49 protein-coding genes and 1 other RNA gene are annotated in these 57,671 nt (G+C 42.2%); 17 read left to right on the forward strand and 33 right to left on the reverse strand.

Going from position 1 to position 57,671, the window contains the following annotated elements:
* Positions 1-1,110 precede the first annotated feature (1,110 nt).
* An RNA gene (ffs, locus tag CWC16_RS11205) (signal recognition particle sRNA small type) lies at positions 1,111-1,207 on the reverse strand.
* Between the two features lie 138 nt (positions 1,208-1,345).
* The gene (locus CWC16_RS11210) at positions 1,346-2,221 is read right to left on the reverse strand and encodes a DUF3014 domain-containing protein (protein WP_138541612.1); all 876 of its coding nucleotides are present in this window, start codon (positions 2,219-2,221) and stop codon (positions 1,346-1,348) included.
* Positions 2,222-2,443: 222 nt separating this feature from the next.
* Between CWC16_RS11210 and CWC16_RS11215 the strand changes: the two genes are divergently transcribed.
* Positions 2,444-3,589, forward strand: coding sequence for a patatin-like phospholipase family protein (locus tag CWC16_RS11215; protein ID WP_055016145.1), 1,146 nt, complete (start codon positions 2,444-2,446; stop codon positions 3,587-3,589).
* Between the two features lie 10 nt (positions 3,590-3,599).
* Here the strand turns inward: CWC16_RS11215 and CWC16_RS11220 are convergent, their stop codons facing one another.
* Positions 3,600-5,573 (reverse strand): monovalent cation:proton antiporter family protein, encoded by a 1,974-nt coding sequence (locus CWC16_RS11220; protein WP_138541613.1) that lies wholly within the window; start codon positions 5,571-5,573, stop codon positions 3,600-3,602.
* Positions 5,574-5,706: 133 nt separating this feature from the next.
* On the opposite strand from CWC16_RS11220, the gene CWC16_RS11225 reads away from it, so the two are divergent.
* The gene (locus CWC16_RS11225) at positions 5,707-6,603 is read left to right on the forward strand and encodes a GGDEF domain-containing protein (RefSeq protein WP_138541614.1); all 897 of its coding nucleotides are present in this window, start codon (positions 5,707-5,709) and stop codon (positions 6,601-6,603) included.
* A gap of 103 nt (positions 6,604-6,706) precedes the next feature.
* On the opposite strand, the gene CWC16_RS11230 is transcribed toward CWC16_RS11225, so the two are convergent.
* The 6 genes from CWC16_RS11230 to lpxB all read right to left on the reverse strand — a co-directional run bounded on the left by CWC16_RS11230 (position 6,707) and on the right by lpxB (position 14,677).
* Entirely contained in the window at positions 6,707-7,063 is a 357-nt protein-coding gene (locus CWC16_RS11230) for a hypothetical protein (protein ID WP_138541615.1), read from the reverse strand.
* Entirely contained in the window at positions 7,064-8,368 is a 1,305-nt protein-coding gene (gene tilS / locus CWC16_RS11235; protein ID WP_138541616.1) for a tRNA lysidine(34) synthetase TilS, read from the reverse strand. It lies immediately after the preceding gene.
* Positions 8,369-8,459: 91 nt separating this feature from the next.
* Positions 8,460-9,416: an acetyl-CoA carboxylase carboxyl transferase subunit alpha gene (gene accA, locus CWC16_RS11240; protein WP_055016150.1), complete on the reverse strand. Its 957-nt coding sequence runs from the start codon at positions 9,414-9,416 to the stop codon at positions 8,460-8,462.
* Between the two features lie 16 nt (positions 9,417-9,432).
* Positions 9,433-12,924 carry a DNA polymerase III subunit alpha gene (dnaE, locus tag CWC16_RS11245; RefSeq protein WP_138541617.1) on the reverse strand — a complete coding sequence of 1,164 codons (3,492 nt, stop codon included), beginning with the start codon at positions 12,922-12,924 and terminating at the stop codon, positions 9,433-9,435.
* Between the two features lie 3 nt (positions 12,925-12,927).
* On the reverse strand, positions 12,928-13,530 hold the full coding sequence (rnhB, locus tag CWC16_RS11250; protein WP_138541618.1) for a ribonuclease HII: 603 nt from the start codon (positions 13,528-13,530) through the stop codon (positions 12,928-12,930).
* The gene (lpxB, locus tag CWC16_RS11255; protein ID WP_055018250.1) at positions 13,520-14,677 is read right to left on the reverse strand and encodes a lipid-A-disaccharide synthase; all 1,158 of its coding nucleotides are present in this window, start codon (positions 14,675-14,677) and stop codon (positions 13,520-13,522) included. Before lpxB ends, rnhB begins: the two co-directional genes overlap by 11 nt.
* Positions 14,678-14,967: 290 nt before the next feature.
* On the opposite strand from lpxB, the gene CWC16_RS11260 reads away from it, so the two are divergent.
* From CWC16_RS11260 to cydC, 5 genes are read left to right on the forward strand one after another with little or no spacing between them, the layout of a single operon-like run.
* Positions 14,968-16,551, forward strand: a complete 1,584-nt coding sequence (locus CWC16_RS11260) for a cytochrome ubiquinol oxidase subunit I (protein ID WP_138541619.1) — start codon at positions 14,968-14,970, stop codon at positions 16,549-16,551.
* Positions 16,548-17,687 (forward strand): cytochrome d ubiquinol oxidase subunit II, encoded by a 1,140-nt coding sequence (cydB, locus tag CWC16_RS11265; protein ID WP_055016155.1) that lies wholly within the window; start codon positions 16,548-16,550, stop codon positions 17,685-17,687. Before CWC16_RS11260 ends, cydB begins: the two co-directional genes overlap by 4 nt.
* Positions 17,688-17,699: 12 nt before the next feature.
* Positions 17,700-17,864 carry a cytochrome bd-I oxidase subunit CydX gene (gene cydX, locus CWC16_RS11270; RefSeq protein WP_004586934.1) on the forward strand — a complete coding sequence of 55 codons (165 nt, stop codon included), beginning with the start codon at positions 17,700-17,702 and terminating at the stop codon, positions 17,862-17,864.
* Positions 17,854-19,626 carry a thiol reductant ABC exporter subunit CydD gene (gene cydD, locus CWC16_RS11275; RefSeq protein WP_138541620.1) on the forward strand — a complete coding sequence of 591 codons (1,773 nt, stop codon included), beginning with the start codon at positions 17,854-17,856 and terminating at the stop codon, positions 19,624-19,626. The genes cydX and cydD overlap by 11 nt, the downstream gene beginning before the upstream one ends.
* The gene (gene cydC, locus CWC16_RS11280) at positions 19,619-21,361 is read left to right on the forward strand and encodes a thiol reductant ABC exporter subunit CydC (RefSeq protein WP_138541621.1); all 1,743 of its coding nucleotides are present in this window, start codon (positions 19,619-19,621) and stop codon (positions 21,359-21,361) included. The genes cydD and cydC overlap by 8 nt, the downstream gene beginning before the upstream one ends.
* Here cydC and CWC16_RS11285 read toward each other — a convergent pair.
* From CWC16_RS11285 to rpsB, 14 genes are all read right to left on the reverse strand, one after another.
* On the reverse strand, positions 21,344-21,736 hold the full coding sequence (locus CWC16_RS11285; RefSeq protein WP_138541622.1) for a septal ring lytic transglycosylase RlpA family protein: 393 nt from the start codon (positions 21,734-21,736) through the stop codon (positions 21,344-21,346). The two genes, cydC and CWC16_RS11285, sit on opposite strands and share 18 nt — an antisense overlap.
* A gap of 136 nt (positions 21,737-21,872) precedes the next feature.
* Entirely contained in the window at positions 21,873-22,643 is a 771-nt protein-coding gene (lpxA, locus tag CWC16_RS11290) for an acyl-ACP--UDP-N-acetylglucosamine O-acyltransferase (RefSeq protein ID WP_138541623.1), read from the reverse strand.
* 2 nt (positions 22,644-22,645) lie between these two features.
* Positions 22,646-23,098, reverse strand: a complete 453-nt coding sequence (gene fabZ / locus CWC16_RS11295; RefSeq protein WP_055018255.1) for a 3-hydroxyacyl-ACP dehydratase FabZ — start codon at positions 23,096-23,098, stop codon at positions 22,646-22,648.
* Positions 23,099-23,125: 27 nt separating this feature from the next.
* The gene (gene lpxD, locus CWC16_RS11300) at positions 23,126-24,148 is read right to left on the reverse strand and encodes a UDP-3-O-(3-hydroxymyristoyl)glucosamine N-acyltransferase (protein WP_055016161.1); all 1,023 of its coding nucleotides are present in this window, start codon (positions 24,146-24,148) and stop codon (positions 23,126-23,128) included.
* A gap of 7 nt (positions 24,149-24,155) precedes the next feature.
* The gene (locus tag CWC16_RS11305; protein ID WP_055016162.1) at positions 24,156-24,674 is read right to left on the reverse strand and encodes an OmpH/Skp family outer membrane protein; all 519 of its coding nucleotides are present in this window, start codon (positions 24,672-24,674) and stop codon (positions 24,156-24,158) included.
* An 11-nt stretch (positions 24,675-24,685) separates the two neighbouring features.
* Entirely contained in the window at positions 24,686-27,157 is a 2,472-nt protein-coding gene (gene bamA, locus CWC16_RS11310; protein ID WP_055018260.1) for an outer membrane protein assembly factor BamA, read from the reverse strand.
* A gap of 102 nt (positions 27,158-27,259) precedes the next feature.
* Positions 27,260-28,612 carry a sigma E protease regulator RseP gene (gene rseP / locus CWC16_RS11315; RefSeq protein WP_055016163.1) on the reverse strand — a complete coding sequence of 451 codons (1,353 nt, stop codon included), beginning with the start codon at positions 28,610-28,612 and terminating at the stop codon, positions 27,260-27,262.
* Between the two features lies 1 nt (position 28,613).
* A complete protein-coding gene (gene ispC, locus CWC16_RS11320; protein ID WP_138541624.1) occupies positions 28,614-29,819 on the reverse strand; it encodes a 1-deoxy-D-xylulose-5-phosphate reductoisomerase in 1,206 nt (401 codons plus the stop codon).
* Positions 29,816-30,682 (reverse strand): phosphatidate cytidylyltransferase, encoded by an 867-nt coding sequence (locus CWC16_RS11325; protein ID WP_138541625.1) that lies wholly within the window; start codon positions 30,680-30,682, stop codon positions 29,816-29,818. The genes ispC and CWC16_RS11325 overlap by 4 nt, the downstream gene beginning before the upstream one ends.
* 21 nt (positions 30,683-30,703) lie before the next feature.
* Positions 30,704-31,483: an undecaprenyl pyrophosphate synthase gene (uppS, locus tag CWC16_RS11330; protein WP_138541626.1), complete on the reverse strand. Its 780-nt coding sequence runs from the start codon at positions 31,481-31,483 to the stop codon at positions 30,704-30,706.
* Between the two features lie 81 nt (positions 31,484-31,564).
* Positions 31,565-32,122 carry a ribosome recycling factor gene (frr, locus tag CWC16_RS11335; protein ID WP_055016167.1) on the reverse strand — a complete coding sequence of 186 codons (558 nt, stop codon included), beginning with the start codon at positions 32,120-32,122 and terminating at the stop codon, positions 31,565-31,567.
* Positions 32,123-32,135: 13 nt separating this feature from the next.
* Positions 32,136-32,885 carry a UMP kinase gene (gene pyrH / locus CWC16_RS11340; protein WP_055016168.1) on the reverse strand — a complete coding sequence of 250 codons (750 nt, stop codon included), beginning with the start codon at positions 32,883-32,885 and terminating at the stop codon, positions 32,136-32,138.
* A 159-nt stretch (positions 32,886-33,044) separates the two neighbouring features.
* The gene (gene tsf, locus CWC16_RS11345) at positions 33,045-33,896 is read right to left on the reverse strand and encodes a translation elongation factor Ts (protein ID WP_055016169.1); all 852 of its coding nucleotides are present in this window, start codon (positions 33,894-33,896) and stop codon (positions 33,045-33,047) included.
* A gap of 98 nt (positions 33,897-33,994) precedes the next feature.
* Positions 33,995-34,723 carry a 30S ribosomal protein S2 gene (gene rpsB, locus CWC16_RS11350; RefSeq protein WP_004586918.1) on the reverse strand — a complete coding sequence of 243 codons (729 nt, stop codon included), beginning with the start codon at positions 34,721-34,723 and terminating at the stop codon, positions 33,995-33,997.
* Positions 34,724-34,961: 238 nt separating this feature from the next.
* Here rpsB and map point away from each other — a divergent pair, with 238 nt between their 5' ends.
* The 4 genes from map to CWC16_RS11370 all read left to right on the forward strand — a co-directional run bounded on the left by map (position 34,962) and on the right by CWC16_RS11370 (position 41,616).
* Positions 34,962-35,780, forward strand: coding sequence for a type I methionyl aminopeptidase (map, locus tag CWC16_RS11355; protein ID WP_268795581.1), 819 nt, complete (start codon positions 34,962-34,964; stop codon positions 35,778-35,780).
* Positions 35,781-35,849: 69 nt separating this feature from the next.
* Positions 35,850-38,468: a [protein-PII] uridylyltransferase gene (gene glnD / locus CWC16_RS11360; protein ID WP_055016170.1), complete on the forward strand. Its 2,619-nt coding sequence runs from the start codon at positions 35,850-35,852 to the stop codon at positions 38,466-38,468.
* Between the two features lie 9 nt (positions 38,469-38,477).
* Positions 38,478-39,305: a 2,3,4,5-tetrahydropyridine-2,6-dicarboxylate N-succinyltransferase gene (gene dapD, locus CWC16_RS11365; protein WP_055016171.1), complete on the forward strand. Its 828-nt coding sequence runs from the start codon at positions 38,478-38,480 to the stop codon at positions 39,303-39,305.
* A 280-nt stretch (positions 39,306-39,585) separates the two neighbouring features.
* On the forward strand, positions 39,586-41,616 hold the full coding sequence (locus CWC16_RS11370) for a BCCT family transporter (protein WP_138541627.1): 2,031 nt from the start codon (positions 39,586-39,588) through the stop codon (positions 41,614-41,616).
* Positions 41,617-41,708: 92 nt separating this feature from the next.
* On the opposite strand, the gene CWC16_RS11375 is transcribed toward CWC16_RS11370, so the two are convergent.
* The 8 genes from CWC16_RS11375 to pspA form a co-directional block, all read right to left on the reverse strand.
* Positions 41,709-42,053 (reverse strand): 4a-hydroxytetrahydrobiopterin dehydratase, encoded by a 345-nt coding sequence (locus tag CWC16_RS11375; RefSeq protein ID WP_055016173.1) that lies wholly within the window; start codon positions 42,051-42,053, stop codon positions 41,709-41,711.
* A gap of 38 nt (positions 42,054-42,091) precedes the next feature.
* On the reverse strand, positions 42,092-42,889 hold the full coding sequence (gene phhA, locus CWC16_RS11380; RefSeq protein WP_055016174.1) for a phenylalanine 4-monooxygenase: 798 nt from the start codon (positions 42,887-42,889) through the stop codon (positions 42,092-42,094).
* Positions 42,890-43,126: 237 nt separating this feature from the next.
* Positions 43,127-44,308, reverse strand: a complete 1,182-nt coding sequence (megL, locus tag CWC16_RS11385; protein ID WP_055019465.1) for a methionine gamma-lyase — start codon at positions 44,306-44,308, stop codon at positions 43,127-43,129.
* 458 nt (positions 44,309-44,766) lie between these two features.
* Positions 44,767-45,795, reverse strand: a complete 1,029-nt coding sequence (locus CWC16_RS11390) for a TIGR01620 family protein (RefSeq protein WP_138541628.1) — start codon at positions 45,793-45,795, stop codon at positions 44,767-44,769.
* Positions 45,792-47,216, reverse strand: a complete 1,425-nt coding sequence (locus CWC16_RS11395) for a YcjX family GTP-binding protein (protein WP_138541629.1) — start codon at positions 47,214-47,216, stop codon at positions 45,792-45,794. The genes CWC16_RS11390 and CWC16_RS11395 overlap by 4 nt, the downstream gene beginning before the upstream one ends.
* Before the next feature lie 57 nt (positions 47,217-47,273).
* Positions 47,274-47,675: an envelope stress response membrane protein PspC gene (gene pspC / locus CWC16_RS11400; protein WP_138541630.1), complete on the reverse strand. Its 402-nt coding sequence runs from the start codon at positions 47,673-47,675 to the stop codon at positions 47,274-47,276.
* The gene (gene pspB, locus CWC16_RS11405) at positions 47,672-47,905 is read right to left on the reverse strand and encodes an envelope stress response membrane protein PspB (RefSeq protein WP_004586907.1); all 234 of its coding nucleotides are present in this window, start codon (positions 47,903-47,905) and stop codon (positions 47,672-47,674) included. Before pspB ends, pspC begins: the two co-directional genes overlap by 4 nt.
* A gap of 66 nt (positions 47,906-47,971) precedes the next feature.
* Complete coding sequence (pspA, locus tag CWC16_RS11410) at positions 47,972-48,631, reverse strand: phage shock protein PspA (protein WP_138541631.1); 660 nt, start codon at positions 48,629-48,631, stop codon at positions 47,972-47,974.
* A gap of 186 nt (positions 48,632-48,817) precedes the next feature.
* Between pspA and pspF the strand changes: the two genes are divergently transcribed.
* From pspF to CWC16_RS11440, 6 genes are read left to right on the forward strand one after another with little or no spacing between them, the layout of a single operon-like run.
* Positions 48,818-49,882, forward strand: coding sequence for a phage shock protein operon transcriptional activator (gene pspF / locus CWC16_RS11415; RefSeq protein ID WP_055015785.1), 1,065 nt, complete (start codon positions 48,818-48,820; stop codon positions 49,880-49,882).
* A gap of 15 nt (positions 49,883-49,897) precedes the next feature.
* Entirely contained in the window at positions 49,898-51,505 is a 1,608-nt protein-coding gene (locus CWC16_RS11420) for an ABC transporter substrate-binding protein (protein WP_138541632.1), read from the forward strand.
* Entirely contained in the window at positions 51,505-52,539 is a 1,035-nt protein-coding gene (locus tag CWC16_RS11425; protein WP_004586903.1) for an ABC transporter permease, read from the forward strand. Before CWC16_RS11420 ends, CWC16_RS11425 begins: the two co-directional genes overlap by 1 nt.
* Positions 52,526-53,419: an ABC transporter permease subunit gene (locus CWC16_RS11430; protein ID WP_024033801.1), complete on the forward strand. Its 894-nt coding sequence runs from the start codon at positions 52,526-52,528 to the stop codon at positions 53,417-53,419. The genes CWC16_RS11425 and CWC16_RS11430 overlap by 14 nt, the downstream gene beginning before the upstream one ends.
* Complete coding sequence (locus CWC16_RS11435) at positions 53,420-54,412, forward strand: peptide ABC transporter ATP-binding protein (RefSeq protein WP_055015789.1); 993 nt, start codon at positions 53,420-53,422, stop codon at positions 54,410-54,412.
* Positions 54,412-55,173, forward strand: a complete 762-nt coding sequence (locus tag CWC16_RS11440) for an ATP-binding cassette domain-containing protein (RefSeq protein WP_138541633.1) — start codon at positions 54,412-54,414, stop codon at positions 55,171-55,173. Before CWC16_RS11435 ends, CWC16_RS11440 begins: the two co-directional genes overlap by 1 nt.
* 64 nt (positions 55,174-55,237) lie before the next feature.
* On the opposite strand, the gene CWC16_RS11445 is transcribed toward CWC16_RS11440, so the two are convergent.
* Both CWC16_RS11445 and CWC16_RS11450 read right to left on the reverse strand, forming a co-directional pair.
* On the reverse strand, positions 55,238-57,139 hold the full coding sequence (locus CWC16_RS11445) for a SurA N-terminal domain-containing protein (RefSeq protein ID WP_138541634.1): 1,902 nt from the start codon (positions 57,137-57,139) through the stop codon (positions 55,238-55,240).
* A 172-nt stretch (positions 57,140-57,311) separates the two neighbouring features.
* Complete coding sequence (locus CWC16_RS11450) at positions 57,312-57,611, reverse strand: HU family DNA-binding protein (protein ID WP_286247754.1); 300 nt, start codon at positions 57,609-57,611, stop codon at positions 57,312-57,314.
* Positions 57,612-57,671: the final 60 nt, after the last annotated feature.

Below are 57,671 nucleotides of genomic sequence, written 5' to 3' on the forward strand. Positions count from 1 at the left end.
CCTTCGGGTTCTGCCTAGGGGCGATAAACTCTTTGTTGCTCGGTTTTTACTTAGCCCACTAGGTTAAAAACCTCGCGCCGCGATTTAATCGCCCCTAGATTGAACAAATTTCAATCCGCAAAGTTCAACACGCCCTACTTAAATAATTTGATTCTTTTACATAAATAGTGATTGTTTCATCTGCTAGTGCGGTAAACGGCAAGAATAAAAACAATGTGATTGTAAAAATGATTCGCATAAAACCTCCGTGGTGTACTACGCCTAAAAGCACTAAGCAACAATTGGGTTTGTAATACTATAAAAGCCGTTGCAATGGTAAATAAGCTAAAATGCTTTACTACCCAAAAGTAGGAGAAAAATGAAACACAGAGTAACAACAAAAACACTTTAAATACTTTAAATACTTTAAATACTTTAAATACTTTAAATACTTTAAATACTTTAAATACTTTAAATACTTTAAGCAAAATAAACAACTCACCGATTACTTATGTTTATAACGTTCTGTCAAAAGCTTATTATGTGTTTAATTCACTTATTTTACTTTTTATACTTTCTGTATTTATATGCTTTTTAATATAGGGCCACTGTTTTAAACTTGCTTGAAGTGATGAAATAAACCCAACGACTAAACCAAGTAAAGATGAGCACGCAACAACCACAATTGTGCTGATTTCCTTGTTTTCGCCGAGTTGAAGTCAAATTAGTATTATAAGAGCTAACATAAGCCATAAGGCTGGGTTAAACCAAGCACGCATACATAAAGGTGGTCTATCATTTTCTATTTTAGTTAACCAACTTTGGAGAATTAATTTTTCTTTATTCATTCACTAGCCCCAAAAAAACACCCAACAACTTTGTCTCGACGTTTGTCGTTTTATAAATTGAAAAATGTTCATATATAATAATGCATTCATCTTAGCCCTCGAATAAGTACCTGTAAATAATAAGTTAATACAGATTCAAAAGTTACTGATGTAGGAATACCCCCAAATGAAGAAGCAGTAATATTAGATAAACAGCAATCGTAATGCTAAATATTTAACGCTGTTAGTAATGGATAATTTGAAAAGGATTTAATTTCACCCAAATGAGGAATTTGGGTGGCAGTCTTACCAGCCACATCTCGGCACACACGTCACAAACTGTGGCTGCTCCCTTCCGGGCCTGACCAGGTTCGCCTGCTAGTGTTGCGAGAGGACCAATAAGACTACCATTGAGGGCCTTGGTTGGCGCGGGAAAGATTATCTCTACTTTTGGAGTGTTATTCAAGGGATAATCAAAAAAGAAAGTGCGATTGCATACTTCATATACAATCGCGGTTAAAAACAGCCTTTAATGCCTATTAATTACGCTCTAACTCGGCTTTAATTTTACGCAGTGCTGCTTTTACTTTTTTCATGTTTTCTGGGCCCATACGTAATAGCTGTTTTTGTGCAGCCGGTAATTGCTCCCATTCAGAAAACGCATACTGATAAGTAACCGAGTCACGCAGTAGCGGTAACTCGCCTTCTGGCTCCGGTGTATCAAGTAATAACTCAATAGCATCTTCTAGGGTTTGATTAAATTCATCATCGCCGTAACCAATTTCACTGTACGCGCTGTTGATTAATGGCTTGTATTGCTCGTACATGCGCACAGCTTGGGCGGCGCTCATGCTCGTAAATACTTTTACGTACGGGGTGTAGCGCTCGTAGCTATTAGGGTCAATAGTTAAAATATCCCCTTCGTTTACGCTAAATTCTTCTTCTGGTTTAACTACGGGCGTGTGCTTTTTAGCAATTTTGCCTTTGGCAATGTTATCTATAAATACAACACCACGGCGAATTACATCATCGGTGACCATTAGGCTCATTACCGAATCGCTTAGGTACTCATCCATTTTAGCAACCACTACGGTGTCGCTTTCATCAAGGGTTGGTAATGGCTCAACTTCAGCCTCTGGCTCAGCAGGACGCTGCGCTGGAACTGCAAGCTCAGCTGGTTTTTCTGGCTTTACCGAAGGCGCTTCAACCACAGGATCGTTTTCAGGTTTGAGCTCCATTACCGGTTGCTCTTTAGGTGTTTGCTCTACCTCTGTACGAGTTTGCGGCTCATCAGTGGGCGACAGCAAAACGAACGCAGCGGCACACACTAAAATGATTAGAATAATAACGGCGAATAAAAAATTGTTTTTAGGCGGACGTTTTTGAACATCTGACGCTTCTGGTTTATCTGACATACAAACTCCATAAATTTAAATGCATATTACTCAGAGTACCCTGAGTGGAAAAAATTCACTATTGGTAATCACTATTACTTTAAATATAGGCTTTAGTATATAAACCTACACTTACTAATTAGAACAACCAGCCATAGTAACTCAGTTATTCTTTGATTCTTCTAGCTTAAAGACTTAAAGTTGATAAATAAAGAAAAGACGTTAAGCAGTTCAAGCATCACTATGAAAATCCAGCAAGTTGACCCACATAAACCTAAAATAGCCCTATTACTTACAGGTGGTGGCGCTCGCGCTGCTTATCAAGTAGGCGTACTCAAAGCGCTTGCCCATAGTATGCCCCGCACCGCACCATTGCCCTTTAGAATTATTAATGGCACTTCTGCAGGCGCGATCAATTCTGCAGCTTTAGCCTGCTATGCCTCGTGTGCGCATTTGGCGGTACGCAAGCTTGAGTCGGTATGGAAAAACTTTTCAACGTCTATGGTCTACAAAAGCGACTTTTTAAGTGTATTTGGCCATATCGCACGCAATATATTAACCAGTTTTCAGTCTGAGCACATAAACCATCCACCTGGCAGTTTGCTAAATAACCGCCCTTTACGTGGTTTATTAAACGAAATTTTAGACTTACACCGTATTGAGCGTAATTTACACCGCAATTATTTAGAAGCGATTTCTATTACGGCTTCAAGCTATACAACCGGTGACTCAGTTGCATTTTTTCAGTCAAACACTAATAAGCCCTGGCAACGCGCTAAGCGAGAAGGGCGCCCAATGCGCATTAATGTTGAGCATTTAATGGCATCAAGTGCTATTCCTATGGTGTTTCCAAGTGTGAATGTGTTTAACCATTATTTTGGCGATGGCTCTATTCACCAACTTTCACCACTCAGCCCATCTATTCACTTGGGTGCCGAAAAAATATTTATTATTGGTGTAGACCAGCCAAAAGAGTCTCACCCTGCAGGGTATTCGCCTCACTACCCTGGGCTTTCTGCTGTGGCTGGCCATTTACTCGATAGTGTATTTAGCGACACCATGCAAGCCGACCTTGAGCGCCTTGAGCGTGTAAATCGCACTTTGGGCCTGCTTCCAGCGCGCGACAAACATCAAGAGCTAAAACAAATAGAAACCTGCATTATTAACCCATCAAAAAACTTTAACGATATTGCCGCGCAATACTACAGCGATATGCCGTGGGCTATTAAGTTGCTGCTGCGAACAATTGGTGTGAAAAAACATTCGCAATCAAGTTTAACTAGCTATTTATTATTCGAAAAACGCTACACTCAGCACCTTATTCAAATTGGCTACGAAGATGGCATGAAAAAGCTCCCTGAAATACGCCAATTTTTAGAGCTAGACTAAAGCAGTTGTTTTATTCAAGCCCACCAAGAAGGTAATGCTCTACTCGCTCTACCCGCCTTGGTTTACCTTGCAGTACCAGTACATCGTTTGCGCACAATGTGGTGTTGGTTGAGGGGTCGTCTATTTCTTGCCCTTCTCGGCGCAAAGCTTTTACGGTCACGCGGCGTTTAGATAAGTTAAGTTCATCTATTGTTTTATCCACCGCATAGGCTTGATCCGGCAACGCAACTACGTGTAAGTACTCTAAGCGCTCAGAGGAGGTTTCTTCGCTGTCTTTAAAATAGCCGGCGTAAAAACTTTGCATAAGCGGGTAGCGATTACGGCGCTCTTTACTCACACGGCGCACAATGCGTGTCATCGGGACACCCGACATCGACAACACATGTGAAACCAACATTAAGCTTGCCTCTAGCGACTCAGGTACCACCTCAGTAACACCGAGCTCTTTTAAGTTGTTTAATTGGCTGTCATCGCGGGTTCTTATTAGTATTTTAACGTTGGGCGCCAGTTGCTTTATGGCATCTATAACCACGTGTGCGTGCTCAAGTTCTGTAAAGGTGATAATCACTAAGCGTGCTCGCTCTACCCCTGCGCACTTTAAAATATCTTTTTGTTTTACATAGCCAAATATTACCGGCTCACCTGCAGCTTTGCCCTCTTGTACCAAAATAGGGTTACTTTCTATGGCAACGTAATCTATGGCTTCGGGTTTTAAAAATCGCGCTATAGTTTGTCCTACGCGTGAAAAGCCGCAAATAACCACATGATCGTTATATAAAGTGCTACTTTTAGGCTCGCTTTCCCTCGCCATACTGGGGTGATCTAAAATGCCTAATTGCTTTAAAATAAGTGGGGTTTTATCAATTAAAAATGGGGTTAGCGCCATCGAAAGCACCCCTAAGGCAATTAAAAATGAGGCTTGCTCTGAATTTAATAACGCATGCTGACTTGCCAAAGCAATAAGCACAAAGCCAAATTCACCCATTTGCCACAGCATAATGCCGCACGCCAACGAGTCTTGATTGCGCTCATGCATTAATCGGGCACTTAAAGCCAGCACGGTAATTTTTAATATTAATAAACCAAATAACGCACCGATAATTACTACCCCATGCGAAAGCACAAATAAAATGTCGAGCTGCATTCCCACAGTGACAAAAAACAGCCCCATTAATATATCGCGAAAGGGTCTTATATCGGCCTCTAGCTGATGGCGGTAATGGCTCTCTCCTAGCATCATGCCGGCTAAAAATGCCCCAAGCGCCATAGATAAACCAAACATGTAAGTTAAAAAGCCGGCAAATAACGCCACCAAAATAGTAGTAAGTACAAACAGCTCATCGGTTCGTACCTGCGCTATTTCTTTAAATACTTTAGGCAACACCCATTTACCAATCGCCCACAGTAATAAGCACACAAACGCGCCTTTTGTTAGCGCAAATGCCAGCGCCCAACTAATACTTTGCGAGTCGCTTGAGGCAAACAATGGCAAAATAATAAGTAAGGGCACAACGGCAATATCTTGAAACAGCAATACGCCCACCGCCAGCTGCCCACGACGCTGGTTTAGCTCGCCTGTTTCTTTTAATAGCTTTACCACCACAGCAGTTGAAGAAAGCGCCATAATTGTGCCAATGGTAAAACTGGTGAGTAAGGAAAAATCTAAACAATATAAAATAATAATGAAGAGCAAGCTGGTCACACCAACTTGTAACGAGCCCAGACCAAACACAATATTGCGCATAGCCATTAGCCGCGATATAGAAAATTCGAGCCCTAAACTAAACAGTAAAAATACGATGCCCAGCTCAGCAATAAACTCTATTTCGTGAGATTGAGTAAGCCAGCCAATGCCATGGCTACCGGCTAAAACCCCCGTTGCTAAATACGCTAAAATAGGCGGCAAGCCAATGCGCTTAAAAAACCATACAAAAAGTACCGCCGCCACTAATAAGCCAAAAATTTGAGCGTTTATACTTTGCAAACTCGGCCTCCAGCGTCAATAAAACTAGGAAATGAGCCTTAAATATAGCAACCATATGTTTATCAAGCAATTTTAAAATATGGCATAAAAATAGCTTAGTTATTGCAAAGTAACACCCTGGGGGAAGATTTTAATGGAAAATGTCCATATTTTGACACAACGCGTGTCTGGCCGCGGCGATTTTTTGCCGTTTTCAGCTGAGCAAACACATACAAACGAAACAGCGGCAACGCACGATTTAGTGACTGAGCTGCAAACAAGCCTTGTAATAGAAGATGTATTGGCTATATATGCAAAATTTGCCAAACAACTACTTAACTTTTCAGGGCTGCAGTTTCAATCAACGCTAGGTACTGCACAAACCTCAGATAGCAACACGAACACTAGCCCGTACTCTTACGATTTAGCTATTGGTCGCGAGCATTTAGGACAACTAATTTACTTTAGCCAATACCCTATTAGTAAAGCGATTGAAAACAAATTACGCGCCTTGCACAGCGCCCTTGTGTACCCACTGCGTAACGCAATGATGTATAGCCGAGTGTTAAAGCTTGCTACAAAAGATGCGCTCACCGGATTAAATAACCGCAGTCAATTTAATGACATTTTATCGCAAAAGCTCGAAAACTGCCGCCGTTACCAACGCCCTTTTAGTTTAATGCTGCTTGATTTAGATAACTTTAAACAAGTAAATGACAATTATGGCCACAAAGTAGGTGACGATGTATTGAAAGAGTTTTCGCAGGTACTTTGCAGCAGTATACGCGGCACAGACTCTGTGTTTAGATTTGGTGGCGATGAGTTTTCTTTAATTATTGAAGACCCTGAATTTACTACAAACAAAGTGATTGCTGAGCGTATAATGCACTTAGTCAGAAACTCAAGCTTAATGGCTAAATACAAAGTAACCACCAGCATTGGCTTTACCCTAGCCAATAGCCAAGATTGCGAAACAGAGATATTCGCTCGTGCAGACAAAGGCTTATACAAAGCCAAAGCATCAGGACGTAACTGCGCTAAAGCCTATTAATATTTACGTAGCTGAATTAATAAAAAAGCCTAGCTTCCCCCGCTAGGCTTTTTTATTGCAAAAAACTTCAGTCTAAAACGGTGCACTAAAAGCTAAAGCCTTACTAATTAGGTTTATTTATATCAGCTGGTTTAACTAATTTATAAATAAGCAATGCTGCAAAAAAGCCAAAAAAGAAGCCACTCACTAAATTTAATAATGCAGCAATACTTGCAAGCGGTGTTAATAGCACTAATACCAGTGGAATACTCACCCCTAAAATAAAAAATAACCCGCCTTTGCCTAGCCAATAAGCAAGTAATAAAACGGCCGAAACGATGCCGCCGGTTACAGCATAACCAAGCGTAATAATATTTAGCTCTAGCAATACATTGGCTATAACGGCAACTAACGCTGTTATTGCCATGCCTATAGGTGCTTTATTAACTAACGATAAGCCTACATGTGGCTGTTGACTCATTTATTTACACTCCCAAAAAATACCATTTTCGTCTTGGTGTTTTTCACTTACAAAATAGCCCACTACTTGTACAAGTTCATCGTTATAAAATATTAACGGCACACGCCCTCTTAGCCATGGGGCTACTTTTGCATCTTTAAACCAATGTTTAAGCGTATTGCTGCCGGGTTTATTTACTGGCTTTATACGCACACTATTGCATTTAAAGCGCACTGTTACTTGTTCGTTAGGTAATGGGGCTCGTAGGCCTTTACCTTGTTGCTTTATTAATACGCGCCCATCATTAAGTAAAAGCTCATTACTTGTTAGCGCTTCATCAGCTAAGGGGGTGTGTGGTGTTACAAAATACAAAAAACCTTGATGGCGACGTATTTGCCCCTCACTTAAATCAACTTGCATTTGCGCATCTACCTGCGCATTTATGGCTTGATTAATTATTTGCAAAAGCTGCTTTTGTGAGGGCATGACTTGGGTAAATAAGCTAAGCCAAGCACGCATTACATTAGTTATACGCACATCGCTGTAAGTGGTTATTTGGCTAACACTCAATGCTTGTTGGGCGTTTATACTTTGTTTTAAGTCAAGCTCAGTGTATTCATCAAGTAGCGCTTGTTGTTGCTGTAGTAACTCAATGCTGCGCCCTGCACAGTGCTCAAATCCCTTAAAACGCTTTGCAAGTAAGGGGACTACACGTGCACGCAAAAAGTTACGATCAAATCGCTCATCGGTATTTGAGTCATCTGTAATATGCGTAATATTAAACTCTGTGGCAAAGTGCTCTATATCACTGCGCGTAATACTTAAAAGCGGCCTGTAGCATATTCGCCCGCTTGGTAATTCACGCAATTTTTGCATTGCGCCTAACCCTTTTAAGCCAGAGCCGCGCTTTAAACGCAGTAAAAATGTTTCTATTTGATCGTTTAAATGCTGCCCTAGCAAAATAACACTGCCCATAGGGCTTAGCTCATCAAGTGCTTTGTAACGCGCTTCACGTGCTTGCGCTTCAAGACTTGTTCGTGTTTGTGGGTTGATTGTTACCTGCGCGGCATTAAACGGAACATTTAGCTCAGTACATACGTTTTGGCAAAAGCGCTGCCAGTCATTAGCGTATTGGCTTAAACCATGATTAACATAAATCGCGTTTACGTTTAACGTTGGTATTTCTTGCTTTAGTAAATGCATTACATGAAGCAAAACCACTGAATCCACGCCACCCGAAAGCGCCACCGTAAAGTTATACTGCTGGTGCTTAAAAAAGTGCTCAAGGGCCTGTTTAACATGCTGATAAATGAGTGAAGCTTGCATGGATACGCTTTAAATTTAATGTTTGCAGTATTTTAAAACAAAAAAGCCGCATAAGCGGCCTTTTTTAATAATAAATGCAATGATTAGCTAATTAGCAGTAACCAAACGACATTAAACGTTTGTAGCGTTGCTCTAGCATCTCTTCAAGCGATAGCGCTTGTAAGTCTGCAAGGTCGCGCTTTAAACGTGTTTTTAAGTTACGTGCCATAGCATCGTAATTGCGGTGTGCACCGCCTAAAGGCTCTTCAACTAAGTTGTTAATTAAATCAAGCTCTTTAACACGCTCTGCTGTAACACCCATCGCTTCTGCTGCTAGTGGTGCTTTGTCTGCGCTTTTCCATAAAATTGAGGCACAGCCTTCTGGCGAAATTACTGAGTACGTGCTGTATTGCAACATGTTTACTCTGTCGCCAACACCAATGGCTAATGCACCACCTGAGCCGCCTTCGCCAATAACCGTACAAATTGTGGGTACTTTAAGTGCCGCCATTACTTTTAGGTTACGTGCAATTGCCTCAGACTGACCGCGCTCTTCAGCGCCAACGCCTGGGTATGCCCCTGGTGTGTCGATAAAGGTCATAATTGGCATTTTAAAACGCTCAGCCATTTCCATTAAACGTAAGGCCTTGCGGTAGCCTTCTGGTTTTGGCATACCAAAGTTACGTTTAATTTTTTCAGCTGTATCACGACCTTTTTGCTGGCCAATAACCATAACTGGCTCGCCATCTAAACGCGCTACACCGCCTAAAATAGCCGGATCGTTTGCAAAAGTACGATCGCCTGCCAACTCGTCAAATTCCGTGAAAATGCGCTCGATATAATCTCGAGTGTAAGGACGCAACGGATGACGTGCTAACTGCGATACTTGCCAAGCGCCTAAATTTGAGAATATTTCCTCTTTTTGCTTAGCGCTTTTTTCTTTTAGTTTGCTGACTTCCTCTTCTAACTCAAGGTCTAATTCGCCAGCGCGGCTTATGCTTTGTAATTCTTCAATTTTTGCTTCTAATTCTGCAATCGGAAGCTCAAAATCAAGATAATTGAGGCTCATGCTCTAAACTACCTAATCAGTTAAATTCTAGTTCTACATCTTGTGCCGCCATAAGTGATAACTTGTGAATTAAGTCGTCGCTGGGCGTAACACACCATTCGATCCCTAGGGTTAATTGGGCCAACGCATCGGGGCGCTGGTAATAAACCTTGATCGGACACGTTCCCATTTTATAAGGTTCGAGTACTTTTTGTAATTTATCGAAGAAACCTGCCTCGATTTGCACCATGTTCAGCGTCATTTTAATCGCTTTGAGGCGTTTTTCACGCGCTTGAGCAATGGTGTTTATTTCTCTGGCGGTCATTGTAATGCCACCGGAGAAGTTATCAAAGCTGACCTGTCCAGATATTACCAAGATATTGTTTACTTGAAGCATTTCTTGGTACATTTCGAACTGTTCAGGAAACAAGCGTACATCAATACGGGCGCTCTTGTCATCTAAAGTTATTAAGCCCCAACGATTTCCTTTTTTATTAATTAAGGTTCTCGCTGAAATAACTAACCCCGCCGCCGTAGAGAGTACATCACGATTAGTTGGCTGTAAATCCACCAGCTTACCGCTGGTGTAATGTCTAAGCTCGCGCCGATACTGATTTATCGGATGCCCTGTTAAATAAAGGCCTAGGGTGTCTTTTTCGCCATCAAGCCATTGGTTATCGGTAAGCGGCGTGGCTTTAATAAAGGCTTGTTCAACTTCATCAGGCTCGGTGGCCAGTAAGCCAAATAAGTCGCTTTGCCCAAGTTGCTCAGCTTTGTTGTGCTGATCGGCTGCGCGCATGGCATCTTTTAAACTTGCCAGCAGTGTTGCACGCCCTGCTTGGGTTTTCTCTGGCCCTAGTTGGTCAAGTGCACCGGCGTAAATTAATTTTTCGGTCACCCGTTTATTTAAGCGCTTTAAATCTACACGGGCACAAAAATCAAATAAGTCTTTAAACGGGCCGCCTTTTTCGCGCGCTTCTAAAATGGCCTCTACCGGCGCTTCACCTACGCCTTTAATAGCACCAATACCGTAAACAATTTCACCTTTGAGGTTAACCGTAAACTTAAATTCTCCGGCGTTTACATCAGGCGGTAATAAGGTGAGCTTCATGTTTTCGCATTCATCCACCAAAATCACTATTTTGTCGGTGTTATCCATATCGGCCGACATTACCGCAGCCATAAACTCTGCCGGATGGTGCGTTTTCATCCACAGCGTTTGGTACGATACCAGTGCATACGCTGCCGAGTGAGATTTATTAAAACCATAACCGGCGAATTTTTCTACCAGGTCGAAAATTTTAATTGCCAGTTCGCCATCTATACCATTATTGCGAGCGCCGTCTTCAAAGGTTGAACGCTGCTTAGCCATTTCTTCGGGTTTTTTCTTACCCATTGCACGACGTAGCATGTCGGCGCCACCAAGCGTATAACCTGCGAGTACCTGGGCAATTTGCATTACTTGTTCTTGGTACAAAATAATGCCGTAAGTAGGCTCAAGTATGGGTTTTAAGCTTTCGTGTTGGTATTGGGCATCGGGGTAAGAAATTTCTTCTCGGCCAAGCTTACGGTCGATGAAGTTATCTACCATGCCTGATTGCAGCGGGCCTGGGCGGAATAAGGCTACCAATGCAATCATATCTTCAAAACAATCGGGCTTTAATCGGCGTACGAGGTCTTTCATGCCGCGCGATTCTAGCTGGAATACCGCGGTTGTTTCGGCGCGCAGCAATAGCTCTATACTTTTTTTATCATCCAGTGGAATGGTGTTTATATCAACGGGGTCTTTACCTTCGCGCTTCATTCGCTCGTTGGTCATATCTACCGCCCATTGTAAAATGGTCAGTGTACGTAAGCCCAAGAAATCGAACTTAACTAGGCCTGCGGTTTCTACGTCGTTTTTATCAAACTGGGTAACCGGAAACTTACCTTCGTCATCGCAATAAAGCGCAGCAAAGTCGGTAATGGTCGTCGGCGATATTACAACACCACCGGCGTGTTTACCGGCATTACGTGTACACCCTTCAAGGATGCGACACATGTCGATTAAATCTTTTACCTCTGAGTCGCCATCGTAGGCTTCTTGTAAACGCGGCTCTACTTCAAACGCTTTGGCAAGGGTCATCCCGGGATCCCCTGGGATCAATTTAGAAATGCGATCAACAAACCCATAAGGGTGGCCAAGTACACGGCCTACATCACGTATTACTGCTTTTGCGGCCATCGTACCAAAGGTAATAATTTGTGATACCGCGTCCCGCCCATACAATGCCGATACGTGGTCAATTACCTCATCACGCCTATCCATACAAAAGTCGACATCGAAATCGGGCATTGATACACGTTCAGGGTTTAAGAATCGCTCAAAGAGTAAGTCAAATTCCAGCGGATCTAGGTCGGTTATTTTAAGGGCATACGCCACTAATGAACCGGCACCCGAACCACGCCCTGGCCCCACTGGAATATTGTTATCTTTACTCCACTGAATAAACTCCATTACGATTAAGAAGTAGCCTGGGAAACCCATTTGGTTAATTACATCAAGCTCTACTTTTAAGCGAGCGTCGTATTCGCCGCGTTTTTCTTGTCGCTCTTGTTCATCAGGGAATAAAAACTGTAGGCGCTCTTCAAGGCCGTCTTGTGAAACTTTAACCAAAAAGTCTTCAATTTTTAACGAGCCTGTGGGGTAATCAGGCAAAAAGTACGTGCCTAGTTGCACCGTTACGTTACAGCGTTTAGCTATTTCTACCGTGTTTTGCAGTGCTTCAGGAATGTCGCTAAATAGCTCCGCCATTTGCTCAGGCGTTTTTAAATATTGCTCTTGTGAAAAGCGCTTAGGGCGGCGTTTGTCATCAAGGGTGTAGCCATCAAAAATAGCCACGCGAATTTCGTGCGCTTCAAAGTTCTCAGGTTTTAAAAATACCACTTCGTTGGTGGCAACAACTGGCAGCTGCTCTTTGTGTGCCAGCTCTACCGCCATATGCAGGTAGTCTTCTTCAAGTGGACGGTTGGTACGGATAAGCTCTAAATAGTAATGATCGCTAAAATGCTGCTTATAAAAGCTCACTACAGATTCAATAACACCTGGGTTATTTTTTAATAAGGCTTTACCTAAGTCACCATCTTTTGCGCCTGAGAGAATAATAAGCCCTTCTTTGTGCTTAATTAGCCATTCTCGATCAATCACTGGGCGGTGAAATATATGCCCGCGTTGATACGCTTCGGAGATCAATAAGGTAATATTTTTATAACCGTCGTTGTCTTTAGCTAGCAACGTAATGCGACAAGGTTCGTCTGGAAATTCTGGGCTGCGCAGCCAAAAATCAGCGCCGACAATCGGCTTTATACCCGCACTGTGCGTGGCACCATAAAACCGTACCAAACCACAAAAGTTCATTTGATCTGTGATTGCCAGCGCTGGCATTTCGAGCTCCTGCGCTTTAGCAACAATAGGTTTGGTTTTAGCTAGGCCGTCGACCATCGAAAAGTCTGAATGAACGCGTAAATGTACAAAACCTGGAGCGGCCATTATTTATGCCTCACCTTTTGCTTGCATTAACACACGTTGTACCGGCTTAAAGCTTTTACGGTGCTCATTTATAGCACCGTATTGCTCAAGCGCTGCAAAATGCGCTTTAGTTGGGTACCCTTTATGCCCTGCAAACCCGTATTGCGGGTAACGTTTGTCAAGCTCGAGCATTTCCTCATCACGCGCTACTTTAGCTAAAATAGAGGCTGCTGAAATCTCGGCTACTAAGCTGTCGCCTTTCACAACAGCCTGAGCAGGCATTACTAATTTAGGCAAACGGTCACCATCTACAAATACAAACTCTGGTTTTGTGCTTAGCGCTTCAACTGCGCGCGTCATTGCAAGCATCGTTGCGTGTAAAATATTTAGCTCGTCAATTTCAGTTGGGCTGCAACGACCAATAGCGTAGCACAAGGCTTTTTGTTTTATTTCTATAGCCAGTGCTTGGCGTTTTTTGTCGGTAAGCTTTTTAGAGTCAGCTAAACCTGCAATCGGGTTGGCCGGGTCAAGTATTACCGCAGCGGTAACAACATCGCCGACGAGTGGGCCACGCCCTACTTCATCTACTCCGGCAATAAAGGTTACGTTAGGTCGTTCAATTTGCATTTATTAACTCCGCCACAGCTTTGGCTGCTTGTTTGCTGGCATCTAATCTAATTTGTTCGTGAATAGCTAAAAAACGTGCCTTTAGTTCTTTATTATCAGTATTTAGCATAGGTGTAAGTGCGCTTGTTAAATTAGCCACATTGCATTCACTTTGTAAAAACTCCGGCACTAGCTCTTCATCGGCTAATAAGTTTGGCAGCGAAAAATATTTAATGTTAAAGGTAAACAAGGTTTTAAAAATCCAATAGCTCATTGGCTTAATTTTATAACCCACAACCATAGGCTTTTTATATAACATGCCTTCAAGTGTGGCGGTGCCCGATGCAAGTAATATGGCATCTGCCGCTTGCATGGCTAGTTTTGACTGCCCATCAAGTAGGTTTACATTTAAGTTTGGCGCTGTGGCATTTAAAATATCACTAAATTGCGCTTTACGTTTTTCATTTACCAATGGCACCACAATTTTAAGACTTGGGTCTTTCGCTTGTAACTGCGCTGCTGTTTTTATGTAGGTTTCGCTTAATAAGCCCACTTCAGAGCCGCGGCTACCTGGCAGTAATGCCAGTACTTTAGCATCAAGGCTTAGCCCTAGTTCTGCACGCGCTTGGCTATCGTCATGTTCAAGTGCTATATCGTCAGCTAAGGTGTGCCCAACAAATGTGCACGGTACTTGGTGCTTATCGTAAAATTCTTTTTCAAACGGTAGCAAAGCAAGCACCAAGTTAGTAGCAGCACTTATTGTATGAATTCGCTTTTCACGCCATGCCCACACTGATGGGCTTACGTATTGAATGGTTTTAATGCCTGCATCTTTTAAAGGCTTTTCTACGCGTAAATTAAAATCGGGCGCATCAATGCCGATAAATACATCGGGTGGGTTATCAACAAAATGTTGTACTAACTGTTTGCGTATTTTAAGTAAACGCGGCAAACGGCCTAATACTTCAACCAGCCCCATTACCGAGAGCTCGTCCATGTCGTAAAGGGTTTTACAGCCTTGCGCCTGCATTTTTGGCCCTGCAATGCCTTCAAAAATAGCATCAGGAAAGTGCATTTTTAGTGCTTTAATTAGGCCTTCGCCTAAAATATCGCCCGACAGCTCACCGGCCACAATACCAATACGTAGTTGTTTTTTCTCTTTATTCATTCGACTTTGTTTATCAGGCGTTCATAGCGGTTAGTTTACCGTGTTTTAGAGTTTGATTAAACGCTTTAAATAGATGGTTTTTGCAACCAAAATAGACACAAGCAATTGAATGTTTTTAATACTGATGTAGCATGGTGGATATATATTAACTTTTTCTAATATGTTTATTGACAAAAATTGTGCAAACATCAATAATATTCCAAACTTTCAGTAATTACTGAAAGTTCTTTATATTTAACGTTGCCAATTATTGATTGCCTTGTTAATCCGTCACCCTCAAGGAGCCAAAAATGATAGATGAAACCTTTGTGGATCTATCGCGATTACAGTTTGCTGTTACCGCACTCTTCCATTTTTTATTCGTGCCTTTAACCATAGGTATGACCTGGATTTTAGTTATTATGGAATCGGTTTATGTGATGACCGGTCGCGAAATTTATCGTGATATGACTAAGTTTTGGGGAAAGTTGTTTGGTATTAACTTTGCTATTGGGGTGGCAACGGGCCTGACCATGGAATTTGAGTTTGGTACTAACTGGTCTTATTACTCGCATTACGTGGGTGACGTGTTTGGTGCGCCGCTCGCTATTGAAGGCTTAATGGCATTCTTTTTAGAATCAACCTTTGTGGGTATGTTCTTTTTAGGCTGGGATAGGCTAACTAAACGCCAACATTTGGGCGCTACATTTTTAATGGCGCTAGGTACCAATATGTCGGCGCTGTGGATTTTGATTGCTAACGGCTGGATGCAAAACCCTGTAGGGGCAGAGTTTAACTACGAGACTATGCGCATGGAAATGACTAACTTTGCAGAGCTTGTATTTAACCCTGTAGCACAAGTTAAGTTTATTCATACGGTATCGGCAGGTTATGTAGCCGCTTCTATGTTTGTGCTGGGTATTAGTAGTTGGTACATATTAAAAGGTCGCGATTTAGCCTTTGCTAAACGCTCGTTCTCGGTGGCATCGGGCTTTGGTTTAGCGTCCATACTGTGTGTTATTTTATTAGGTGACGAATCAGGCTACGAAGTGGGCGAGGTTCAAAAAGTAAAACTAGCAACAATAGAAGCTGAGTGGCATACAGAAGAAGCCCCTGCTGCATTTACAGCTATTGGTTTTCCTGATTCGGACGAGCAAGTAACCCATGCAGCAGTTAAGATTCCCTATGCATTGGGCATTATTGCTACCCGCTCTTTAGATGAGCAAGTGATTGGTATTTCTGATTTAGAGAAAAAACACGAAGTACGTATTCGTAACGGCATGATAGCGTACGAATATCTCGAAAAACTTAGAAATGGCGATGACAGCGAAGAAAACATCGCTAAATTTGATGCTCTTAAAGATGACCTAGGCTATGGCTTGTTGCTCAAGCGCTATACGCCTAACGTGGTAGATGCCACAGAGGAGCACATTCAAATGGCAGTAAAAGACTCCTTCCCTAAAGTGGGGCCTATGTTTTGGTCATTTAGGATTATGGTGGCCTGTGGTGTAGCCATGCTAGCAGTATTTGTATTGGCATTTTATTACAACGCCCATCGTATTATTGAGCAAAAACGTTGGTTGCTGTGGGCTGCGGTATTGAGTATTCCGCTACCATGGATTGCAATAGAATTTGGTTGGATCGTTGCCGAATATGGTCGTCAGCCTTGGGCTATATCAGAAATATTACCGACCTTTTTAGCCACGTCGTCACTAACGGTAAATGATATTTTAATTAGCTTAACTGGATTCATTATTTTTTACACTGGTCTTGCCATTGTAGAAGGCTGGTTAATGCTGCGCTTTATTAAACAAGGCCCAAGCTCGTTACATACCGGTAAGTATCACTTTGAGTTACCAAACAAAGCAGATAAAGACGCAGGAGAGCAATTATGATTTTTGATTATGAAACATTAAAAATGCTGTGGTGGTTGCTCATTGGCGTACTGCTAATAGGCTTTGCTATCACCGATGGCATGGATATGGGCGTAGCTATGCTGCTTCGCCTCGTGGGTAAAACAGACTCAGAGCGCCGCACGGTAATTAACACCATTGGCGCACACTGGGACGGTAACCAAGTATGGTTTATTACCGCAGGCGGCGCTTTATTTGCAGCGTGGCCTATGGTGTATGCCGCTGCATTTTCGGGCTTTTACTTTGCCATGATGCTGGTACTGTTTGCGCTATTTTTTAGACCTCTTGGCTTTGATTATCGCTCAAAAATAGACTCTAAACGTTGGCGTAATAACTGGGATTGGGGCCTATTTGCAGGCAGCGCTATACCCGCTTTAGTATTTGGTGTGGCATTTGGTAACCTATTTTTAGGGGTACCGTTTAACATAGATAACTTATTACGTGTAAGTTACCAAGGCTCGTTTTTTGGTTTACTCAACCCATTTGGCCTACTGGCCGGTTTAGTTAGTATAGCCATGTTAATTGCCCATGCGGGTATGTGGCTACAACTGCGCACAGCAGATGCGGTTGCACAGCGCTCAGCGCAATATGGGCGCTACGCCTTAGTGGTATTTATTGTATTGTTTGCAGCTGCGGGTTTTTGGGTGGCAAACATAGATGGCTACCAAATTGTGTCTATGCCTGATACGCAAAGCCACGCGGACCCGTTGGCTAAAGTCGTCAGCACAGCGCAAGGGGCATGGCTTAATAATTACAGCGAGCGCCCATGGACAATGACCTTTCCTATTTTAGGCTTTGTTATGGCACTCAGTGCACTACTTTTCTCAAAATTAAACAAGCCAGCGCTTGGGCTTATTTCAACCAGCATAATGTTAATTGGCGTTATTATGACGGCAGGTGTGTCGTTGTTTCCATTTATTATGCCATCTGTTAATAACCCTGATATTAGCTTAACTATTTGGGATGCCGTGTCGAGCCACAGAACGCTTAATATTATGTTTGTTGCTGTTGTTATATTTATTCCGTTAATACTGGCCTACACCACCTGGTGTTACGTAAAAATGTGGCGCAGAGTAACGGTAGACGAAATTGAAAATAACACGCACGGTAGCTACTAAGGAGACTAAATTATGTGGTATTTCGCTTGGATTTTAGGTGTACTTTTAGCCTGTACCTTAGGTGTTATAAATGTAATGTGGTACGAGTTTCATCAAAATAAAAACAGCATAGCTGATGATGAACAACCGATGCACGATTTACTAAACGAAGCTAACAACACAAAAGATGACGACTAACCCCCGACCAAATCGCGCGCAGCAGCAATCTCTGCGCGCTTTTTTAAAAAAGCAAAGTAAGCCTGCGGGTGCATGGTTAAAGTTAAGTATTGCGCTGGGCACATTTAACGCTATTTTAATGATTGCAGGCGCGTACTTACTGGCTCACACTATTCATAACGTTATGTTTGCAGGTGCAAGCCTTAGCCAAGTAACTCACTTACTTTGGCCGCTTGCGGGGATTATTTTACTCAGGGCTCTATTTTTAGCTATTAGCGAAAGGCTCAGTGCTTATGCGGCACTTAAAATAAAATCGGCTATGCGCCAAACCTTATTAACCAAATTGACGCAACTTGGCCCAAGTTATATTGAACAACACGGCCAAGGCGCTACACTCAACACCTTACACGATGGCGTTGAAGCACTGCACGATTACTACGCTAAATATTTACCTGGCGTTGCTTACAGCGCGCTTATTCCGCTGGCAATATTAGTGGTTATATTCCCTACCGATTATAAGGCTGGCTTAATCTTTTTATTAACCGCCCCGCTTATTCCATTTTTTATGATTTTGGTTGGCCATAAAGCTGAAGCACTTAATCAACAGCGATGGAAACAACTTGCTGTACTTGGGAATTACTTTTTTGACCGCGTACAAGGTTTAACACAACTTAAATTGTTTAACGCAACGAAAAAAGAGCTTAAACAAATAGCCAACATTTCTGATGACTTTAGGCACGCCACACTCAGTGTTTTAAAAATTGCCTTTTTATCATCATTCGCACTGGAATTTTTAGCCACTATTAGTGTGGCACTGGTGGCGGTAATTATTGGTTTTAGGCTGTTTTTTGGCACGCTTGATTTTGCAACTGGCTTTGTTGTTTTACTACTCGCTCCAGAGTTTTATTTACCCCTGCGCCAATTAGGCAGCCATTACCATGCCCGTTTGCAAGGTATTAGTGCCGCAGCCGATATGATCGCTATTTTAAATGCTCCGCTTCCTGAACAATCACAGCAAAATGAAACAACGTTTGCGGCGCCTTTAAACTCAATAAGCATAAACAACTTAAACTTTACTTATCCCAATAGTCATGAAGGCATCAAAAATATAAACCTTACGTTACCCGGTAAAGGGTTAGTCGCTTTAGTGGGCGCAAGTGGCTCAGGTAAAAGTACTTTATTTGATTGTTTATTAGGGTTTCACCCACAGGTGATTGAGCAGATAAGTATTAATAATAAACCACTTGATGCGACAAGCATTAATACATTACAAAATTCAATAGCGTGGATACCCCAAACACCCACGCTATTTTATCAAAGCATTAGCGATAATATAAAAATAGCCAAACCAGATGCTACACAATTAGAAATTGAGCAAGCAGCTCGCCAAGCTGGCGCTTTAGATTTTATAAACACATTACCAAATGGCTTTAATACATTGATAGGTGAGCAAGGTGAAGGGCTTTCTGGCGGGCAAAAACAACGTATAGCCCTTGCACGGGCGTTTTTAAAACAAGCCCCTATTTTAGTGCTTGATGAACCCACAGCCCACCTTGATAGCCAAACCGAACACCTTATTCAGCAGGCTATAACTCATTACGCTAAAAACCATTTAGTGTTGGTCATTGCTCATCGGCTAAATACGGTGAAAAACGCGAATAACATCCTTGTTATGCAAAATGGCGAAATAGCACAGCAAGGCACCTACAGCCAACTTGAGCAGCAACAAGGCGCATTTAAATCACTCCTTAATTTGCAAGCACAAGGAGCAAACAATGACTAATTTTATTAGGCTATTAACGCTTTGCCGCCCGCATTATAAAGCCATGCTACTGGGTACCTTTTTAGCAACGCTAACGGTACTTGCAAACGTGGGCTTATTAGCCATATCGGGGTGGTTTTTAGCCTCAATGGCGGCAGCGGGTATTGCTGGCGTACACATGAACTACTTTACCCCTGCAGGAACCATTCGGTTTTTAGCGATTGTACGAACTGCATCACGCTATGGTGAGCGCTTAGTAACGCATAACGCGACATTTTTACTACTTAGTGAAATACGCGTTAATATGTTTGCCACGCTAAGCAAGCTAAATAATGTAGATTTAGCAATGAGTCGCAGCGCCGATTTAGTTAACCGCTTACAAAATGATGTAGATGCGCTCGATAAATTTTACTTAAACATATTACTGCCAATGCTAGTGGCGCTATTGAGTGTGCCAATTATTATGGTGTTTATGGCGGCTTATAATGCTAACGTTGCGCTTATTTGTTTTATCGGCATTTTATTAATTGGTGTTATTTTACCAGCTCTATTAAGTGCTAAATTAAATAAAAATAGTCATAAAGAAACACAGCTCAGTGCACAACTAAGATCAGAGCTTTCTGACACCCTAACAGGCCTTAGAGAACTGAGTATTTATCAAGCTCGTGCTGGGCAAATTTCAAAGTGTAATGAACTAAACGAGCAGTATAACCAACAACTTTTTAGTCGTCATAAAGCACTAGCAAATAGTGACGGTTTAAGTCTGCTGGTGGTACAACTCGCTATGCTTGGCGCAATAGTCACTATTGTACCTTTGGTTTATAGCGGCGCTATGGTAAATGTTGAGCTGGCTATGCTAAGCCTATTTGTATTAGCAAGCTTTGAAAGTGTTTTACTGCTCCCTAACGCGTTTATAGAGCTGCCCAATGTACTCAAAGCCGCTGAGCGCCTATTTACACTTGAAGATAAAGTCACAGCGCAAGAAGCTAATAGCACTAAGTTAATTGAGATACAGTTTGATAAAAACAACACAACTTTAGCGCTTAATAACATTGCCTATAAATACCAGGAGCACACCGCTTTAACTAATATCAGCTTTACCCTTAAAGCACAGCAAAAAGTAGCGATTGTAGGCAGAAGCGGCAGTGGTAAAAGCACATTGGTTAATTTACTCACCGGCTTATGGCCAGTGCAGCAAGGCAGCATTAGGCTAAGTGATGAAAATAACGCAGAAGATCTTCACGCACTAAGCAGCAACACCCGCGCAAGCGTTATTAATATACTCGCGCAGCAGCACCATATTTTCGATGGCACACTCAGTGAAAATTTACGCTATGCAAAGCCAAACGCCACAAAAGAAGAAATGCTTGAAGCCATTAACCTTGCCCAGCTAGCGCCTTGGTTTAATGCGCTACAAGATGGTCTAAAAACACGTTTAGGCACAGGCGGAAGAAGCGTTTCTCAAGGCCAATCAAGGCGTATAGCCATTGCGCAAGCTTTATTACAAAACCCAGCCATTTTAGTCCTTGATGAGCCTACTGAAGGGCTTGATAATCAATCTAAGCAAACGGTAATGAACGCTATTATGCAGGTAATGAGTAACGCAAGTGTACTCACCATTACCCACGACCCAGCTCTTTTAGCGCAAATGGATAATATTATTTGGCTAGAAAATGGCAACCTAGTAGCACAAGGTACTCATAAAGCGCTTAGCGAAGAGTATACCGATTACGTTGCCTTAACTACTCGGTTTTAAAACGCTGATTGATACATCGATAACGCCGACTTTAGGGTCGGCAATTTTTTTAAACATACCTAGCGATAAATCAATAACCCGCCCTCTAACGTAAGGACCTCTATCGTTAATTCTTACGATTACCGATTTATTATTTGCCAAGTTTGTAACTTTCACTTTTGTACCAAAGGGTAAATCTAAATGCGCAGCTGTGGATGCGTTTTGGCTAAATGTTTCACCGTTTGCCGTTGTACGACCATGGTATTTATTAGCGTAAAAAGAGGCTTTACCTAACTGAGTACGCTCGCCATTGGCAGAGGTAACTATAGGTTGGCTGCTACACGCAGCTAAAATTGATAAAAAACTGAGAGTAAAAATTAACTTAGTAAAAGACATAACTGCGCTTTAATTATAAAAATTCGCGCAAAGGTTAACCTTACGTGGCTGAGTGTGTACTGAATTAAAGTATGTTTCAGGCAATAAAAAACCACCGTCGATTACTCTAAGGTGGTTTTTTAAAAGTAAAAAACGCTTATCTTACGATTCCGCGCTCAGAGCTTTTTACAAAATCAATCATAGTTTGTACTGCAGGGTACTTAGCGGCATCATCGCTGAGCGAGGCAATTGCTTCATCAACACTTAAGCTCTTACGATAAAACGCTTTATAAGCACGGCGTACAGCCATAATTTCATCGCTTTCAAAGCCACGGCGCTTCATACCTTCTTTATTGGTCGCTGCAGGGCCTGCAGGCATACCAATGGTGGTTACAAATGGCGGTACATCTTTATTAACACCTGAGTACATGCCAATAAAGGCATGATCACCAATTTTACAAAACTGATGCACACCTGAGTTACCACCTAAAATAACCCAATCACCTACATGCACATGGCCTGCAACGCTTGCATTGTTAGCAAATATAACGTTGTTGCCAATTACAGCATCGTGAGCAACGTGGGTATACGCCATAAATAAGTTGTTGCTACCAATTTTAGTAACACCTTGATCCTGAATAGTACCACGGTGAATCGTTGCGCACTCACGAATAACGTTATTGTCGCCTATGATAAGCGTGGTTGGTTCGTTGTTATATTTTTTGTCTTGGCAGGCTTCGCCCACTGACGCAAATTGAAAAATATGATTGCCAGAGCCAATTGTAGACGGCCCTTTAATAACAACGTGAGACTCAATAATACAGTCATCACCGATCACAACATCATTGCCAATATAACTATATGGACCAACTGAGACATTGTTGCCTAGTTTAGCGCCAGGTTCGATTATTGCTGTAGAATGGATCACTATTAAAACTCTCTTCTCGCACACATAATTTCGGCACTACATACTACTTTGCCGTCGACTCTTGCTTCAGCGGCAAATTTCCATATATTGCGACGCTCTTTTAAAAACTCTACATGTAAATGCATAGTATCGCCTGGTACTACAGGCTGCTTAAAACGCGCATTATCTACTGCAGCAAATAAGTAAAGCTCATTATCGCCACGGTTTTCAACGGTTTTAAAACCAAGTAAACCAGTTGCTTGCGCCATTGCCTCTAATATTAGCACACCTGGGAAAATTGGCTGGTTTGGAAAGTGACCAGTAAAAATCGGCTCATTAACTGTTACGTTTTTAATCGCATGTAGTTTTTCGCCTGGTGTAAAATCAATAACACGATCAACTAAAAGCATCGGGTAGCGATGGGGTAATAAACTTAAAATTTCTTGAATATCAAGGCTATTTAATTCGTTTGCCAAAATAGCATCCTTATTTGTGTTCAACGTTTATGACTTAGCCAATGCTTCAAGCGCTTTAAGACGAGCTTTCATGTCTGAAAGATTACGCAAGTGAGCAATTGATTTACGCCATTCTTTATTAGTTGTATGGGGCATACCAGATGAGTAAATACCCGGCTCGGTGATCGATTTAGTCACCATACTCATGCCGGTAATTATAACACCATCACATACTGACATGTGACCATTAATTGCTGTCATCCCGCCAATTTGGCAGTTTTTGCCTATGGTGACACTGCCAGCCAGTACAGTACAACCTGCAATGGCAGTACCCGAGTTAACTTCAACGTTGTGTGCTATTTGACATTGGTTATCAATGATTACATTGCTATGTATAATCGTGTTATCAAGTGCGCCACGGTCAATTGTTGTGCTTGCGCCCACTTCAACCTTGTCACCAATAATCACAGAGCCTAGCTGTGGTATTTTAACCCACTGCCCGCGCTCGTTTGCATAGCCAAATCCGTCACTGCCAACCACCGTATTTGCTTGGAACAAACAATCAGCGCCAATTTCAACATCGTGATAAATAGTTACACTCGGCCAAAGCTTTGTGCCAGAACCTATTTTAACACGTTCGCCAATAAAACTGTTCGGACCAATTTGTGCATTATCACCAATAACAGCGCCGGCTTCTATCACTGCATTTGCACCAATAGCTGCGCTTGCACTTACTGTTGCACTTGGGTGAATAGTGGCACTGGCATGAATACCCTGCTGCGCCGATTGCGGGGTTGTATCCATAAATTGTGCAAGCTTTGCGTAACTTACATACGGATTGCCAACAATGATTTTTGCGCCATTAAAATACGGCGCATCGGCTTCGCTAAGAATAACTGCGCTGGCTTGCGTGGTTTCAAGCTGGGTGCGATATTTTGAGTTCGCTAAAAATGCAATATGCCCAGAACGGGCATTTGCAAGTGTAGCTATTTTTGTAATTTCTAAAGCGCCATCACCTTGAAGCTCGGCGCCTAGAAGTTCCGCAATATGCGAAAGCGTATAATTTTGCATAGAGTGATTATTTCTTACTAACTGCTGATACAACTTTGCTTGAAAGATCAGTTACTTCTTTAGGGTTAAAGTAAATAGTTGTGTCTTTAACTTTAACTTCATCGAAGTCGCCATCTTTAGCAATTTCTTCAATTGTTTTAATGATTAAACCTTGAACCTTAGCAAGCTCTTGGTTTTGACGTGCTTTAATTTCTTGCTCTAAAGGACGGCCTTTTTCAGCAAGGTTTTTTTGCATGCCTTGGATTTTATCGCGTAATGCATCTTTTTGAGCTTGGCTCATAGTAGTGCTTTCACGCTTAAATTTTTCTGCTTCAAAGCGGATATCGCCTTGTAGTTTTTCCAGCTCTTGACGACGCTCAGCAAACTCAGTTTGTAAAGACTGCTCAATTTTAGCCATTTGAGGAATTTGCTTGTAGATCTCTTGCATATCAACAATGCCTACTTTGTGAGCGAAAGCACTTGCAGAGGTGCCCATCATTAATGTTGCTAACACGGCTACTGCTGTTGATTTAAATAATTTTTTCACAAAAAACTCCTTTAGAAAGTGTTACTAATATTAAAGCTGATGGTCTTTGTATCGTCATCTTCTTCTTTTTGCAATGGATACGCAAAACTAATCAGCATTGGACCCATTGGAGAGATCCATTGTAAAGATAAACCGGTCGATACCCTAAAGCGCATAGGATCAGAGTAATCGTCTAACTTAGCACGCTCATCTGGCGCTAAGTTTTGGAAACGGTCAACGTTAAATTCAGTATCCCACACGTTAGCAGCATCTACAAAGAAACTGGTACGTACAGAGCTGGTGTTTTCTTCATCTAAGAACGGCGTAGGTACAATTAGCTCCATACCTGCAACCGCTTTTGCATTACCACCGATACGCCCTTGTGGTACTAAAATATCAAACTCTTCTGAGCCACCAATACTACCGGTTGTAGTCCCATCAGCATTTGGAGTACCTGGAATTGATAAAGGAATACGCGATACAGCACGAGGTAATATTGTATTACGGTCAAAGCCACGTAGTTCCATTTCAGTTATACGGAAGTACTCTTGGAACGGCAGTGTTTGCTCATAGCCATTAGTCGACCCATAGCCATTACCGTAACCAAGCGCTGCACGTGTTGAGAACACCCAACGGTGGTCATTAGAAATAGGCCAGTAAAAACGCGAATCATAGTTCAGTTTAAAGTACTGAAGATCTGAATTAGGCGTTGTGGCTGTTAAATTTAATGTTTGGCGCGAACCCGCTGTTGGGAATAAACCACGGTTAACGGTAATACGCGACCAACCAACGCTTAGCTCATATTTAGTAAAGTCAAAGCCAGCATCTGGGTTTTCTTCATCTAAGAAGGTTTCGCGAAGTACACGTGTTTGCTCGTACTCAGCAATTTCTGATAGTTCTTCTTGAATCCAACGTACACCAAAGTTAACACGGTTTACCGCATCAATTGGGAAGCCAATGTTGGTACCAATACCATAACTTGTTGACTTATAATCTACTAAACTAAATTTACTGGCATCGTAGTTGTTGTAGAAAATACTGCTGCCTTGCGATACGCCATCTGGCGTAAAGTAAGGGTCAGTGTACGACAAGCTAATGCTTTCAGAACCTGTCGAGGTATTTAGATTTAAGCCAATTTGGTTACCCGTGCCTAAAAAGTTAGATTCGGTGACACCAATATTAAACTGCAAACCTGCATATGAACCATATGCTAAGCCCGCATTAAAGCTACCTGCCGATTGCTCTTTTACCGTAAAGTCTACATCAACTTGGTCATCCACACCCGGTACTGGTACTACGTTAAAATCAACAGTTTCCATGTACGGTAAACGTTGGATTTGCAGTTTTGAGCGCTCAAGGTTTTGATTGGATAACCATGCACCTTCAAGTTGTGTCATTTCGCGGCGAACTACTTCATCAGCGGTATTTTGGTTACCACCCACAATAATACGGCGAACGTATACACGTTTACCCGGATTTACCGACAGCGTAAGTTGCACTTCTTGTTTTTCATCGTCAATTTCTGGAATTGTACGAACTTCGGCATTGGCATAACCAAAGCGCGCTAAATAGCTTTTTATAAATTCTTCAGATGAAGTAACTACAGAGCCGTTATACAGCTCACCGGCGCGAAGTGGAATAACGCTTTTGATTAGCTCTTCTCGGCCAAGTAAATCACCGATAAAGTCAAAACCTTTAACCGTATACTTAACACCTTCAGTTAAGTTAGCCGTTACATACACTGACTCTCGCTCAGGGCTTACTGATACTTGCGTTGAATCAATATTAAAACGTAAGTAACCACGGTCCAGATAAAAACTACGGATTTTTTCTAAATCGCCTTCAATGGTTTGTTTTTGGTAACGGTCGCTACCCATAAACTGCCACCATGGTAAATCTTGTTGCGATTCAGCAAGCTTTAAAAGCTCTTCGTTAGAGAATAATTCGTTACCTACTAAGTTGATTTGACGAATAGAGGCGGCTTCGCCTTCGTCAAATTCTAGCTTAAGCTTTACACGGTTACGTGGCAGCTTAGTTACGCTAATATCAACGGTGGCGTTGTATTTACCAATACTGTGGAAAAACTCAACTAAGCCCTTTTCGATATTATCGATAACAGTTTTATCAAGTGGTTCACCTTGGCGAATATCTTGCTGATCGAGTGATTCGTTAAGCTGCTCATCTTTTATATCTTTATTGCCTTCAAACTCAATAAAGCTAATAGTAGGACGCTCAGTAACTTTGAAAATAACGTTATTACCATCGCGTAACGCTTTGATGTTGTCAAAGTGACCTGAACGATAAAGTGACTTTATTGTTTTTGAAATCGTATAGTCATCAACGTTATCGCCCACATTGATAGGAACATGCGTAAGTGCTGCACCAAGTGCTACACGTTGCAAGCCTTCAATTTTTAAATCTTCAACAATAAAGGAGTTTTGGCCTAGGGCTGCAAAGCTTGCACCCAATAAACTTGAAACTGCCAAATGTTTTTTTATAGCCATTTTATTATCTTTATCCTTTACAACTGTATTACCGCTTAACATCAAAACTAATAGTTAGTGATGCTTACAATCGTGTTCTAATTAGTAATTGTCACGCTGTAACTACAAACGCGATACATCATTGAACAAAGCGAAACATGTTAAAAATATGAGCAGCAAGGCGCCCACTTTAAAACCAAATTCTTGTGTCTTTTCAGAGACCGGCTTTTTACGGAAAAGTTCAATTATGTAATACATTAAGTGTCCACCATCAAGCACTGGCAGAGGCAATAAATTAAATACACCTAAGTTAACGCTAATTAGCGCTAAAAAGCTTAAAAAGGCAACTAGTCCGTAGCTTACGCTAGTTCCTGCCCCAACTGCAATGCCCACAGGACCACTTAAATTTTTAACCGAAACCTGACCTGTAATTAAATTACCAATCATGTCAAAGCTAAGCGTTATAAGGCGCCAAGTCTCTTGAGTACCACGAGCAATACTATCAAGCGGACCAAAGCTTCGGGTCTCAACATAGCCCTCAGGCCAAGGCTGAACAACCGGCGCAACGCCTAAAAACCCTTGCTCAACACCTTGTTCATTAATACGCGATTTAGGCGTTACTATTACGCTATTTATACTATCTTGTCTTTTTACACTAAATTGTAAAGATTTGTTAGCCGATTGCGTAATAAGATTAACTAATTGCTGCCAATCGCTTATTGTTTCACCATTTACGGCGATAATCGTATCGTTAACTTGTAAATTTGCCACTTCGGCAGCAGAGTTTTTAGTAATAGCCGCAATCGTTAATGTGGCTTGGGGTCTAAAGGGGACAATACCTAACGAACTCAGTGGTGGCACATCTTGTTTATCAAGCTTCCAACCTTCGACGTTGAGTATTTTTGTTTGCTCTTGGTAGTTCTGATTACGCACAACAACGGGCACGCTTTGTTCACCTAAGCTCGACATAAGTGCAAACGTTGCATCTTGCCAAGTAGTAATATCATCACCGCCAATTTTAATGATTTGCTCTGAGGGCATAATGCCCGCTTGCTCTGCACGGCTTCCTTCGGTAATGCTACCTACCACAGGTTTTACCGACTGTACGCCCACCATATACATAGTAGCAAGTGCTACAATGGCGAATAAAAAGTTTGCCAACGGCCCGGCGGCAACAATCGCTATACGCGCCTGAACAGATTTAGCGTTAAATGATAAATGACGCTCACTTTGAGGTACTTCATCAACACGCTCATCAAGCATTTTAACGTAGCCACCCAGTGGGATAGCAGCTATTACATATTCTGTATTATACTTATCGTGCCATTTTATAAGTGGTTTACCAAAGCCGATTGAAAAGCGCAGTACTTTAACGCCCATCTTACGGGCAACCCAGAAGTGTCCATACTCATGAATAGCAACTAAAATACCTAACGCTAAAATAAACGAGCCAAGGTTCCAAAAAAAATCTAACATATTAATGAATCACTTTTGTTACTAGCTGCGCCGCACGTTCACGGGCTAATTTGTCACACTCTAAAATGTCTTCCAAACTTTGTACGTTCGTAAATGTCGCATCGTCGAGTGTTTGTGCATTAATTTTATAAATGTCAGTAAAGCCAATTTGACCTTTTAAAAATGCCGCAACAGCAATTTCGTTTGCCGCGTTAACGGTGGTAGTTGCACCTTGCCCGGCACTGCACGCATTAATAGCGAGTTGTAAATTTGGATAACGGTCGAAGTCGGGCTTAGTAAACGAAAAATCACAAAGATCCGAAAAGTTTAGTGGCTTCACCCCAGCATCTATCCGCTCAGGATAAGCAAGCGCATGGGCTATAGGCGTGCGCATATCAGGGTTACCCATTTGCGCTAAAATAGAGCCATCGTGGTATTGCACCATAGAATGAATAATACTTTGCGGGTGGATCACCACATCAATATCGCGGGTGTCACAATTAAATAGCCATTTAGCTTCAATAAATTCAAGCCCTTTGTTCATCATGGTAGCTGAATCTACCGATATTTTTTGCCCCATAGACCAATTTGGATGCGCGACGGCTTCGCTAACTGTTACATCTTTTAAGGTGTTTATATCGCGCGTTAAAAATGGACCACCGGAGCCGGTAAGTAAAAGTTTGCTTACGCCATTTTCTTGTAAATTTTGATCAGCATTTGCGTTTTGAAGTGAGTGAGGTAAGCACTGAAAAATAGCGTTGTGCTCGCTATCAATGGGTAACAATGTGGCTTTGTGCTGTTTTACCTTATCAATAAACAATTGTCCTGACATAACCAACGATTCTTTGTTGGCCAGGAGTACTTTTTTACCGGCCTCAACAGCACTTAGTGTAGGCAGTAAACCGGCAGCGCCCACAATAGCCGACATAACGGTATCTACATCGGGGTGCGCACATAAATCGCTCATAGCCTGCTGTGAATGCATTACTAAGGTTTGGCACGGCGTATTATTTAAATAAGACGATAGTTGCTCTGCAGCGCTTTGTGTAGCCATAACTGCATATAACGGCTCATGCTCAATACACAGTTCAGCCATTTTTTTAGCATTGTTGCCTGCTGTTAAAGCAAATACGTTAAATAACGTTTTATTTCTTGCGACTACGTCTAATGTACTTAAACCGATTGAACCTGTGGCGCCTAAAATAACAAGTTGTTGCTGTTGGCTCATAAACTCAAGGTCCATGCATAACACATTACAAACATAGGTGCTGCAGCAGTTAAACTGTCGATTCTGTCTAAAATACCGCCATGCCCAGGTAAACAGCGGCCGCTGTCTTTTAGGCCTGCTTCACGTTTAAACATACTTTCGAGCAAGTCACCAACAGCCGAAAATAAAGCAATAAATGCGGTCATTAAGGCATAAATAGGCCATACAGAAAAGTCCACACCGGTAAAGTGACAAAATGCTAAAACAAATATAATTGATGCAACCACACCGCCGGCTAGGCCTTCGATGGTTTTGTTTGGGCTTACCTTTGGCATTAACTTGTGCTTACCAAAACTTTTACCTGTAAAGTAAGCCCCTACATCGGCACTCCACACAATACCCAGTACAACTAAAATCAGTACCGAGCCAAAATGCGTTGATTCAGCGTATTGGGCGCTGCGTAAGGTGTTAAGTGCTAGCCAAAGAGGAACCAAGGTAAGCAACCCTGCAATACCACGCATTACTAAGCCTTCGTTCCATGCTTTAGCCATAGCTGGGTAGCGCCAAATTAAATAACTGGCCACAATCCACCATGCAAACGAGAGCGTAAACAGGTAATTAGCATCACCAACCAACTGGCCGTTTTGCCACAAAGACTCTATTGACCAATGTAAATTTAATAGCGCCAATAAGGCGGCGACTAACACGACAAATGCGCCGCGCTTTAATTTTCCACACAGGCCCATAAATGCAGACCACTCCCACGCGCCAAGTAAAACAATAATACCGGCGAAATAACTAAACAGTGTTAGTGGAGTATAAAAAACCAAGGCTAGCGCTAACGGCGCTAATACAACCGAGGTTAAAATTCGTTGTTTTAACAAAATTGTGACCCTTATTCTATTTTAGGTTTGAGCGAGTAATTGTTTTATTTGTTCGCCCGTACAACCAAAACGTCTTTCTCTGGCAACGTAACACGCAATGGCCTCTGCAAATGCGGCTTCGTTAAAATCAGGCCAAAGAGTGTCGGTAAAGTAAAGTTCCGCGTATGCAGCTTGCCATAGTAAAAAGTTACTAATACGAACATCACCACCCGTGCGAATTAATAAATCCGGCTCGGCTTGGTCTGCCATGCTCATATGCTGTGCTATGCGCTCTTCTGTAACATCCTCAGCCTTGAGTTGTCCGTTTTCAATTTGTAATGCAAGTTGCTTTGCTGCATTTACCATATCCCATCTACCGCCATAATTAGCGGCTACATTTAAATGCAAACCGGTGTTATCTGCTGTTAGCTCATGCGCAGCGTTTACTTTGCTACGTAAACTTTCAGAGAATCGTGATAAATCTCCAATAATGGTCAGTTTTACATTATTTTTATGAAGCTTTTTGACTTCCTTTGTTAAAACAAACAAAAAAAGCTCCATTAACGTGTTTACTTCGTCTTCGGGGCGGCGCCAGTTTTCACTACTAAAAGCAAATAAGGTTAACGATTGTATCCCTAATTTAGTACAAAACTGAACAGATTGACGAACTGCGTCCACGCCTTTTTTATGCCCGAACACACGAGGTCTATTTCTAGCTTGTGCCCAACGCCCGTTACCATCCATGATGATGGCAACATGTTTAGGTAAGCATTGCTGTGAAATTGTGTCAGCGTCTAGAACCATAAATATTGAGTATTCCATAAAAAAACGCCGCCTAGTATACCCTAGACGGCGTTTCAAAACTAATATATTTCATAACCTACATTGAGGTTATTTAGCTGCTTAGATTTCCATCAATTCAGCTTCTTTAGCAGTTAATTGCGTATCCATTTCTTTAATGAATTTATCTGTAAGCTTTTGAATTGTATCTTCTGCTTGACGCGCTTCATCTTCAGAAATTTCTTTATCTTTTAATAACGATTTAATATCGCCGTTAGCATCACGACGAATGTTACGCACAGCAACACGGCCGCTTTCTACTTCGCCACGTACAATTTTAATCAAATCTTTACGACGCTCTTCTGTAAGCGGAGGAAGTGGCACACGAATTACCGTACCTGCAGACATTGGGTTTAAACCTAAGTCAGACGCCATAATTGCTTTTTCTACAGCTTGCGCTAAAGACTTATCGAATACGCCAATAGCTAGAGTACGAGAGTCTTCAATTGTTACATTAGCCACTTGGTTAAGTGGCGTATCAGCGCCGTAGTACGATACCATGATACCGTCTAATATTGCCGGATGAGCACGGCCCGTACGGATTTTTGATAATTGACTACCTAATGCTGCTACACTTTTTTGCATGCGCTCTTGCGCATCTTTTTGAATATCGTTAATCACGGTTTAATCCTAATTATTTGATTACTTCATCTGAGGCTTGTGAAGAGATAAGCGTGCCTTCTTCTTCACCCATAATTACGCGTTTTAACGCGCCTGATTTATTCATGTTAAATACGCTCAATGGCATATTATGATCGCGAGCGAGTGTAAACGCCGCTAAATCCATTACTTTTAGTTCTTTATCAATGATTTCATTGTAGCTTAAATGACGATAAAGCGTGGCATCTGGGTTTTTAACCGGATCATCACTGAATACGCCATCAACCTTAGTGGCTTTAATTACCGTGTCGGCTTCAATTTCAATACCGCGTAAACACGCAGCAGAGTCAGTGGTAAAGAACGGGTTACCTGTGCCTGCTGAAAAAATAACAACGCGGCCAGATTTCAATAAGCTAATTGCTTCGGCCCAGTTATATGCGTCACACACGCCGTTTAGTGGAATTGCCGACATTAAACGACAATTAACAAATGCACGGTGTAGCGCATCACGCATTGCAAGGCCATTCATTACCGTTGCAAGCATACCCATGTGATCGCCCACTACGCGGTTCATACCAGCCTCAGCTAGCGAGCCACCACGTAAAAAGTTACCACCGCCGATAACCAAACCCACTTCTACGTCAAGCTCTACCAGCTCTTTAATCTCTTGAGCCATACGATCTAATACTTTAGGGTCGATGCCGAAGCCTTCGTCTCCCATTAAAGCTTCACCACTTAATTTAAGAAGAACACGTCTAAAAATAGGTTTACGATTGATAGTCATAGTATTGGGGCCAACTTTTTATTGAATTATGGGTAAAAAATAACCGCGCTTATGATAAACATAAAAGCGCGGTTATTTTAAAGAATTTCTAAGCGTGACGCAAAAGCAAATAGTACTTTAATGGCATCTAATTTCCTTATGCATCACAAATAGTTAATCTTACTCGCCTTTAGCAGCTGCAATTTGAGCAGCAACTTCAGCAGCAAAATCTTCTTCTTTCTTCTCGATACCTTCACCAACTTCTACACGTGCGAAGCTAGTAACTGTTGCGTTTTTCTCTTTAAGAATTTCGCCAACAGATTTTTTAGGCTCCATGATGAAAGCTTGACCAGTAAGAGAAACCTCACCAGTAAATTTCTTCATGCGGCCAACAACCATTTTTTCAGCGATTTCAGCAGGCTTACCTTCGTTCATCGCGATGTCGATTTGTACTTGCTTTTCTTTTTCAACAACGTCAGCAGGTACATCTTCAGGCGTTAAGTACTCTGGGTTTGACGCAGCAACGTGCATTGCAATGTGCTTAAGAGTCTCTTCATCAGCAACACCTGCAACAACAACACCGATACGCTCACCGTGACGGTATTCAACAAGTGTTTCACCCGTGATGTACTGAAGGCGACGTACGTTGATGTTTTCGCCAATCTTAGTTACTAGCTCAACACGGTCTTCTTCAAACTTAGCTTGTAAGTCTTCGATAGTGATTGTTTCAGCGATAGCAGCGTCAGCAACTTTGTTAGCAAATGCTAAGAAGCTTTCGTCTTTTGCTACGAAGTCAGTTTGACAGTTAACTTCTACAAGTACTGCAACACCATCGTTTTTCTTGATGATGATAGTACCTTCAGCAGCAATGTTACCTGCTTTTTTAGCAGCCTTTGCAGCACCGCTCTTACGCATGTTTTCAATCGCTAACTCGATGTCGCCATCAGTTTCAGTTAACGCTTTTTTACAATCCATCATGCCAGCGCCAGTACGCTCGCGTAATTCTTTAACTAGGGCAGTAGTTACAGCCATTAGTAAATCCTCAAATCAGGTATTAGATAAGCGGGTAAACCGCTCTACAAGAATAGCAAGTCTTCACCTTAAAAAGATGAAGACTTGATGACAGCTAATTACTCAGCTTCTACAAAGTCGTCTTTCTCAGCTTGAGCAACGATGTTGTTCTCACGACCTTCAGTGATAGCAGCTGCAACAGAGCTAGTGTAAAGGTTGATTGCACGGATAGCATCATCGTTACCAGGTACGATATAATCAACACCGTCTGGGTTAGAGTTAGTATCAACGATTGCAACAACTGGAATACCTAGGTTGTTAGCTTCACGGATAGCAATGTGCTCGTGATCAGCATCGATAACGAAGATAGCGTCTGGAAGGCCACCCATGTTTTTGATACCGCCAAGGCTCTTTTCAAGCTTTTCCATTTCGCGAGTAAGCATTAACGCTTCTTTCTTAGTTAACTTCTCGAAAGTACCGTCTTGGCTTTGCGCTTCAAGGTCTTTAAGACGCTTGATTGACTGACGAACTGTTTTCCAGTTAGTTAACATACCACCTAACCAGCGGTGGTTAACGAAGAACTGGTCGCTTTGTAAAGCAGCTTCTTTAACTGCTTCGCTTGCTGCGCGCTTAGTACCAACGAAAAGAACTTTACCTTTGTTTGCAGCAGCACTTGATAAAAACTTAAGTGCGTCGTTGAACATTGGTACTGTTTGCTCAAGGTTGATGATATGTACACGGTTACGTGCGCCGAAGATGAAAGGCTTCATCTTAGGGTTCCAGTAACGTGCTTGGTGACCAAAGTGAACACCAGCTTGAAGCATATCGCGCATTGAAACGTTTGCCATTTTGTAAATCCTCTATGTAGTTTAGGGTTAGGCCTCCACATATCCCATAGCACCAACACCGAAGTATTTAAACTTCAAATGCACCCAAGTGTATGTGACGATACGTGTGTGTGTTAAAATAAAATTGTGTTTGCCTTAAATACAAAAAATCATTTAAGAATTTATTTGTAAAAAGACGGCGCGCTTTATACCATATTAAAATTAAATACTCAACGTCGCGTGCAAAATTTGTGCGACGATAAATGTTAAAAAATGCAACTTTGGAGCCTCAATGAGCGCTGTGATCAAGACCCCTGAAGAAATTGAAAAAATGCGTGTAGCCGGGCGTTTAGCGGCAGACGTACTTGAAATGATTGAACCACATGTAGTGCCGGGTGTGACTACTGATGAGCTAAATACAATTTGTCATGATTATATTGTAAATGTGCAAGATGCTATCCCTGCGCCGTTAAATTACCACGGTTTTCCTAAGTCGGTATGTACCTCTGTAAATCATGTAATTTGTCATGGCATTCCAAATGACAAACCGTTAAAAGATGGCGATAGCGTCAACATTGATGTCACCGTAATTAAAGATGGATACCATGGCGATACCTCTAAAATGTTTCATGTAGGTACACCTAATATTCAAGGTAAGCGTCTTGCACAAGTAACACAAGAAAGCTTATACCTTGCTATAAAAATGGTAAAACCTGGTGTGCGTTTAGGCGATATTGGTGAAGCAATCCAAAAATACGCTGAGAGCTTTAATTACTCTATTGTACGTGAATACTGCGGCCACGGTATAGGTAGCGAATTCCACGAAGAGCCACAAGTAATGCACTACGGTAAAGCAGGTACTGGCGAAACCCTTAAAGCGGGTATGTGTTTAACAATAGAGCCAATGGTTAACGCAGGTAAGCGCCAGTGTAAACTTTTAAAAGATGAGTGGACTGTTGTTACACGCGACCGTAGTTTGTCTGCACAGTGGGAACATACCTTATTAGTGACTGAAAATGGTGTTGAAATTTTAACGCTGCGATCGGATGATACTATCGACAGGATTATCGAACACTAATAACAAAACCACAGCATATGATAAGTACAGCTTGTTATATGTGAAAGGTTCAATAAGGAGCCAGCCCACGTGGCATTACCCAACAAAGTAAAAAAGTTGCTTAGCGATGCTGAGCAGCTGAGCGATTATCGCGATTGTTCTAGCTATTTTTATAAGTGGTTACATAACGAATTCTCTAAGCAACCAGTTGGTAATTTAATTAATGCCCGGGCAGAGTTTATAGACCGCCTGCTAATTAAACTGTTTCACGTTTACGATTTAGCTCATGAACCTGATCTAGCCCTTATTGCTGTGGGCGGTTACGGGCGTGGCGAGTTACACCCCTACTCCGACATTGACTTTTTATTGCTCGTTACGCAACCGCCTAGCGAGCAAATCTGCGAAAAAATAGGCCAGTTTGTTACCATGCTTTGGGATCTCAACCTTGAGATAGGCCATAGTGTGCGTACCATTGAACAAGCCATAGAGCAAAAGCGTGAAGACGTTACCTTTGCCACCAGCTTGCTTGAAAGTCGCCTAATTTTTGGTAACCACATTGAGTTTGAAAAACTCAAAACACATATTATCGAGACCCCCGTTTGGCGCTCCGGCGAATTTTTTGTGGCCAAAGTACAAGAGCAAAACTTACGTCATAAAAAATGCCATGGCACAGCGTATAACCTAGAGCCAAACATTAAAGAAAACCCAGGTGGACTGCGCGACTTGCAAACCATTATTTGGGTTGCTAAAAAGCACTTTAGAGCCGAAACCTTACAAGAGCTCATTAACCACGGCTACTTAACGCATGAAGAGTTTCAAGAGCTTTCAGAGTGCCTAGAAAACCTTTGGAATATTCGCTTTGCATTGCATTTAGCCGCTGGGCGCTCAGAAAACCGCTTACTGTTTGACCACCAACCCAACGCCGCAGAAATACTCGGGTTTGGAAGTGATGGTAAAGCGTCAGTTGAGCGTATGATGAAACGCTTATTTAGAATAATGAGCCGCGTACGCGAGCTTAATCAAATGCTGTTATCTTACTTTGAAGAAAGTATCATGCCAGAGAGCAGCGAAGCACCAGTAATTGAGTTAGACAAAGACTTTGAACGTGTTGGCCACCAAATAAGGGTTAAAAACCCATCGGTATTTTTTAGACGCGATCAACTGTTTGTTTTGTTTGAGCATATTGCCGACAATCCCGAAATTACGCATATTTACCCAAGTACTATTCGTACCATTAGGCAAGTACGCAGGCGCCTATTAGGTGATTTACAAGATTATGCGGCATGTCGCGAAGCATTTATGCGTATTGTAAAACACCCAAACGGCATGGGCCGCGCATTTACGCTCATGCACAAGCACGGCATGTTGGCCGCCTATTTACCACAGTGGCGTAATATATTTGGGCAAATGCAGTTTGATTTATTTCATGCCTACACGGTAGATGAGCACACCCATAAATTAATCAATAATATTTACCAATATTTTGATAAATCTAAAGTGAGCGAGTTTCCTATTTGTAGTGAAATAGTAACCCGTATGGATAAGCCCGAGCTGCTTTATTTAGCGGGTATTTTTCATGATATTGCGAAAGGCCGTGGGGGCGATCATTCAGAGCTTGGATCGGTTGATGCTATTGCTTTTTCTAAATTGCATGGTTTCCCCTCATCTGATGGCAAGCTTATTTCGTGGCTCGTTGGTAACCATTTACTTATGTCGGTTACAGCACAACGTAAAGATATAAATGACCCAGGTGTAATTAAAGACTTTGCATCACGGGTAAAAAATGAGCGCCAGCTCGACTACCTCTATTGTTTAACCGTTGCCGATATACGCGCTACCAACGATAATTTATGGAATGATTGGAAAAACACGTTACTGCGCGAACTCTACCTGCATACTCAGCGCGCATTGCGCCTAGGGCTTGAAAACCCAATGGATCAACGCGACCAAATACGCGATAAAAAACACCAAGCTAAACAGCGCTTACTTAATTTGGGCTACCTAGAAAACCAAATTGATTTAATTTGGAGCCGCTTTAAAGCCAATTACTTTACTGCCTTTAGCGAGCAGCAAATATCATGGCAAAGTGAACACCTATTAAAATGCGCAGACTTGAGCCTACCCAGTGTCATTGTTTCTGATAAAGCAATGCATGGTGGCACGCAAGTGTTTGCTTATAGCCCCTACTCTGGGCCGTTATTCGCTCGCTTAGTTAGCGTAATTGGTTCTAAAAAGGCGCAAATACAACACGCGCAGGTGCTTACAACTAAAGATGGCTACGCCCTATTTAACTTTGTAATACTTGAAGTGAGCGGCGACCCTATTGCAAGTAGCCGTGCTCAGTCAATTAAACGTGGGCTTGAGCAAGCACTGAACGAGCCACGTAAAAAAATACGCTTTAAAAAGAATCGCTCGCAACGATTTAAAGACTTTAATATTAAACCCAAAATTGTACTGCGCCCGCACGCGCGTAAAGATCGCAGCCTAATAGAAATTCAAGCTGTAGATATACCCGGTTTACTAACCAAAATTGCCGAAGTTTTCCAAGCGCATTTATTGCACATTCACGCTGCCCGTATCACAACGGTAGGTGAACGTGCTGAGGATTTCTTTGTCGTATCAAATAACGAATACCAAGCGCTGACTGATGAAGAGCAAGCCAAAATTCATCAGGCATTACGTAAAAAATTCAACGCCGAAACAGAATAAGGACACACCATGTCAGATTTAAAAACGATGATAGAAAACGCGTGGGACAACCGCGACAACATTAGCCCAAGCACCGTGTCTAGCGATGTTAAACAAGCTATTATCGATGCACTAGAACTACTAGATAGCGGCGCTGCCCGCGTTGCTGAAAAAATATCAGGCGAATGGGTTGTACACCAATGGCTTAAAAAAGCCGTTTTACTGTCGTTTCGTATTCGCGACAACCAACCAATGAACGACGGCGTAAATCAGTTTTACGACAAAGTACCGCTTAAATTTAGCGACTATACGCCGGAGCAGTTTCAGCAAGGCGGTATGCGCGTAGTACCCAATGCGGTAGCCCGCAAAGGCAGCTTTGTAGGTAAAAATGTGGTACTTATGCCATCGTACGTAAACATTGGCGCATTTGTAGACGAAGGCACCATGGTTGATACATGGGCCACAGTGGGCTCGTGTGCACAAATTGGTAAGAACGTACATTTATCGGGTGGTGTTGGCATAGGCGGCGTTTTAGAGCCACTACAAGCTAACCCAACCATCATTGAAGACAACTGTTTTATTGGCGCACGTTCTGAAATTGTTGAAGGCGTAGTCGTAGAAGAAGGCGCTGTAATTTCAATGGGCGTTTACATCAGCCAAAGCACCCGTATTTACGACCGTGAAACTGGCGAAATTCACTACGGCCGCGTCCCAGCAGGCGCAGTAGTAGTACCAGGCGCACTCCCATCAAAAGATGGCACCCACAGCCTGTACGCTGCAATTATCGTGAAAAAAGTAGATCAACAAACACGCGAAAAAGTAGGCATCAACGCCCTACTACGCTCAATTGATGATTAAAAGAAGCTGTAAGCGTAGGTTGGGTTGAGTGAAACGAAACCCAACGATACTTTAAAGTTAAGTATATAAAAAGCTCTAAGCCCTTTGGGTTTAGGGCTTTTTGTTTAAATTAGAGTTTATCTCTCAAATAACTAAACTGTTGGGTTTCTCTGTGCTCAACTCAACCTTAAATCAAAGCAATATACGCATACAAACAAACGACTGAATTAGCCAACACACCAAAGATATAATAAGGTAGTAAAGCATACTTGAAAGTTAGCAATTAATATTAAGGATTAATATGACAAAAACTGCTTTACGCTCAACTATTTTGCTACCGGTATTTTTGCCCGCGGTATTTATTATTCTGCTTTTGGTCATTGGTACAAGTAGCAACCCTGAACTGGCAGGGCAAGCATTCAGTGTCGCCCTCAAGTGGATAACAGAAACCTTTGGCTGGTTTTATATGTTATCAGTTGCCATCTTCTTAGTTTTCATCGTTTGTGTTGCCGCCTCCAGCTGGGGAAATATCAAGCTGGGCCCTGATCATGCACAGCCGCAATACAGCTTTGGTGAATGGTTTGCCATGCTATTTTCGGCCGGTTACGGAGTCGCATTACTTTATTTTGGTGTAGCAGAGCCCGTACTCCATTACGCATCTCCGCCCGCCGGCGCCGCAGAAACCGTTGATGCCGCTAAGCAGGCTATGCAAATTGCGTTTTTTCATTGGGGTTTTCATATATGGGCAATCTATGGGATTGTTGGTTTAGTGCTTGCTTACTTTGCATTTCGCCATGGTCTTCCGCTGTCTATTCGCTCAGCCTTGTATCCACTTATTGGTGATAAAATATATGGTCCTATTGGGCACACTGTTGATGTGTTTGCCATATTAGGCACGCTATTTGGTATTGCCACAACATTAGGGCTGTCGGTTACTCAAATTAATGCAGGGTTACACTACTTATGGCCAAGCATCCCTATTAATACCACGGTACAAATTACCGCTATTGTTATTATTACTGCAGCGGCAACATTTTCTGTAGTGGCAGGTATGGATAAAGGTGTGAAGCGTTTATCTATAATAAACATGGCACTTGCCCTATCGTTAATGGCCTTTGTGTTTTTTATTGGCCCGACTATTCATATTCTTGAATCGTTTTTACAAAATACCGGCAGCTACCTCAGTGGTATTGTTGAGCGTACTTTTAATTTACAAGCCTATAGCCGTAGTGATTGGATTGGTAACTGGACTCTATTTATATTTGGCTGGACTATAGCGTGGGCCCCCTTTGTTGGTATGTTTATCGCTAAAATTAGCCGCGGACGAACCATTAGGCAATTTGTAGTTGGCGTGATGCTAGTTCCGACTATTTTTACCTTTTTATGGTTTTCTGTATTTGGTGATACCGCTCTAAATTTAATAATGAATGAAGGGTTTAATACTTTAATAACCGATGTTCAAGCAAACCATGCCGTTGCATTATTTCAATTATTTGAAGTGCTACCTTTATCGTTTATTATTTCGCTACTGACGGTTATTTTAATCATTACCTTTTTTGTTACATCATCTGATTCGGGCTCGTTAGTTATTGACTCCCTCGCCTCTGGCGGGAGTATAGATACGCCTGCATGGCAACGAGTGTTTTGGGCTGTGCTTGAGGGCGCCGTAGCCGCTGTTCTATTAGTAGCGGGTGGGCTTAGCGCGCTACAAACCATGACCATAGCCAGTGCCCTACCCTTTGCTATTATTATGCTTATTGCAACTGCAGGACTTTGGCGCGCACTTACCATTGAAGGGCACCGCGATACGAGCTTACAAGCACATGCGCTCAATAGCCGCAATGTTAACCTATCACATTGGAAGCGCCGATTAGCCGCTATGGTTAATTACCCTAATAAGGAAAAAGTGCATACTTTCATTAGTAGTGCGGTGGTACAAGCAATGCAAGCAGTCCAAGCAGAATTAAAAGCACGCCAGTGGCATGCAGAGGTCGATTTTGATTCTGACTTAGGCCGCGCCCATTTAACAGTACTACGCCATGATCATGTTGATTTTGTGTATGATATCCGGCTCACTGAGCACTCAATGCCAAGCTTTGCCTACACAGAGCTAAAGCCTGATGGTGATAACACCGAGATGTATTACAAGGCAGATGTTTTCTTGCGCCGCGGTGGCTTATCTTACGATGTATATGGCTACAGTGAAGATGATATTGTGAAGGACATTCTTGATCAATTTGAGAATTACTTACACTTTTTAGGTAATAGCCCAGGGGAACTTCCGTGGGATATGGCCGAACACGATGACATGTTAAATAGCGAAAAACCTTAAATAAGCGCTTTATTTAACTACGTAATTTTGTTGCAATAAAAAAGCACTTATAAAAATAAGTGCCTTTTTAATCTGCTCAATTAATTTTTTAATTACAGCGCGTTAAATACGTCGTCTGTTTTAGCTGCGCAAATAAAGTCGTTTTTGTGTAGGCCTTTAATTGAATGGCTCCACCATGTAACCGTTACTTTGCCCCACTCGGTTAATAAACCTGGGTGATGGCCTTCATCTTCTGCCATATCGCCTACTTTGTTAGTAAACGCCATAGCTTGCTTAAAGTTTTTAAACTTATAAACACGCTCTAGCTGCATGATGCCGTCGCGTACCTCGGGTACCCAGTCTGGGATTTTAGTAATTAATTGTGCAAGCTCTTCGTCAGATACTTTTGGTGCATCTACGTGGCAAGCTTCGCATTTTTGTTCACTTAATGAAGACATTTTAAATCCTTACTTTAGCGTTTCTTTTTAAATTAAAGTTAACTGGCTAATTTTTCTTTTGGTGGAAATTTTGGGTCGTGCAAACCAAGCGCTTTAGCTTGCTCAACCAAAGACATAATGTCCATTTGCGATATATCAAACAGATCATGAATCGAGTTAATGGTGTAGTACTGTGGTTGCATAATATCAATACGGTACGGCGTACGCAGCACATCAATGACGCTCATGGGCGTTATCTCTGGTGTATCTGAATACACGTATTGCGTTTCACCCGGGCTTGATAAAATACCGCCGCCATAAATGCGTAGGCCGTTTTCGGTTTGCATTAAACCAAACTCAACCGTAAACCAATACATACGCGCAAGGTACACGCGATCTTTTTTCTGCGCTGCGTACCCTAATTGGCCATATTTGTGTGTGAATTCGGCAAAGTCAGGGTTGGTTAACATGGCGCAGTGGCCAAATATTTCATGGAAAATATCTGGCTCTTGAAGGTAGTCAAACTCTTCACGGCTACGAATAAACGTGGCTACCGGAAATTGTTTGTTTGCCAACAACCTAAAAAACTCATCAAAATCGATAAGCGCAGGCACAGGCGCTACTTGCCAACCAGTAGAGGCAAGAAGCACTTCGTTAAGCTCGCTTAACTGCGGTATACGATCCAGAGGTAGGTTTATTTTTTTAAGCCCCTCCATATATTCATCGCACGCTTTGCCTTCTATGCACGCAAGTTGGCGTGCTACAAGCTCAGACCAAATTTTATTTTCTTCTTCGCTCCAATGTATAACACCATTTTCATCAGGTGTTTTAGAGGTGTACTTACTTGCTTTAGCCATAATAACCTTCTTGGGGTTAAGCCCTAAATGTGTGTCAGTGTGATACTCAAGATGAGTGAATATCTAATGCAGCCATACTATGCAAAAGTGAAGAAAAGTTTAATAGTTAAGCGTATATCGACATTTGGCACGATCACCTAAACTGTAAATTTAAAATTACAGCAAAGGAACGAATAGTAAACACCTCCATTTATAAAGGCCTTAAAAGCCAAATGTACCGTATACAATTAAATACACTTAACCAATTTTAGTAAAAGCTTGGTTTAAATCACTAATAATGTCGTTAACATCTTCAAGCCCTACTGAGAGCCTTATTAAGCCATCACTTATGCCTGCGGCTGCTCGCTCCTCGGGTGTATAAGGCGAGTGAGTCATTGATGCAGGGTGTTGAATAAGCGTTTCAGCATCACCTAAACTTACAGCAAGCGTGCAAAGCTTCATGCTATCAATAAACTGCGCTCCCTGAGCAAGGGTGCCTTTAATTTCAAATGCAATAACGCCACCTGCAGCTTTCATTTGATTGCCTATGTATTTGTTACCAGGATGCGATTTAAGCCCGGGGTAATAAACAATATTAACCTGTGGATGCGCCTCTAAATATTCGGCAACCGTTTGCGCGCTTTGGCAGTGACGCTCCATGCGTATGGCTAAGGTTTTTAAGCCGCGGTTTATTAGCCAAGCGTCGTGCGGGCTTATGGTGGCACCAATATCTTTAAGTACTGTCATTTTTATTAAGGTAATGTGCTCTTGCGTTCCGCACACAAGCCCGGCTACTACATCACCATGGCCGTTTAAATATTTGGTGGCGCTATGCATAATAATATCTATACCGTACTGCTTAGGTGATTGCAGTAATGGTGTTAAAAAGGTGTTGTCGACCACACTTATTAAATTGTGCTCTTTTGCAACTGCGCCAATCAGTGCCAAATCAATAACCGCCATAGTGGGATTAATTGGCGTTTCTACAAATATCATTTTTGAATTAGGTTTAATGGCAGCGCGGAGTTCGTCTTCGCAGGTCATATCAACAAACGTGACTTCTATTCCCCAGCGCGGCAACATATGTGCAAAAAACGCGAATGTACAACCGTACAACGCACTTGATGCAACAAGGTGATCGCCCTGCGATAAAAAGCTTAATACCGATGCCGAAACAGCGCCCATACCTGTAGCCGTTGCCGCTGCAGCTTCGCAGCCTTCTAACTGTGCTACTTTTTGCTCAAGTTCGGTGGTGGTTGGGTTACCTAAGCGGGTGTAAATATAACCTGGCTCTTCGCCTGCAAAACGAGCAGCGCCTTGTGCGGCGTTTTCAAAATGAAAGGTAGAGGTTTGATACAAAGGTGACGTGAGTGCGCCGTGCGGATCGTTTGCTTTTTGTGGGCCATGAATACATTGGGTATTAATATGATGCTTGCTCATTGTGGGATCTCGTTTTTATTATGTGTGTCAATTACATAAATAAAACGCACCGCAGTTTAAATCACAAGCATGCCGGATGCTCAGACGGCTATTTGTGCAAAAACCGCTCAGCGCGGTTTTGTACACAAATATTGCCACGCTGTTTTAGGGTCTGTTGATCTTTGCGGGTTAAAACTTGTTCAAACTAGGGGCTATTTAATCGCGGCGCGAGGTTTGTAACCTAGTGGGCTCGATAACTGCTCCTGCGTTATTCTAATGACTTACATCCATGTAAGAATAAGTAAAAACCGAGCAACAAAGAGTAAATAGCCCCTAGGAAGAACCCTTTGGGCAGCGCCTGTTTGGCATACATGCTACGTTATCGCCCAATTATGGGAAATAACCACACTACATAGGCTCTGCCTTACCTAAATACCAAACAGACTGCTGCAAGTTTAACCTTAAAAGTTCAACAGACCCTATCGCGTTGGCTCGCCCTTTTTTCGGTTCATAATTTTACTGGCGATACTTTGCACTGTGCCTTTTAACAAGCTGCGTTTATTTTCAAGCCTTGGCAGTGGGCGGCTAAGCTCCATTGCTTTGTAACCAATACGCGCTGTAAAAATACCAGCGCTTACACCTTGTGCAGCACGCCCCGAAAGCTTGCCTAAAAGCTCAGCACTTAACGCTGTGGCTGCTAAATCAGATACAAGCTCAGCACTACCTACAAACATCACTTGTTTTATTAGCATACGGTAGAGCTTAATGCGGCTTGCGTAACCAAAACCAATGCCATAAATTTTACCAATTTGCTCAATTAACTTAGTACCGCGCCAAAGCACCGCCATCATGTCCACCAGCGCAAGCGGGCTTAGGGCAACAAGCAAGGCTGACTCTGTCGCAAAGCGGTTTATCAGCTTTTTAGCTTGCGTGTCTTGGGTTATAAGTAAGCTATTGGCGTAAAGGGTCATTATTTCTTTATCGCTATGATGGGTAGCTACTTGGTTTTTAAACGCCTCGAAGTTGTCGAGCTGTTGGTGCTTGTTTAGCTTTTCAAGCCAAGGTAATGCGCCGCCTACTTGCTCACTATTTAAAAGCCTATCGGCTTCATGGCGGTGTAACTGATTGCGCTTTAAACTGCGCAGCATTCTGTATTCGCGCCAGAGCATGCGCCCAATTAATAGCACACCACTTACCACGGCTGTTAAATAAACGCCGCCTAAAATTACCGATTGCTGAAATGCAAATACTAACGAATATGCAAACTCAAGTAGCACTAACACTAAAAAGCTTATAGCAAACACCCCTTTAAGCGTTTGCCACTTAGATTTTTTATATACCGGCTCTAGGTCTATTTCTTCATCAAGAAGTTCTTCTTCAGGCTCTTCAATGTAATCACTTTGACCTTGAGTAATTATTTTTGCAGGGGCAAGCGTTGCCTCAACCTGCTCATCAGCTTGGGTATCAATTCGCCTACCCGCCTGAAATGTTTGCTGTGTGTCGTTCATGATAATTTGTCTCCTAACAGATACTGCATCACATGATCAAGGCGAATATGTTTAAGTTGCTTATCGGGGTTTGGCATAGGTGCAAACGATAAAAACTCAAAGCCCTGCGCTGGCCACTCATTTTTATTAAGCATGCGCTTTGGTGGCTGTGGAGGTAAATAAGTAAGCCAGTCTTGCTCGTTAAGTGGTTTGCCATAAATACAATCTAACGTTTGGCCTTTATCGGCCACTTGGCGCGGCTGCGTTGCAGCAATTGACGACATAGCCATGGTTTCTATTTGTACACCGTCAAACTTTAAGTGATTACTTTGCTCATGCACGAGTGAATCCAGCAGCAGTGCTAAGTCTTTATGATGCTTAGCACTGATATGATCTGACTTATTAGCTGCAAAGAGTATTTTATCTATGTTGGGTTTAAATAAGCGCTTAAAAAAACCCGACTCGCCGTAATTAAAGTGAGCAAGTAATTGGTTTATAACACTACTTTGTTCTTGGAGTGTTTCGTGGCCTTCGTTTAAAGCACTCAGTACGTCTACCAACACAATTTGGCGGTCAAAGTGTTTAAAGTGCTCATTATAAAATGGCTTAACCACTTCTTTTACATAGGCGTTAAAGCGCTTAATTAAATGCGCTAAGTTAGAGCCAGGCACTACCTCATCACTTTTTTTATGCTGTGCATTTACTGGAAAAAACAATAACAGCGGCGCACCTTGTAAGTCGCCGGGCATAAGCATTCGCCCAGGTTGTAACATGGCAAGCTTAGTATCTTTTTTAAGCCCTACCAGCATACTTTGATAAAGCGCTGCAATGCGTGCAAGTAAGCTTTCATCTACAGGGGCATTTAAATCAAGCTGTTCAAGCGCGTTTATAAATTCAGTAGAGGCGTTTACACGCGGGTAATGTAGTAACAGCGGGTATTGTTGCTCGCACCACTGGCTATAGCTTTGCTCAAGCATGGGTAAATCAAGTAGCCATTCACCTGGGTAGTCAATAATATCTAAATACAGCGTAGATTGCGGCGAAAAATGTCCACGTAACCCTGAGGCACTTTGGTATTTAATGGCCAAACGCAGGGTGTTAATACGCTCGGTTGATGCAGGCCATGTAGGCTCCCCATCACTTGGGAGTAAGGCATTAAGCGCCCGCGGATAGTCAAACGTAGGCACTTTTAATGCCTCTTGCGGTACCACTTTAGTGGCTATGTGGCGGTGCTCTCGCATTACATCAAAAAACGGTAGGTTTTTATCATCACTTTGTGTTGTAAGGTGCTTAACAAGTGCAGTAATAAACGCGGTTTTACCACTACCACTTAGGCCGGTTACGGCCAATTTTACGTGTTGATCTAAACTACGATGAAGGGCTTTTTGGGCTGAACCTTTAATGCTTTTAAAGGTTTTTTTTGCAAATGAAGTGCTACTCATAATGGGCTAGCACTTCATTGATGCTGTTAATCACCGAACAAAGTGCTATTAAATCCTTTAAAGTTTGTTGATTTCACGGCTAACCGTAAATTCGCTTGAAGTAACATGGCGCTCCATATCTTGAAGGCGCGTGTCTATTCGCGCTAAACGCTCTTTTAAGTCTTGCAAAGCGCGGCGCGGTGGCTCGCCTTTTTGCCAAACTTTAAATTTAACCTCTAGCGGATCGTCAGTTTTAGTTGAGCTACTTGTATGTATAGTTGTGGGGTCTTTTTTATCTAAAATAAACCACGCTGCAATATACGCTACCACAAATAATGGGCCACCCGTTAGCAGTACCGCACTAACAAAAATAATGCGAACTAACCATAACTCCATATTAAAGTAGTCACTTAATCCCGCACATACACCGGCGATTTTACCGCGCTGTGGGTCTCTTAATAATTCGCGTTTGGCACTCATACTTTGCGTCTCCATTGTGGTGACTCTTGATCGAGTAATGCTTCAAGGGTTTCTACTCTATCAGCCATTTTTTCGGCCTTGTGGGCAAGTTCCAATAACTGGCGATGTTCATGCTCACTTAACCCTTGGCTCACTTGCTTTTTGCTCCGGTAATGTAAAATTAACCACAGTGGCGCAACAAAAATCATGAACAAGATAAAGGGTGCAATTAGTATCTCTGGATCAAACATAATCCTCTCCTGACAATCCGTATTCGATGTTTAAGCAGTGGGGCACTTAAAGTACCCCTTTATAAGTTATTTATCAGCTAGCTTCTTTTTAAGTGCGGCAAGCTCATCATCTATCTTTTCATTTTTTTGTAGGTCGGCAATTTCATCTGCAAGCGACTTTTTACCTAAATCGTAAGACTCTATTTGAGATTCTAGTCCATCAATTTTAGTTTCGTAACGCTCAAAGCGATTAAGTGCATCTTCTACCTTAGAGCTATCAAGCGCTTTTTTCACTTCAAGGCGCGACTCAGCCGAACGTTGGCGTAAAATAATTGCTTTTTGACGTGCTTTAGCATCGGCTAGCTTTTCTTGTAGTGTGGTCACTTCTTGTTGAAGTTTCTCAATGTGAGACTCTACATGCTCAAGCTCAGACTCTACTGCCGCCACCGCTTCTGCCGATTTTTGCTTTTCAAGTAATGCTGAACGCGCTAAATCGTCGCGGTCTTTACTCAGTGCAAGCTCTGCTTTGTCTTGCCAGTCGCTTACTTGTGCTTTTAGTGTGTCTACACGACGTACTAATTCTTTTTTCTCAGCCAGTGTTTTAGCTGACGTAGAGCGAACCTCAACCAATGTGTCTTCCATCTCTTGGATAATAAGACGAACCATTTTTTCTGGGTCTTCTGCTTTATCTAAAATGGCATTGATATTAGAATTAACAATGTCTGCAAAACGCGAAAAAATTCCCATAACATTTACCTCTGTAATATAAACTTAGTTGGTCTGCTGTAACTAGTATCAATATGCTTGCCAACTTTTTAAAATCTAAAATACACTTTATTTTCATTAAGTTAAACTAAATATACAAATTCCTTTAGTTATCCCTGATTATGAAATACACTAACTGTTAGCAAAAATGACCAAGAGTTAGGAAAAATGAGCCAATATCGCCAACAGGATAATTTACTCGGCCAATCTGATAGCTTTTTAGCTGTACTTGATCAGGTATCGCAGTTAGCTAATTTAGATAAGCCGGTGCTTATAATTGGCGAACGAGGAACCGGTAAAGAGCTTATAGCCGCCCGTTTGCATTTTTTATCAAAGCGTTGGGATCAAAACTACGTAAAGCTTAACTGTGCAGCCCTTAACGAAAACCTCCTCGAAAGCGAATTATTTGGTCATGAAAGTGGTGCATTTACCGGAGCAAGTAAACGTCACGAAGGCCGATTTGAGCGCGCTAACAGCGGTACTTTATTTTTAGATGAGTTGGCTAATACTTCCGCTATGGTACAAGAAAAGCTTCTTCGTGTTATTGAATACGGCGAATTTGAACGTGTGGGCGGTAAACACACCGTAAAGGTAGATACGCGTTTAGTGTGTGCCACCAACGAAGATTTACCCCACCTTGCTGAGCAGGGCGAATTTAGAAGTGACTTACTTGACCGCTTAGCTTTTGATGTTATTACCCTGCCCCCACTGCGAGAGCGTCAAGACGATATTATGCTACTTGCCGAGCAATTTGCGATGAATATGGCCCGCGATTTAGAGTGGGAGTTGTTTAGTGGCTTTACCCGCAGCGCCACCGAAACCCTGCTAAATTACGACTGGCCAGGTAACATTCGGGAGCTTAAAAATGTAGTTGAACGAAGTTTGTATCGTCATGGTAATGAACATATTCCCGTTCACCAAATTATTTTAGACCCATTTGAAAGCCGCTTTAGGCCCAAAGCGCGTATTAAAGCCCCAATTGCAGCACCAAGTGCATCGCCTGAGCCTATAGTCGTTACCGCGCCTAGTAGTGAAGCAAGTAACACGCGTAGTGCCCCGATTGAGTTCCCTTGTAGCTTAAAAGAGCGCTCTAACGAATTTGAAATAAATATGATCAATAAAGCGCTTGAGCATAGCCAATTTAATCAAAAGAAAACTGCAGAAATCCTCGGTTTAACGTATCATCAATTACGTGGTTATCTTAAAAAATACAATTTATTAGAAGATAAATAGTTAGAGGTTATGCGAGTGCATAAAATACTACTTGTTTTACTAGCCAGCACACTAACCGGTTGCTTTGATAGTAAAGAAGAAATAATAGAAGAAAAAAACCAAGGCCTCGTTTATTGCGCCGAAGCGAACCCTGTATCGTTTAACCCGCAAGTAACAACCACCGGTTCAACGATTGATATTATTGCTAATCAATTGTTTGACCGCTTAATTAGTATTGACCCTGTTACCGCAGATTTTAAAAGCGAGTTGGCTACCGACTGGAAAATTAGCAACGATGGTAAGTCGGTCACTTTTACGCTGCGTAAAGGCGTGAAATTTCATACAACGTCTTATTTTTCTCCTACTCGCGACTTTAATGCAGACGATGTTATTTTTACTTTTAGCCGATTGTTTGACGTGTACAACCCGTACCATTTTGTTGGCGATGCAAATTACCCGTATTTTCAAAGTGTGGGGCTAGACCAACTAATTCGTAAAATAGTACGCGTGTCTGACTATCAAGTACGCTTTGAGCTATTTCATCCAGAAAGCAGCTTTTTAACTAATATGGCCACTGACTTCGCCGTGGTACTGTCGCAAGAATACGCCATGCAATTAAAAGCCCGCGATCAAACTAATTTGTTTGATCAGTACCCTATTGGTACAGGCCCTTATATTTACAAAGAATACCGCCGCGATCACTTAGTGCGCTTTTATCGTAACCCACTTTATTGGAAGCACGATGTTGCCCTTGAACAGCTGGTTTATGATATTACGACTAACGGCACTACGCGCATTGCAAAAATGCTGACCAAAGAGTGCGATGTAACCGCGCACCCAAGTAGCGCGCAATTGAGTATCTTAGCGCAGCGAGATGATATAAACGTTGAAAAAGAAACCAACCTTAATATTGGTTATTGGGCCTTTAATACAGAGCGCGCCCCTTTTGATGACATTAGAGTACGCAAAGCCCTTGCACATGCAATTGATATAGACAAAATAATGCAAGCTGTTTATTACGGAAATGGCATACGCGCGCAATCGATTTTACCCCCGACCTCGTGGGGGTTTGAGCCACAAGAAAACATTCCTATGTTTGACCCAGAGCTGGCTAAAAAACTACTTATAGAAGCGGGGTTACCGAATGGCTTTGATATGACCATTTGGGCCATGCCGGTGAGTCGAATTTATAACCCTAATGCCCGCAAAATGGCAGAGCTGATGCAAAGCGATTTACGTAAAATTGGGGTAAACGTAAGTATTGTAGAGTACGAGTGGAATACTTTTATTCAGCGTATAGGTGAGCACCGCCACGATAGCGTATTACTTGGTTGGGCGGCCGATACACCCGACCCAGATAACTTTTTTAGCCCATTGCTGAGCTGCACCGCCACGTTTAGCGGTAAAAACCCTGCTAACTGGTGTAACCCGCAATTTGACTTATTGCTTACCCAAGCGCTCGACACCACTGATTTAAGTTTACGTAAACAGTATTACGAACAGGTTCAAGCGCTCATTATGGATCAGCTCCCTTTAGTGCCTATTGCTCATGGCATGCGTTTTCAAGCAAATAGTGCCGATGTAGAAGGGATAACTCTTGGCCCATTTGGAGCTATTTCACTCGCAAATGCGAGGAAAAAATAATGATACTTGATTATATATTACGCCGCCTTGGCTTGTTTTTATTCATGATTTTAATGCTCAGCATATTTACCTTTTCGCTGAGCTATTTATTCCCTGGTGATCCGCTTAGCAATTTAAGTGGCATTCCTAGTGGTAACTTTTCTCAGCACAGTGAACTTGAAGATAAATACATGTATGACAGTAACTACGTTATGCAGTATTTAGCGTTTTTAGGACGTATATTCCAAGGAGATTGGGGCGTGTCGTTTGCCTCAGGAGATAACGTTTTTCAGCATATTTTAGATTTAATTCCAGCAACTTTAGAGCTGTGTGTTTATGCACTTATTGTATCGGTTGTGGTAGGTGTACCCGCGGGCATTTTGGCCTCAGCATATACACGCCGTTGGCCAGATAAATTAATTAGCTCTACCACCATGATTGGTTACTCTATTCCGGTTTTTTGGTTAGCGCTGTTACTTATTATGATTTTTTCACTCAAACTGGGCTGGTTTCCTATGTCGGGTAGAATGGGATTACTATTTGAAATACCGCCTAATACCGGGTTTATATTAATCGATATTATGCTCGCAGGCTTCCCCTACAAAGGTGAAGCATTTATAGATGCACTGCATCACTTAACACTGCCAACCATAGTACTGGCCATGTTTCCTACCACTGTTTTAGTGCGCTTTACCCGCGACTCTATGCTTAAAGTAATGGATCAAAGCTTTATTAAAACAGCCAGGGCAAAAGGCCTTAATCGCCGCCAATTAATCATGCATCATGCGCTGCGCAATGCGCTATTGCCGGTAATAAAACAAATAGGGCTGCAATTTAGTACGCTTATTACGCTTGCAATGATAACCGAAGTTATTTTTTCTTGGCCTGGTATTGGCCGTTGGCTAATCGATAGTATTTACCAACGAGACTACCCTGCTATTCAAGGCGGTTTAATGGCGGTGTCTATGTTTGTTATTATTGCCACTATTGTTGCCGAGCTTACATATACTCTGTTCGACCCAATTTCGCGGAATCAGGCACATGGTAAAGTTTAAATTATTTTCTGAAGAGTCGAATAAATCGCCGCTGGCGCGTTTTTGGCGCAAATTTAAAAACAATCACCCCGCCTTGGTGGGATTATGGATTTTTATGGCGTTTGCGTTATTGGCCGCCAGTGCGCCCTTTTTAGCGCCGTATGGAGTTAACCAGCAACATAGCGATGCTTTACTTATACCGCCATCATGGCGAGAAATGGGCGATGTGCGCTTTATTTTAGGCACTGATGATTTAGGACGCGATGTGCTCTCGCGCCTAATGAATGGGGCAACCTACACGTTTGGCTTGTCGGTAGTGGCTGCATTTATTACCACCATTATTGGCGTTTTAGTGGGGACGTTTGCAGGTATAAGCCGCGGCCTTCGTTCAAGTTTTTTAAATCATTTACTTGATATCACACTCTCTATTCCTTCTTTGCTATTAGCGATTATTATTATTGCTGTTCTTGGCCCAGGGTTAATGAACACGGTATGGGCAATTATACTGGCGTTGTTACCGCAGTTTATTCACTCTATTCGTAATTTAATTGTTGATGAGCTAAGTAAAGACTATATTACCGCTTTTAGGCTTGATGGCGCCTCTAATTGGCATATATTGTCGCGGGGTATTTTTCCTAATATTTATGAGCATATTGTGGTTATTTTTACCACCGCGCTTTCTACTGCTATTTTAGATATTGCCGCCTTAGGGTTTTTAAAACTAGGTGCACAGCCGCCCACAACCGAATGGGGCGCCATATTGGCTGAGAATTTAGGCCTAATATATTTAGCGCCTTGGACCGTTGCACTACCGGGTGTATTATTATTTTTAGCGGTTTTGTCTACCAATTTAGTAGGTGATGGCCTACGAAAAGTGCTCAAAGCACGTAAGGCTGATTAAATGCAATTACTCGACGTTAGAAATTTAACCATAGAGCTGCGTACCTCTGAAACCGTAATTAGAGCCGTAGACAGAGTCAGCTTTAGCCTAAAAGAAGGTGAAGTACATGGCTTAGTGGGTGAATCAGGTTCAGGTAAAAGCTTAATTGCAAAAGCCATTGTTGGAGTACTTAACGAACGCTGGGACATAACAGCTGATAGAATGCATTGGCGTGGGGTTGATTTAATGCGCTTAACCCCAGAGCAACGCAGAAAAACAGTGAGCCAAGATATTGCTATGATCTACCAAGATCCTAGCCGCTGCCTTGACCCCACCGCAAAAATATTTGATCAAATCGCCGAAACACTGCCTGAAATATCCACCAAAGGCTTTTTTTTAAAGCGCAACAGAGAGCGCAAAGACCGCGTGAAAGCACTGATCCATAAAGTAGGGATTAAAAACCACGATGCGGTGCTTGACAGTTACCCACACGAGCTCTCAGAAGGTGTGTGTCAAAAAGTAATGATTGCTATGGCCATAGCACGCACTCCTAAGTTACTTATTGCCGATGAGCCTACAACAGCGCTTGAAAGCACCACCCGTGCGCAAGTATTCAGGCTATTAAAAAGCTTAAACCAGTTAAAAAACATGTCTATTTTAATGATCTCTCATGAGCTGGAAGAAATAGCCGACTGGTCACACGGTATTCATGTTTTATATTGTGGGCAAATGGTTGAAGCCGGCCCAACACAGCGTATTTTTCGCCAGCCTCGCCACCCTTACACGCAAGCGTTATTAAAAAGCCTGCCCAATTATGAGCAAGGTTTAGCACACAAAGAGCCCTTTTACGCACTTAAAGGCACTATCCCTACTTTGCAACATTTACCTATAGGGTGCCGATTAGGCCCACGCTGTCCACAAGCACAAAAAGAATGCGTAATTACCCCTGCACTTACTAAGCAACATGGACATAGCTATGCGTGTCATTTTCCACTTATCAAAGAGGTGAAGTAATGCAACCAGTATTGAAAGTGCAAGCGCTTTGTAAAACTTTTAACGTGCGATCTGGCTTATTTAGTCGCAAAAAATTTGAAGTCCTAAAAAATATTTCATTTTGTGTTGGCAAAGGCGAAACAGTAGCTGTCATTGGTGAAACCGGTGCGGGTAAAAGCACGCTCGCTAAATTACTTGCAGGGGCCGATAATGCCGACAGTGGGCAAATTTTATTAGAAAGTAATATTATTGAAGATGGTGGCGTGCGCGATGACCAATGCAGACATATTCGCATGATTTTTCAAGACTCCGCAGCATCGCTCAATCCAGGGCTGACCATAGGTGAAATGCTCGATGATTGTTTACAATATAACACTGACTTTGATGAACCCGCTCGCCAAGAAAAAATAGATGCCACGCTGTCTAAGGTGGGGCTGTTAATTGATCATCAACATTACTATCCACATATGTTTAGTGTAGGCCAATTGCAACGTGTCGCGTTGGCGCGAGCACTCATTTTAGACCCTAAAGTGGTTGTGCTTGATGAAGCGCTGTCGGCTTTAGACCCCTCTGTTCGTGCGCAAACTGTTAACTTATTGCTTAAGCTGCAAAAAGAAACAGGCTTAACATACGTGCTAATTACCCACCACTTAAGCTTGGTACGGCACATTAGCGACCAACTGGTTGTGCTTGAAAAAGGTCAAGTCGTTGAGTACGGCGCTACAGAAGCCATTTTTAAAGACCCACAATCTAAAGTTACACAACGCTTAATCTGCTGCTAAAAACGATTCATAAAAAAAGGCGCGTTACTGTGAAAGTAACGCGCCTTTTTAATATTTAGTGCAATTATTCTGCTGCTTGCTCAACCACAGGTAGGTTAAGCTCAGCTTTAGCCTTTAAAGACTCAATAAACGCTGAGTAGTTTTTGTTAGCTTGCGCAATAGTAATGTTTTGCTGTAGTTGCGGGTCGATATTTGCGGTTGCTTGCGCATCGCTTACCGACTTAAGTGCAACAATGGCCGCATCACCGTTGTTTAAATCAACCACGTCTGTGCTTGGTGCATCAGTAGGACGTGGCATTTTAAACGCTTGCGTTACAATAGCAGGCGAAACCGTGTAGCTTTGACGCGTTAAACTTGCTTCTTCGCGTACCGTTAGGTTTTGCTCACTGGCCACATCGCTTAGTGTTTTACCAGCCTGAACTTGTGCAAATAATTCACGTGCTTTTTCTTTAGCAAGTGTAGATGCTTTTTCGTTAACTAAACGTGTTTTAATTTGCTCGCTTACTTGTGCAAGCGGTTTAGTCGCAGATGGCTCGTATTTATTTACACGGACTACAATAACGTGTTCATCACCTAGCTCTATTACTTCTGAGTTTACTTTATCTTCAAGTAATTCTACTGAGAATAACTGTGAAATGACCGCAGGTGTATTAAGTGGCTCTGGCAATGCATTGCGTGCAACAAGTGGTGTGGTTTTAACTTCAACGTCTGCCACTTCTGCTGCATCATCTAAACGGTCAGAAATCTCAAATGCTAAAGCGCCCATTTCTGTTTGCTTTTCGTAAAACGCATCTACTTTTTCAGTTTGCTCAAGCTCTGCACGTAAATCGGCTTTTACGTCGTCATAGGCTTTCACTTGCTCTGGCTGTAAATCAGTAAGTTTAATAATGTGGTAACCAAACTCTGAAGCTACAACTTCTGAAATATCACCTTTGTTTTGAAGTGCAAATGCTGCCTCTTCAAACGCCGGGTCCATTACATCGCGCTCAATCCACTCTAGGTCACCGCCCATTTCGCCACTCACAAAATCATCAGATGATGTCTCTGCTAGCTCTGCAAAATCAGCACCTTGTTCTAACTGCTCATGTAATGCATTGGCTTTTTCAAGCGCGGCATCATCATCTTCGCTGTTATCAATTAAAATGTGCGATACACGGCGTTTTTCAGGCTCAATGTATTGCGCTTTATTTTGCTCATAATACGCTTTTACATCGTCTTCGGTTACCGACTCTACGTTAATATCTTCGGCTTTAAGCTCAATGTAATCAACCGATACACGCTCAGGTGACAAAAATTGTGAAGCATTTAGTTCGTAGTAATCAGCAATTTCTTGCTCAGATACGTCTACGTTTGCTTGTAACGCTTCTTTGCTTAACACCAAGTAGTCTATGCTACGCGTTTGCTGCTGTAGGGCTGCAGCGCGTTTAAGCTCGTTTTCAAGTGCAAACTCAGTACCAGCAACCGCAGACACTAATTGGCTGCGTGTCATGTCTTTACGTAAGTACTCACGAAAAGCATCTGGTTGAAAGTTCATTTGACGAATTACTTGTAGGTAACGGTCGTTATTAAATTTTTCACCAATTTGAAAGTACGGAAGTTCTAAAATTGTTTTACGCACGCTGTCGTCGCTTACGCGAAGGCCTAAATCTGCCGCTAATTGTGATTGCAATTCTTGTTGTACTAAGCGGTCAATTACACCTTGACGAATTTGCGCCATGTAATTTGGATCTGCACTAATTTGTGCAAAGTATTCGCCAAATTGTTGCTCTAAACGGCTACGTTCGTTTTGATAAGCACGATTAAATTCGGTTTGGCTAATTTTAATTCCATTTACTTCAGCAACGGGTTGTTCTGGGGTTTGACCTAAGTAACTACCGATCCCTGCTAAGGCAAAAGATAAAATCACCGCGCCTAAAATTATTTTGGCTACAGGACCCTGTGAGCCCTCTCTGATTTTCTCAAGCATTTGTTTATCTCTTATTGATCAAGGTATTTTACCTTGTCATATGTAAAAAAAGCGTATCTTACCAGATACGCTTTTTCACTTGAAGTAACTGGCGGTGAAGTTACTTAATTCATCGATTAGGATAATTAAGTTTATATACACTCGCCATAACTAATCTGTATTTAAACAGTGATTAGTTTACTGCGTCTTTCAGCGCTTTACCGGCTTTGAAAGAAGGAATATTTGCAGCAGCGATTTGGATAGTTTCACCAGTTTGTGGGTTACGGCCTGAACGAGCAGCACGCTCGCGTACTGAGAAAGTACCAAAACCTACAAGTGCAACTGAATCGCCATCTTTAAGCGCTCCAGATACAGACTCGATGAATGAATCTAGTGCACGACCTGCAGCCGCTTTAGAAATGTCAGCGTCAGCTGCGATTTGATCGATTAATTGAGATTTATTCACAATATCATCCTCTTTCATTGTTATTATCAAGAGCGATTGTTTTTTAAACTAACATCACTTTTTTGAAAATTTTAGAGCAAACTTTTA

The organism is Pseudoalteromonas sp. S3776, assembly GCF_005886915.1.
GTDB lineage: Bacteria > Pseudomonadota > Gammaproteobacteria > Enterobacterales > Alteromonadaceae > Pseudoalteromonas.

What these genes read in the sequence shown, in the direction of transcription:
- CWC16_RS11425 (WP_004586903.1), top strand. Translation starts at nt 51,505, where the DNA reads ATGATACTTGATTATATATTACGCCGCCTTGGCTTGTTTTTATTCATG.
- phhA (WP_055016174.1), bottom strand. Translation starts at nt 42,889, where the DNA reads ATGGCTAAAGCAAGTAAGTACACCTCTAAAACACCTGATGAAAATGGT.
- lpxB (WP_055018250.1), bottom strand. Translation starts at nt 14,677, where the DNA reads ATGAATAAAGAGAAAAAACAACTACGTATTGGTATTGTGGCCGGTGAG.
- dnaE (WP_138541617.1), bottom strand. Translation starts at nt 12,924, where the DNA reads ATGGCCGCTCCAGGTTTTGTACATTTACGCGTTCATTCAGACTTTTCG.
- rseP (WP_055016163.1), bottom strand. Translation starts at nt 28,612, where the DNA reads ATGTTAGATTTTTTTTGGAACCTTGGCTCGTTTATTTTAGCGTTAGGT.
- megL (WP_055019465.1), bottom strand. Translation starts at nt 44,308, where the DNA reads ATGAGCAAGCATCATATTAATACCCAATGTATTCATGGCCCACAAAAA.
- uppS (WP_138541626.1), bottom strand. Translation starts at nt 31,483, where the DNA reads ATGGAATACTCAATATTTATGGTTCTAGACGCTGACACAATTTCACAG.
- CWC16_RS11390 (WP_138541628.1), bottom strand. Translation starts at nt 45,795, where the DNA reads ATGAACGACACACAGCAAACATTTCAGGCGGGTAGGCGAATTGATACC.
- CWC16_RS11440 (WP_138541633.1), top strand. Translation starts at nt 54,412, where the DNA reads ATGCAACCAGTATTGAAAGTGCAAGCGCTTTGTAAAACTTTTAACGTG.
- CWC16_RS11215 (WP_055016145.1), top strand. Translation starts at nt 2,444, where the DNA reads ATGAAAATCCAGCAAGTTGACCCACATAAACCTAAAATAGCCCTATTA.
- cydD (WP_138541620.1), top strand. Translation starts at nt 17,854, where the DNA reads ATGACGACTAACCCCCGACCAAATCGCGCGCAGCAGCAATCTCTGCGC.
- pyrH (WP_055016168.1), bottom strand. Translation starts at nt 32,885, where the DNA reads ATGACTATCAATCGTAAACCTATTTTTAGACGTGTTCTTCTTAAATTA.
- CWC16_RS11225 (WP_138541614.1), top strand. Translation starts at nt 5,707, where the DNA reads ATGGAAAATGTCCATATTTTGACACAACGCGTGTCTGGCCGCGGCGAT.
- CWC16_RS11210 (WP_138541612.1), bottom strand. Translation starts at nt 2,221, where the DNA reads ATGTCAGATAAACCAGAAGCGTCAGATGTTCAAAAACGTCCGCCTAAA.
- pspA (WP_138541631.1), bottom strand. Translation starts at nt 48,631, where the DNA reads ATGGGAATTTTTTCGCGTTTTGCAGACATTGTTAATTCTAATATCAAT.
- pspF (WP_055015785.1), top strand. Translation starts at nt 48,818, where the DNA reads ATGAGCCAATATCGCCAACAGGATAATTTACTCGGCCAATCTGATAGC.
- cydB (WP_055016155.1), top strand. Translation starts at nt 16,548, where the DNA reads ATGATTTTTGATTATGAAACATTAAAAATGCTGTGGTGGTTGCTCATT.
- bamA (WP_055018260.1), bottom strand. Translation starts at nt 27,157, where the DNA reads ATGGCTATAAAAAAACATTTGGCAGTTTCAAGTTTATTGGGTGCAAGC.
- ispC (WP_138541624.1), bottom strand. Translation starts at nt 29,819, where the DNA reads ATGAGCCAACAGCAACAACTTGTTATTTTAGGCGCCACAGGTTCAATC.
- CWC16_RS11395 (WP_138541629.1), bottom strand. Translation starts at nt 47,216, where the DNA reads ATGAGTAGCACTTCATTTGCAAAAAAAACCTTTAAAAGCATTAAAGGT.
- pspB (WP_004586907.1), bottom strand. Translation starts at nt 47,905, where the DNA reads ATGTTTGATCCAGAGATACTAATTGCACCCTTTATCTTGTTCATGATT.
- lpxD (WP_055016161.1), bottom strand. Translation starts at nt 24,148, where the DNA reads ATGCAAAATTATACGCTTTCGCATATTGCGGAACTTCTAGGCGCCGAG.
- CWC16_RS11285 (WP_138541622.1), bottom strand. Translation starts at nt 21,736, where the DNA reads ATGTCTTTTACTAAGTTAATTTTTACTCTCAGTTTTTTATCAATTTTA.
- cydC (WP_138541621.1), top strand. Translation starts at nt 19,619, where the DNA reads ATGACTAATTTTATTAGGCTATTAACGCTTTGCCGCCCGCATTATAAA.
- CWC16_RS11435 (WP_055015789.1), top strand. Translation starts at nt 53,420, where the DNA reads ATGCAATTACTCGACGTTAGAAATTTAACCATAGAGCTGCGTACCTCT.
- CWC16_RS11230 (WP_138541615.1), bottom strand. Translation starts at nt 7,063, where the DNA reads ATGAGTCAACAGCCACATGTAGGCTTATCGTTAGTTAATAAAGCACCT.
- cydX (WP_004586934.1), top strand. Translation starts at nt 17,700, where the DNA reads ATGTGGTATTTCGCTTGGATTTTAGGTGTACTTTTAGCCTGTACCTTA.
- CWC16_RS11375 (WP_055016173.1), bottom strand. Translation starts at nt 42,053, where the DNA reads ATGTCTTCATTAAGTGAACAAAAATGCGAAGCTTGCCACGTAGATGCA.
- tsf (WP_055016169.1), bottom strand. Translation starts at nt 33,896, where the DNA reads ATGGCTGTAACTACTGCCCTAGTTAAAGAATTACGCGAGCGTACTGGC.
- accA (WP_055016150.1), bottom strand. Translation starts at nt 9,416, where the DNA reads ATGAGCCTCAATTATCTTGATTTTGAGCTTCCGATTGCAGAATTAGAA.
- CWC16_RS11430 (WP_024033801.1), top strand. Translation starts at nt 52,526, where the DNA reads ATGGTAAAGTTTAAATTATTTTCTGAAGAGTCGAATAAATCGCCGCTG.
- CWC16_RS11445 (WP_138541634.1), bottom strand. Translation starts at nt 57,139, where the DNA reads ATGCTTGAGAAAATCAGAGAGGGCTCACAGGGTCCTGTAGCCAAAATA.
- rpsB (WP_004586918.1), bottom strand. Translation starts at nt 34,723, where the DNA reads ATGGCAAACGTTTCAATGCGCGATATGCTTCAAGCTGGTGTTCACTTT.
- CWC16_RS11370 (WP_138541627.1), top strand. Translation starts at nt 39,586, where the DNA reads ATGACAAAAACTGCTTTACGCTCAACTATTTTGCTACCGGTATTTTTG.
- dapD (WP_055016171.1), top strand. Translation starts at nt 38,478, where the DNA reads ATGTCAGATTTAAAAACGATGATAGAAAACGCGTGGGACAACCGCGAC.
- tilS (WP_138541616.1), bottom strand. Translation starts at nt 8,368, where the DNA reads ATGCAAGCTTCACTCATTTATCAGCATGTTAAACAGGCCCTTGAGCAC.
- rnhB (WP_138541618.1), bottom strand. Translation starts at nt 13,530, where the DNA reads ATGCAAATTGAACGACCTAACGTAACCTTTATTGCCGGAGTAGATGAA.
- CWC16_RS11260 (WP_138541619.1), top strand. Translation starts at nt 14,968, where the DNA reads ATGATAGATGAAACCTTTGTGGATCTATCGCGATTACAGTTTGCTGTT.
- pspC (WP_138541630.1), bottom strand. Translation starts at nt 47,675, where the DNA reads ATGAGTGCCAAACGCGAATTATTAAGAGACCCACAGCGCGGTAAAATC.